Here is a 41,750-nt window from a genome sequence, read left to right as displayed (position 1 = left end):
TTGGACTAGGTCGTGTCACTCGCGGTTACTAACGATATCGCGGTGCTTTCTGTTCTGCCCTACTAAGATGTTTCAATTCGGGGCGTCCCTATTGCGAGATGCAATTGCAGTGGGGATTCCCATTCGGAGATCTGAGTTCTTGGCCTCCGTGCGGCTCCCTCAGGCTTATCGCAGCTTGGCACGTCCGTCATCGGCTCTCGAGCCGAGCCATTCACCAGCCAGTACAGTAGCCAGTATAGTATAGTATAATATAGTATAGTATCGTCTTATGTCGTCTCAGAGTTGAGACGGGACCAGACGATGTGATCTAAGATGATCTAAGGTGATCTGATATAACATAGTGTCATATCAGATCATGATCAGATCAAATCAGCGTCAGTGTCAATTCATGATAGTCGTGATTATGATCGTCAGTGTCAGCGTCGTGTCGCGTTGCGCCGTTCGATCGTATCGTGGTTTAGCTTGTATCGGATCGTCAGTCAGACTCACGGTGAGTGTGGTGACAGGATACAATACAATACAATACAGCCACGATCACGGGCACGCGACGCGGACACGGACACGGACAGATCAATCGTGACAGTCGATGAATTGTGTCTGTAATTGTTGTCGTTGTCGTTGTTTGTGACATTGTGTTGTGTTGTCAAGAGACGTCCACGTTGGAGCCCGTGTGAACGGGTTCAGTGGGCGTCTGGATTACACGCGTACATACGGTTGTCATGGAACGGTCAGTGGTGACTGACGCGTTCATCGAACCCTTCCCAATCACGCTTTCACGGAATGGTGCATCAGTTCGGATTGTCGATCCGATTCGAGTGTGAACAAGATATCTCGAGTGATTAGACGCGAAACGCGAGATATGGGATGTTCAGATTCGGATCGTCGGAGTGGACCCACTGGGATTCGAACCCAGGGCATCCTCCTTGCAAAGGAGGCACTCTACCGCTGAGCTATGGGCCCGGTTAGCTTTGGTGGTTCTTGGGTGCCTGTCTGGCGTCTGTGTGGATGTAGATGTGGATAATCGCTCTCATTCTCCACTTTCACTCGCACTCGGACCGTGCATTGTATGCACACTGTGATGCTGTGTACTGTCGTCTTACATCGCATCGTATACAGTGTGTGATGAACATGAACGTGAACGGTCTATGTCGTGTGTTTCATGTTATGTAGGTGTGAGAGTATCAGTACCAATACCAATGTCAGCACCAATAATCGATGGTGCTGGTAGTATCGTATCGTATGATAGTGTGAGTCTCACGGAAAACGTCTACGTCTACGTCTAGCGTCTGCGTCTGCGTGCGTGGGCTAGATACGTCGATCTAGTCCCGGTCAGTAGGAGGTGATCCAGCCGCAGATTCCCCTACGGCTACCTTGTTACGACTTAAGCCCCCTTGCGAAGCCCAGATTTGAGTATCTATGATACCCTCATCCGGACCTCACTCGGGTGCTTTGACGGGCGGTGTGTGCAAGGAGCAGGGACGTATTCGTCGCCTTCTGCTGAAAGGCGGCTACTACCGAATCCAGCTTCGTGAGGGCGAGTTTCAGCCCTCAGTCCGAACTACGATCAAGTTTCGGAGATTAGCGTTCTCTGTCGAGATAGCAACCCATTGTCTTGACCATTGTAGCCCGCGTGTTGCCCAGCTCATTCGGGGCATACTGACCTACCGTTGCCCGTTCCTTCCTCCAGTTTAACACTGGCAGTCCTCCTAATGTACCCAACCAATCGAAATTGTTGCTGGCAATTAGGGGTGCGGGTCTCGCTCGTTGCCTGACTTAACAGGACGCCTCACGGTACGAGCTGACGGCGGCCATGCACCTCCTCTCTACAGCGTCGTGATGAGGTCATCAACCTGGTCGTCATCACTGTAGTCGGAGCTGGTGAGATGTCCGGCGTTGAGTCCAATTAAACCGCAGGCTCCTCCGGTTGTAGTGCTCCCCCGCCAATTCCTTTAAGTTTCATCCTTGCGGACGTACTTCCCAGGCGGTTCGCTTCTCGGCTTCCCTACGGCACAACAGAGGCACGTAGCCTGTGTCATACCTAGCGAACATTGTTTACGGCTAGGACTACCCGGGTATCTAATCCGGTTGGAGACCCTAGCTTTCGTCCCTCACTGTCGGATCCGTTTTCTCGAAGTGCTTTCGCCATCGGTGGTCCGTGCGGGATTACAGGATTTCACTCCTACCCCGAACGTACCCTTCGAGCCTTCCGGTCCCAAGCTGTGTAGTTTCTGTCGGACGCCCACTCGTTGAGCGAGTGGATTTCCCGACGGACTTACCCAGCCAGCTACGGACGCTTTAGGCCCAATAAGATCGGTCATCACTCGAGCTGCCGGTATTACCGCGGCGGCTGGCACCGGTCTTGCCCAGCCCTTGTTGATGTACCACCCTACGGTACATGAAAGCGAGGACGATATGCCCTCGCACTCGGAGTCCCCTTATCGCACGTGCGTGCAGTGTAAAGGTTTCGCGCCTGCTGCGCCCCGTAGGGCCCGGAATCTTGTCTCAGATTCCGTCTCCAGGTTCTTGCTCTCACAACCTGTACTGATTATGGGCACGGTGGGCCGTTACCCCACCGTCTACCTAATCAACCGCAGCCACATCCTACAGCGCCGGGGCGTTTAGTGATCTCTGCGATTCAAGCCTGAGATCGGTATGACGGGTTAACCTCAGTTTCCCGAGGGTATCCGTATCTGTAGGGTAGTTTGGCCACGTGTTACTGAGCTCGGTGCCGCGAGTCTAAACTCGCGCGACTAGCATGGCTAAATCGGACTCCGATAGCAATGACCTCCGGCAGGATCAACCGGAATGGGAGTCCTCACAGCGTGTGTAAGACAGACTGTGAGGAGGGAAAGGTGGCGGGATTCGTGGTAACGAATCACCGATGTGACAGTCACACATATCCTGATGTGGGAGTGTCACGGTGTGTCAGTCGAGATAAGTTACCTTGACTGACGGGTTACACACGAACCGTCACGTTATGTGAGTGTACTGTACTGTACTGTGTCAGCTCGTTCGATACGGTACGATTCGATTCGATTGTATTGTATCAGCTGACGAGTTAGCAGTACCATTGCATGGTCCGAGTGGTTCGGAGACACCAGACAGGTATCACCGAACCACCAAAGCTAACATCAGATTCCGTCTGTACGGCGGACCGCAGGGGTGGAATCCTCATTTCTTTCGGATCAGAACGTAATGGATAGAATGGTATAAGTCCATCGACATCATTGCGTTGTCAGATCCAAGCGTCGTCGGAGAGAACCTAGTTGAGCAGACCATCTCTGCCAACAGGGTCAGTACCAGGAGACCTGGTACGTTTCCGCGTATTACAAGCAATGGTAGTCGAACATAAAAACTCGTCGAACTAACACCGTCCCGTCATACGGTTTCACACCACGCATCCATATAACGCATTACTATTGCAGATTCACTGCAAGTATGATTTTATTTTTTCATTGTATAATTTTGATACAATGTTGTTATAATTAGACGGTATGACAGTGAAAACCGTGTTACAGAGCGAATTTACGCCGATATATTTATATTATATTGTGTGCTCGCGTGACATAGGGTACGTGACCATGGTACGTGAAGACGGAAAAAGAAATTTCGTGATGCTCGAAGATGGTGAAAAGACCCGACAGTTTACTGGACGAATGCCAAGGCAGGCAGCGTTGAAGGCTGCACGGCGACTGGAAGGATATGATGAGTATGAAAACGAGTCTGCAGCTAAGAGTAATCCAACAAAAATCAGATTGCTTGAACGTGGGACAGATCGTATACACGTCTATCATGCATGGGCATGGATGGACGATGCACCCAATGATAAGCCTGATTGGATGGAAGGTGAGATATCAACAGTCACCAAAGGAAATGTTTCAAAGCAAGAGATTGAGCATCTTGAGTGAGTGAATGGGTGCGCACACACGTGATAACTGTGGTGAGTAGGCTTTTTTATGAATCATACGATCAGTGTATTTGATCGGTAATGTTGGTGATAATAGGATAGAGTCGATTACCTCGTGTATTTCTGCGTGCATGAGTGTCGATATGCATTTGAGTGCCCTCCAATGAGTTGATAATGCGCGGTTATTACCCGATCTGACCGACCGTCCAATGCGAGGGATGATGTGTCGGCCTCCGACCGCGCAACAGTTTATAGATCGTTGTTAGTCATATCAAGCAGCAGTACAGTACTTCGATATTAGTAAAACAGATACTCCTCATAATATCAGTATATGTCTTGCTTGTCTGATGATTTTATTCGTCGATGATAAATAATAGGTGAGAACATGGCTGGTTCGTTTACTCCGCCTTAGCTATGTGAATATAGTATGACAGCGGGTCTGGATTGCTCATATAGGTCAAGAAGTGATGAGCCACAGAAGGGTTTAGCCAGAAAATAGATCCGGTTTCGGATAGCTCAGATTTGTCACCTGCATGTAGAGATATTTTCATCGTGTATAAACAACACTTATGTATGCGCTACGGTGAGTCTCAGCGTAGATACCCGCGATGGTCCGGAAAAAGAAGCTTAGCCCAAGTGGCGCGAAAGATGAAAATGGCGAGTATCATAATGTTCATGTAAATCTACATGAGGATGAGCTCACCGTTGCTGGGATGGAGATTGGTGATGAGGTATTCGTGCGGGTCCGAGATGGGAAGATCATCATTCAAAAGGCCAACCCAGAATCAGTTGAACACGATTTTTGAATAACTAATGAGGTCTATAGAGTTTCATATGTATTTACACGTATTCGTAGATTCGTATCTGCATTCGAATATTCTGTTGGGGTGTCCGAGGTGGTAATTAGACAGCTTTATCGCGCGTTTCGACCAGTGTTATTTGCGCTACCACCAGAAACAGCCCATCGGCTTGTCCACACTGGGTTAGAGACTGTCCAGCAGACACCAATTGAACGTGGTTTTAGCAATCAGTTTCGGGTTGATAACGATCGTCTCCAAGTTGAAGCGTTTGGGCAGTCATTTGATAATCCTGTAGGTGTCGCAGCTGGATTTGATAAAAACGCTGAGTTGCCTAGTATTCTTGGAGCGCTTGGATTCGGACATGTAGAGGTGGGTGGGGTTACTGCTGTAGCACAGTCAGGAAATGGACGTCCTCGGATGTTTCGGCTGGTAGAGGATGAAGCATTGATTAATCGGATGGGGTTGAATAATCACGGTGCAGATGTGATTGGTGAGCGATTGTCCAATCATCGGCGTGAGATTGATTACGATGGTCCAATTGGTGTGAATATTGCACTATCGGAATCAACACCAACTGACGAGGCGCCAGCAGATTATCAGTATACATATAAACAGATCGCAGAAGGTGCCGATTATGTTGCAGTCAACGTATCATGTCCAAACAGTGAGGGAATGCAGGAGCTACAACAGCGTGATTCGCTCAGCAGGATTATAGATGCACTCACCGATGCTGGCGCAGAAACGGTGTTAGTGAAGCTTGCACCAGAACTCTCTTTCGGTGCAGTTGAAGATGTTATGGATCTTGTTGATATATTTAATCTTGATGGGGTGATAACGACCAATACGACTACAGAGCGTCCTGAGAGTCTTGAATCCGTCAAGCAAGGAGAGCGTGGAGGACTTTCAGGTGCACCACTCGAAGATCAAGCAACAAGATTAGTGCGAGCCGTTGCAGAGCGGACAGATGTTCCTATTATTGGTGTTGGTGGAGTAAGTGACGCAGCAGGGGCATACGCAAAGATTCGAGCGGGTGCAAGCCTCGTGCAGTTATATACTGGGTTAGTGTATCAGGGACCGACACTTGCTCGTGATATTAATGCAGGGTTGCTCCAATTGCTCAAGGATGATGGATTTGATTCAATCGAGTCAGCCATTGGTGCAGATCTATAATTTATGAAACTAGTTTTAGCCGGACGAAGGTACACAGTTACATTCTATATAAATTGTCAGTGAGAGTATGGTCTTTGTGGAGTGTTTATTTGAATGGTAACATGGGATCAAACGGGACTAATAATAGAGATTGGTTGATGAAGATTTTTGGCGAGTAGATTTAGATTTTGATTCAACCATGCTGAACGATGACAGTTACATCATCATTATCAAGATCAAGCATCTCGCCGCTACCAGTATATTGTCTACGTTTTTCGATAGTGAACATCTCAGGATCAAGCGTTATATCCCCCGCATGGAGATTACCATTGACGACTTCATACTCTCCTGATTCAATAGCCGACTCAATATCCGAAACGGCATTGCCAAAGGCAGGACCAACAAGCGAGTACTCAAGATCAACGCCAGTAACAACGGATTCAATTGATGGTCGTTCATTGAGTGATTCAATTGTTTCAACATGCATGACATCCGCAATATCAGACTCAAAACCGTCGATATTTCCCCATACAAGAACTCGATCAAGTGCCGAATTCATCGAAAGTTGTGCGTTACTTTTGTATTTTCGAAGCGCACCAACAACCGACATCGCTGCTTCACCGGCATCAACGTCAGCATCAATACCAAGTGGTTTCGGCCATGACTGGCGGTGAATACTTGTGCTCGAAGCCTCGTCTGCTTCGGAAGCGGGTTGTGTGACATACATATCGTGCCACAGTTCCTCGCTTGCGTGTGCAAGGATTGGGGCGAAAAGTTTGAGAAACCGACGATGTGCGACTGTCAATGTATATGCAGCGGCAGCATCGCTAGTGTTGCCTTCTCGGATTCGTTGTTTTGCAATTTCAAGGTAATCATCACAAAATGTATGCCAGAAGACGCTGCGAAGACCGTCTCGAGCTTTTGAGAATTCGCGTGATTCGAATTTTTCGGTAAGGCGATTGATTTCAGTATCGATTCGAGCGAGAAGCCACCGATCAATCGCTTCAAGATCAGTGTGAGACATCGTTGCAGGGTCGGGTGCGTCGGCGGTGAGATTTTCAACAAGTTTTGATGCATTCCATAATTTTCGAAGCAGTTTCTCACCAGCACGAATGCCTTTTTCTGAATATGGAAGGTCATCACCTACCGCGGATCCAGCCGTCCAGTATCGCGCAGCATCAACAGGATATTCTGTAACAACCTCATCAGGGGCGATTACATTTCCTTTTGATTTCGACATTTTCTCACGATTTTCATCAAGAACCATTCCATTGATCATCACACTATCGAAAGGAACCTGTCCGGTGTGTTCATAACACTTAACGACGGTGTGGAAGAGCCAAAATGAGATAATGTCATGTCCCTGTGGGCGAAGATTAAATGGGTATAATGACGGATTGTCAAATTCGATAGTCTCGACATCATCATTCCAATCCCAACCGGCGTTGATGAGTGGTGTGAGCGATGAGGTTGCCCACGTGTCAAAGACGTCATTTTCGGGAACGAAGGTGTCATGATCACATTCAGGACATGATTCTATTGGAGGGTCATCACTGAGCGGATCAACGGGTAATGATTCTTTTTCAGCAACAACAACATGTTCACATGAATCACAATACCAGACAGGGAACGGAATGCCTGAAGAGCGTTGCCGAGAGATAGCCCAGTCCCATTCAAGACCCTCAATCCAGTTTTTATATCGTGTGAACATCTTCTGGGGATACCACTCCATCTCCCGACCAGCGGTGAGATATTCATCTCTTTTGTCTAGTAATTTAACATACCACTGGTCTTTGACAAGAAACTCAATATTCGTCCCACAGCGTTCATGCACATTTACTGTATGTGTAATTTCTCGACGATCTAAGAGTGCATCAGTATTTGCAAGGTCAGAGACGATCGATTCACGAGCTTCAGTTGAGTCAAGACCACTGTATGAGCCCGCAACATCCGTCATTGTCCCTGATTCGTCAATAGCAATACGAAGGTCAAGACCATGTGCTTGGTACCACTCAATATCTGTCTGGTCACCAAAGGTACAACACATCACGATTCCTGACCCAGTTTCCATCTCGACGCGTTCATCTGCGATTATCGGGACTCTTTGATCGAAAAGAGGCACACGGGCATCAGCACCGACGAGATCCTGTTTGTCATCATCGTCAGGATGAACGAAGATTGCCACACACGCAGGTAACAACTCAGGGCGCGTGGTTGATATTGTAAATGTGCCTGTAGTATCTGCAGAGTCGGCTGTAGAGTCGTCGATAAGATCGAATGCAATGTCGTGGAAATGACTTGGTTGTTCGTCATCTTCCGTTTCGACTTGTGAGATCGCTGTTTCACACTCAGGACACCAAATAGTCGGAGCGCGTTTGCGATATTCACGACCCTGTTCGTATAAATCAATAAATGATAGTTGTGACGTCCGTTTTGCATTCGGTGAGATTGTTTGATACGTCTGATTCCAGTCAATAGAGATGCCCAGTTGTTGCATCTTTTCAGTGAACTCAGATTCATATTGCTGGCATACCTCTCGAGTCATCTGCTGGAATTCGCGACGTTCATACTCTTGATGACGGACGTCAAGTTCATCCTCAGCAAGTCGTTCAGAGGCAATCCCGTTATCGTCATATCCGAACGGGAAGAACACATCTGAATCACGCATTCGTCTAAATCGTGCCACGAAATCCTGCAGCGTAAACCCATAGACATGTCCCCAGTGAAGACTACCTGATACCGTTGGTGGTGGAGAGTCAATTGAGAATGCAGTGTCAGGATCAGTTTCAGTAGCTACATGTGGTCCCTCAACTGAGTTATTAGCTGCTTCGGACTCGGGCTTTGACTCAGACGCCAGATGTGGGTCAAAGCCAGATTCAGAGGCACTGACGGTGGCAGATGCATATTTATAGGTCTCCTCGTCGACCCAGCGATCTTGCCACTTGGTCTCGACAGCGTCGGGGTCGTATTCTCCGCTCGGCATTACCAAACAATAATACCGGCGGGAGGCGTGTTAAGTCACTCGATTATACAGAATCAAGAGAACCAAAGTCTACAGACAAGAGCATGTATACTCAATACTGTCTCTACTGTACTGATACGATATTATCGGTAACGTATAGATGGGATTCAGTACAGCCAAGTCGAGCAAGATGGCAGTAAGTAGGTTATTCGATGTGTTCTGAGTCAGGAAGCTCCGACATGTTTGCGCCGAGCGCTGTGAGTTCAAACTCAAATGCAGCCACAGGGACTGCAAGGTCATGTTCAACGAGCACTTCAGGATGTACCTCACCAATGACGCCTATTGAGTTACCGTCAATCATGATGGCTGCTGTCCGCCCATCGATAAATGACGGATGTGTCGTTGGGGGTGTCTGAAGTTCAACATCAAAATCACGACACAATGCTTGAAGCGGTGCTTTGGCATCTTCATAGGTTGCGTCATGACGTGCAACAGCGCCTGCAACATGACGGCGTTCGGCAACACGTGTATTGACACTATCATCATGATTGGCAACGAACCCAACCTCCGATAGGTCCTGTGGGTACGCACGATGTGTGTTATTCTCAAGAACCTGAATAAGCGATGGGAGAATCCATGGTCGAAGAATAGTGTAATCGCCGCTATATGGATCCGTTATCTCAGCAGGTGGTGCTGAGCCAAGCGTTATGTCATCATTCGCTGAGTCAAATTTAGTAGCTGAAAGTGGACTCATCTGCATGCGGTCATATACTGCAGGCTTATTTGTCAGATGGAAATTTAATAGATCCTCAAATCCAAGTCCTGTTAGTGCTGTTCGCGTTACTGTTTCTAGTCGAGATCGTTCATGTCTCCCACCAACGGTCCCGATATCGGGATATCGCGGCTCAAGATTATCGAAGCCATACGCACGACCAACATCATCAACCAAATCGAGTGGGTGAAGCACATCAACGCGGTATGGAGGGATTGAAACAGCGTATACAGGAGACTCATCAGAAATGTCGATGTCGCGGTCCGAGGTTACCGCTGGAGTAGCGGTATCAGTGGCAGTGGTATCATCTGTGGTCGTCGCCGCAAGTCCAGCACGTTCGAATAGTTCAATAACTTCGGCTGTGTCAAATGAGACTCCAAGAATTGTCTCGATACGGTCATGTGAAATGTGCTTTGTGTCAACGGTGAGGTCAGGTCGAGTAAGAGCCCGATCAGGATATTCAACATCGACAGACTCGATTGTCGCACCGCGTGCTTTGAGTGCATAACAAATGATCGTACACATCCGGTCAATTGTCCACTGATCAGTTCCGGTTAGTTCAATCAGGAGATCCCGCGAGTTAGCTGAGACTTCTGTTCGACGACCGTTGATGACCGGCGGGAATGAAAACAGTCCAAGCTCATCATAGATGGCTGGGTATCGGTCATAATCTGTGACAATATCTGCATATGTTTCGCCTGTTGGATGTTCATCAAGCACCGCAGCTGGCGTCAGCTCACGGTTTGAGTCGAGCGGCACGAACGTATCGCCTGTTGGTTCGATACCAGTGTAGGTGATCGAATGTGTGGGAGAGTCAGAGGCAGAAGTCTCTGATGCACGATCAGCAGTGGGTCTGGAATCAGTGGCGGTATCGATCATCCCGCCTCCGGCTCCCCCGGAAAGATCGAGACCGCTATCATCAAGTGTACGCCCTTTCAGCATGGTAAGATCATGGATCCCAATCGCCCCTTTTGTACGCTTTCGTCCTATTGTTGCGTGTAGTTTCTCCTGTAATTGAATCAATGAATCAAGTGCACGCTGATCGAGATTAATCCCGCGGGCGACAGCACCAGTAACGTAGGGTCGGCTGTCGGGAACATCATCAGAGACAATAAATTGGAATTCAGGATTATTTGTTGATGGAACCGCGATACCACGATCGTCACCATAGTGATATCGTAGCGATCGTGCAACCCCCTCAACAGAAAGGCGATCAAGACGATCGGGACCAAATTCGAATTGAAGAAGATCTGATTCCGTTTTACCTTCGAATTCAAGCCCCAGTGCAAAGAGGTCAGATTTGAATTCCGAATCTGATTTTTCGTCATGACCGGTAAGCCTCCTAAGTTCATCCATATCGATATCGACAACCGGCATTAATACGTCACCTCCGCGTTGCGAAGGAATTCAAGATCAGCAAGAGTCCCATGAAGATCCCGGATATCCTCAGCACCAGTGGTCAACATTGCAAGTCGTTCAAGTGCTAGTCCCCACGCCATTACATCACACTCAACACCAAGTGGGTCGAGGACTTCCGTTCGAAACATACCAGAATTGCCAATTTCAATCAGTTCACCCGTTTTTGGATGTTGCCCAAAGAGCTCAAACGATGGTTCCGTATACGGGTTATAATGTGGTTTGAACTGAACATCGGTGATTCCAAACTGTTCATAGAATTCAACAAATGTACCCATTAAATCACGAACAGAGAGGTCTTCAGCCATAACCCATCCTTCGATCTGGAAGAACTCAAGAAGGTGTGTTGCGTCAAGAGTATCATTTCGATAGACTTTCTCGACTGAGAAATACCGTTGTGGGGGTTCAAATTCTCCGATTTCAGTACCGGAGAGATATCGCATTGATAATGATGTGGTGTGTCCACGGAGTGCAATCGCCCGTGCAAAGTCTTCATCCCACGGTGAGTGATATCCATCACCGTCAGAACCAACGCCATCACGGTGAGCTGACTCAACAGTTTCAACAAGATCTGTCGGAAGATCATCGATTGGTGGGACATCAAGCGCAAATCGATCCCAGTGCGTTCGGGCTGGGTGATCTTGAGGCATGAAAAGGCAATCATTAATCCAGAAGTCCGCATCCGCGTGTGGTCCATCCATTTCCTCAAAGCCCATTCCAACAAGTACATCTCGAACACGTTCTGCTGTCTGTCTAAGAATATGTATTTTGCCGTTCTGGACATCAGGAGCGTCCGCCTCAACATTATATTCGGCAAATTCAGCATCGCGCCACTCACCAGACATAATCAGTTCAGGTGTTAGCCGATCAACCGTTTCGACTGATTCAACGCCCTCCATCAGGGCGGTGACACCCGCGTCAGTGAGTGAGACTGTCCGCGTCGTCTCTGTATATCGTGTGAGTAGATTGCGAGTAACGAGTTGTTCAACAACGGAGTCATCAACATCGGCGATGCTATCAGAATCGACGCGAGCAGTCTCCCCAGATTTGCCGGCATCGGTATTGGAGTCAATATGAGCTAGTGCAGTCGCCTCTGAGTCACTGTTCGGATCAATTGATTGTGCGGCAGTGATTTCACCATCAGTAATCGATCCATACGATTTACGCGCAAAGTTCGCCAGCGCAATATCAATCTCAGGATCGTCAAGATCTGCTGATTGAATCACCGATCCAAGTGACACCGGAGCATCATCAGCATCAATCTCAGTCGCCGCTTGATAAAGCCGAATTTCCGGAAGCCCATCGGCGAGATACTCTCGTCCTTCGTTTGTCAGCTCATAGAGAGTTGTCTCAGTCTCAGTGATTGTAAGCAACTCAGCATCGCGAAGTTCAAACGCAGCTTGTGTTGCTGTTGTTGGATTTAAGTCGGTCTCATCCGCGAGCTGCTCAATTGAAGTCTCAGTGGTCGCACTTGCAGTCGTGAGAATTGCAAGCTGTGGGTCAGGAAGTTGTATACTCATAATCGTCTCTGTCGCGTCCGCTTGTTATCCAGTTTACTGGTCGGACGCTAGTTAGCAGTTCCGAAGCACAGGACCAGTATATGGATTGGGTAACAATTCAATCTCTGCTCAGTTGATATTATTCGGAGTGATATTCACTACTGAATGATATCGGTATTCATAATCGATAAATAATATTACTGATAGCAAATAATCTAATTATCTTCGTTATCTGTCGAGTCGGTGTCGGTGGTATCACCCGGTGCTATACTTCGTCGATCAGACGTCAGTGAGATATCAAGATCGTCAAGTAATGACTGTACCTCTTTTCGCTTTTCTTGATGTTCTTCAAGGAACGCCTGCATCAACTCAGCTGCCTGCTCTTTGCAGTTACCACAAAGGCGGTCTCCAGACACACACTCGTCGTACACCTCTGTTACAAGTAAATCATCATCGTTCGCAAGTAGATACGCAAATAATTCATAGACAGGGCATTCATCAGCCTTACCACCAAGTTCACGCTGTTTTTCTGCTGTCTCCCGACCACCGGTCGTCGCTGCTTTTACCTTCTCATATCCTTTCTCAGGGTCATCAAGAAGCGAGATGTGTGATGCCGGCACAGACGAGGACATCTTTCCACCGGTAAGTCCTGTCATGAATCGATGATACGTCGATGACGGTGCCACAAATCCATAGCCACCGTGATTGGTCTCAACCTCACGAGCTAACTCAGTTGCATCGGCAGCACTAAGCTCAAAAGCGTCGATATGTTCATCATACCGTCGTTTCTCACCCTCGATCGCTGTAATGAGAGCATCAAACGCTTCATCAGTTGCATTAGCATCCAGAAACCGAACACGTGGGCGAAGTGGTTCCATACCGGCGTTTTCAAGTTTTTCAATAGTTGATTCGACAACAGTATCGGGGACTACTATACCAACTGTATCAATTGAGATATGCGTATCACCGTCCTGAGTATTCTCACTGCCTTCGACACGTTCTCCACTCTCACCTGTAGAAATCATCAGATGATCGGTGAGCCACGTGGCTGCCTCTGCACACCGCGGTCGAGACGCGTCCTCGGCGTACAGTTCACGTTCGTCATAGACAGCAGTGACAAGTTCTCGTTCAGAGTCTGTGAGTTCAAAGCTTGCATATGCTTCAGTAACTTTGAAAAATCGCATACGAGCAGCAAGGTCGCGAGCAAACCGGACATGTGGATCCTGATCTGGACCGACTGGAATGACCGTTGGCTTTGGTTCTTCAAGTTGTGGATACAGAATATCAGCCATCTGTGTGATGACTGATTGCATATATGCAACGTTTGTTTCACTATCGAATCCATAGATACCCTCAAATTCGGAGAAATTTGCTTTTGACCCAAGTTCGAAGGCAAAGTTCTGTAGTTTTCGATTCTCAGACTGTCGATAAATTTCACCTGATTCAGGATCGAATCCAAGCGCAAGAAGGCTTAAAAGATAATTACGCGCATGCTCGTCGATCTCACTCCAAGTTAGTCCACGGGCGGCATGTGCTTCAAGATCTGCAATAAGCGCATAGGCGTCCGCACCGCGCTGTTGATGCCAGATGATTTCATCAAAGACAAGTTTGTGTCCGATATGGGGATCACCGGTAGGCATGAATCCTGAAAGGGCAGCAGCAGGGTCATTATTCCGTAACGCTTCAGCAACAGGACCATACTCGCGATGTCCAAATACGACCCCTCGACGCATGAGATAATGTGGGTTTGGAACAGACGGAAGAACGTCATCAAAGGTCTCGATACCGAACTCTGTAAACAGTTTTTCATAATCTGAGACGGCTGAAGATCCCCATGGATCGAGTGTAACGTCATCAGCACCCTCAGCGCCTGCTGTGCCGCCATCAGAGACTACTGTGGCTGTAATTGTCGACGAAGTCGCTTCACTAGGAGTCTCATCATTGGAGCCTGTGTGCATATTAGTATCAGTATTAGACTCGGGATCAGCGTCAGCGTTAGTGATATCGTCAGTATCGCGTGTCATAAAGTAAGTCGGGCTACCGAAAGCCAGTGTATATCGCCGTTGGCTGGGGTGAGCGCAAAAACCATTCGCTTCCGAACCCCGCCAGCCAATCTGATATCAAGTGATAAGTCACGAGGATATATTTTCATGTTGGTTTGACAGACGCGGACAAGGTCTGTTGAATGGTCGAGTGAATCAATCTCTTCGAACGTCGTATAAACGCGGAAGTCTGCCCCAAATTTAAACCCACTCTTCGGAACGGTATGATGATGTCTTAATGCTGCATACACGCGAAGACGCTGGTCAAATCGATCGCCTTCGACATCGCGTCCAATAGCAACGAGGGTGGCTGTATCGACCGCAATCACACCTTGTTGAGCGAGATATGCGGCTTCAATAAGTGAAAATTGGAGCGGTCCTGTATCCGCATTCCGACCGAAGAGTCGCTGTCCATAGAAATTTTGCTCATACAATGAGGTCGTAGCATCATAGCACACAACACGGTCATTAACCACATCAACGCTGACATCTGTTGGGAGTGATGACTGGTCCTGTGCTGTAGGTTCATTAGCAATCTTATTTATGCCACCATCGTCGGAATCTGACTCATTTACTTCCTGAGAGATAAGATCATGAAATGCCGACCCAGAGTTAGTCTCAAAATATGTTAACTCGCCATCCTCATCAACGACTGCGAGAACAATATTACCGAGAGTCGAGATTTTCACTTTCTCTCGCTCACCAATAACGCGAATTCGATGAGCGATTTCGCCATCGTACGGTCCCATCCCACGTGGATACACGATGAAGTCACTCTGATTGTCGGTCGCTGAGTCAACACCGGGCCATGACGGGCGAGCAGGCGAAAGATAGAATCCGCGGTCACGAAGGTCCTTGTACACAGCAAACTGGCGAGCCATGCCTGTGTATATCAGAAATCCTCGAAATCCAACGTGATATGTCGATGAGTCATCAGTTGAATAAATCTCAGAAGTATCAGAGTCAACCGTATCTAATCCGGGGTGTATCTGACTGGTTGAGGGTGCGTCATCCGAATGTGAGGATGTATCGATGATAATTTCCTCAAGATCGCCACGGGCAAGCAAGTGCGCCGCCTCAACAGGAGCGAGTTCGACCTCCTTACCGTCGCGCATACGCCCGTATCCGCGGGCATCATGAAACCGTTGTTTAGCGTCCGCGCCGACGTGAACAGTTCCATTGATAAATGTCCCTTCCATTTATGTCTATTTCTATGTTGTTCCAGTAGGCTTCTATCTCTGTTGCAATCGCCCTGTGACCAGTTACTCATTAATTGCACATCTACACAAAAATCAGACACAGACAAAGCCAGATAAAATGATTAATACGGAGTCAAAAGACTGGCTGTGTTTACTTGTGTGGGACTCACGATACAGTTATTAGTATAAGATCAGAAAGTTGAAACTATTTTTTGATACAGCAGATAATCTATTTGACTACAGTGAAGAAGAAACGTCTTTTCGCTTGGGGACTCGATAGATGCTGTGAGTCTATTCGTTCCAGGTCTGCTAATCAGCGGTAATTGCGATATACGCTGCAAACATGGCGATAGATACAACTGCCAATCTCAGCATCCAGATTGGTTCCGGTGTCAGCTCAATCGAGCGTGGTGCACGCAGAATCAAGAGCATAGATATAAGTACAAATCCACACACGACTGTGTTCGTCGCTATCAAAACAAATGCCGACGCTGTCGTATTAAACACCGACACATGCGTGATAGGAGATGGATTTCAAATTGGGGGAGTAATGTGTGAAAGTAGCAGATGTTGTCCCAGAATTTGCTGATGCATTCAGCTTTGATGAATTCAACCAGATGCAAGAAGAGGCGGCACCGAAGATTCTTCAGAATGACTCGAATGTCGTTGTTGCTGCACCAACAGCAAGCGGAAAGACTGCCCTCGCAGAACTAGCAATATGTCGAGCTTTGCGTCGTGACGGCACAGCATTGTTCATTGCTCCGTTGCGAGCGCTGACAAATGAGAAAGAATCGGAGTGGGACCGCTTTGAGTCACTTGGATATTCAGTGTATGTTGTGACCGGCGAACGCGAGCTCAACACTCGACGAGCTGAGCGGGCTGATATCCTTGTCATGACCCCCGAAAAAACCGATTCAGCGACACGAAAACACGATTCCGCACGCTACTCATTTATTACTGATATCGACTGTTGTGTCATCGATGAGGTTCATCTACTTGACTCTGATACGCGGGGTGGTGTATTAGAGGTCACAGTTTCGCGGCTACGTCGGCTTTGTGATCCCAGAATCGTTGCACTTTCAGCGACAATGTCTAATATTGAGGATATTGCTGGATGGCTTGATGCATCATCATCAACAACATTTCAATTTGGAGAAGATTATCGCCCGGTGAAGTTACATACCAGAATTCAGCAGTATACACACGGTGATAATACATTTGCAGATAAGTATCGACGACTCTATCGAGCACTTGATTGTGCCGAAGAACACCTTCGTGACGATGGGCAAGCACTGGTGTTCGTCTCATCACGACAGGATGCAGTTCAGGCGGCTGGAAAGGCACGAGATGAGATTGCACAGCGAGATATTCCGATGGGTGCCCGTGGCGATTATGAATTCCACACGAATGCTAAGAAATTAGAGAATGATGCACTGAGTAAAGCAGTTCCTGACGGGGTGGGGTTCCATCATGCTGGACTTGCAAAAGATGATCGTGACCGTATTGAGTCATGGTTTAAATCTGGAAAAATTCAGTTACTTTTTTCAACATCAACGCTGGCATGGGGTGTGAATCTCCCGGCACGGTGTGTTGTTATCAGGGATACAAAGTATCATGATCCACTTGAGGGAGAAGTCGATATCTCGCCACTTGATGTACTACAGATGCTTGGACGAGCAGGCCGACCCAGTTACGACGATGTCGGATACGGGTGGGTTGTCTGTGATCGCTCGGAGGCTGAGAAATATCGTCGGCTGCTTGAGGAAGGAAAAGAAATCGAATCTCGACTTGCTGAAGATCTTGATTCACATCTCAACGCTGAGATTGCAATGGGGACGATCGAAGATCTTGATGATGTCCTCACATGGCTTGAGACGACATTCTACTATCGCCGGGCTAAATCAAACCCTAATGCGTATGATTTCAGCACGCTCAAAGAGCGTATGCGATCAACGCTTGAATCGCTCGTCAGCCGAGGATTCGTGGAAATGGATGATGACCTTGCTGTCAGTGGAACGACTTTAGGACGGCTTACTTCGAAGTATTATCTACGATTGCAAACCGCAGAGCGATTTAGCACGCTTTGTGACCGTGAGACACTCACCGCAGCTGGGATTCTTGAGACTGTCGCTGCTGCGGGTGAGTTTCATGCCGTCTCAGCTCGACAATCAGAGTCTGACGCCATCGACGGGGTTCTATCAGATGCGTCAATTTCAACCGAGCTTGAGGATGGGTCACGAAAGGTGCTTGCAATCCTGTATGCTGGTATGAATGGAGCAACACCTGCAGATCTTCGCTCAGATGCATGGATTATTCGACAGAACGCCCGGCGACTACTCTCAGCGCTTCGAGAGTTTCTTGATTCTTTCACAGGACCACGAGCGGCGAATCTAGCACGACGTGTCGCAGCGCGAGTAGAACATGGGGTTTCCCGGGATGCTGTTGCACTCACTGCTATCGATGGAATTGGGGCAACACGAGCCAGCAAACTTGCAACTGGTGGATTGCACAGCCCATCAGATGTCATTGAGGCTGGAGTGATAGAGCTTGAACGTGCGGGGCTCACTGAGGGCGTTGCAAAACAGGTTGTAATAAATGCACGGGAGTTTCCGAACATCGATGTGAGATGGGAATCACTCCCTGATCAGATTGTTCGTGGCACAAATGAACTTTGTGAGGTCACAATCAGAAATGTTGGCGGTGGTGCGTATGTCGGCATTCGCATTACGGTCAATGAGATTGAGATGATATCAACAGAAACGTATCTGGGTGACGCAACGACAGTTCCGGTTGGAGTGTTCGGTGCAGATACCGAGACACTAGAATTTATGATCGAAATAACATTTCCAGCAGAGCCGTTACATCCGGTCCGTGCACAACGAGCAGTATCAGTAACCTCCAATTAATAGCGTGGAGTATCCTCACAGACGAAATTAGAACACTATTTCATCCCTTTTGATTCAAATAAATTCGCGCAAACGTTTATGTAATAACTGGCAGCCAACACCGGTATGTCAGAAACAATTCGGGTTTTTGCTGGTGATTGCACAATAACGTTTGAATCAGCAAATGATCAGACAGAGCGTGGACGTGTCATAGTAATTATCAAACCTGATCGAACTGTTCTTGTTCATGATACTGATGGATATCAACCCGTTGCATGGCTCACGCGATCCGACTCAATTACAGTCGAATGTGATGCAGGCGGATTTGGGATCACCGCAAGAGCAGGTGAACAGGTCCTGCGTATCATTGGACACGAAGTCACTGGTCGCGCAGAGTATCCGGCGACTGAGGCAGGCACACCAGTCGGGACACATCCGAAGACTGGGGAATCACTCGTACAGACTAGCGATATCATCTTTGGGACCGATTCTGATATTAAATATCCACTACCAACGGGTGCGACTGTACAGGATGAATCCTGTGAGACCTGTGGATTGCCGATGATTGAAGTGACTGCTGGGGAGCGATTTAGGATTTGTCTTGATCGTAACTGTGAGTCGCTTGACGATGCTGTACGGGAGAGATTTGAGGATGAGTGGACATGCCCAGACTGCGGATCACCGATGCAGATTATTCGTCGTAGAGGTCGGCTACTTGTAGGGTGTAGCGGGTATCCGACGTGCGAGAGTGCTTTTGCAATTCCTACAGGTGTCGTTGTTGATACGTGTCCCTGTGGGCTACCGGTATTCAAGACGTCACAAGGACAGCGGTGTCTTGATGGAACATGTGAGCTTCTGGGTGACGTTGATGCAGACTCTAAAACACTAGACGATACGGCTGATGGCAATACTGGTAATGACTAACTCGATTAACAGGGCGTATTCAAGTCGATGGTGCCGGGTGAGATAGATATATCTAGAATGTGCATCTGTAATCGTAATTTGGCATTTACAGTATATTATAGCCCTCAAAAACATATTCAAGTCGGTCCATCGAGGCGACAACAACATCGCATGTTGGACGGACAGCACTCTTTGGAACAAATCCAACAGCAAGATTAGCTACCTCAAGCATCGGGAGGTCATTCGCTCCATCACCAATCGCAATTGTTCGATCAGCCGAGATATCACAGTCTGTGGCAAGCGATAGAAGTGCATCATCCTTCGTTCCTTCAATGAGTGGTCCCTCAACTGTCCCGGTGAGTTGATCATCAGATATTGGAAGCCGGTTGGCGACAACTGTGTCAACAGTAGTGTCTGCTTTCGTCAATGCCCGTTCAACACCACGTTCGAATCCACCGGTAAAGATGGCAACGTGATGACCAGCATCGCGAAGTCGGTCAATCAAGATGCCAGCACCTGGTCGAAGTTGAACAGCATCAAATGCGCTGTCGGCTTCTTTATCATCAAGTCCTTCCAACAGTGCGGCGCGCTTTCGGAGGCTCTGTGCGTATGAGAGTTTATTATTCATCGCACGATCTGTGATTGATGTCATCTCATCAGCAACACCACATCGATCGCCGAGAAGAACTGTCATTTCTGAATCCGAGAGAGTCCCATCAAAGTCGAAAGCGATGAGTCGCATACTGAAATGTTGATAGGCAATGATTTGAGCCTAGCGTTCGCCCTGCTCACTGATAGAGTGTGGACAGCTATGATACCGATCAGAACATAATATAGAATATACAGTATCACATGGATATTTCGACTTTGTATTAATTCAGACTACGTGTATACATAACAATCCACAGAGAGTTGTATACGCCGATGAAGAAACGTTTAACCCAAGACCGAGGATGTGATTATGCATATGCAGGTACTTGTTACAGACCCGATCGATGATGCTGGACTTGAGCGGCTTCAAGCCGCTGGTCATGGCGTCGATACGGGCTACGACGTCGAAGGCGAAGCGCTGTTAGACGCGGTTACAGATGTTAATGCACTCATCGTTCGATCCGGAACTGACGTCGATGAATCTGTTTTTGAGGCTGCCTCAGATTTAATTATTGTCGGACGAGCTGGAATTGGGGTTGATAATATCGATATTGATGCCGCAACTGAACATGGAGTCATTGTCGCGAATGCTCCAGAAGGCAATGTTCGCGCCGCAGCAGAGCATACCGTGGCCATGACTTTCGCTGGTGCACGATCAATCCCACAGGCACACGCTCGCTTGCGAAATGGCGAATGGGCGAAAAGTGAATATCTCGGTACTGAGGTAAATGGAAAAGCACTGGGCGTCGTTGGTCTTGGTCGAGTTGGACAGGAGGTTTCGAAGCGACTTGAGAGTCTTGGAATGGATCTTGTTGCGTATGATCCATATATTAGTGAGGACCGCGCCGCACGACTTGGTGCTGAACTTGTCGAGCTTGAGACCTGTCTTGAACGCGCAGATTTCTTGACAGTCCATACTCCGTTGACATCTGAAACGGCCGGGATGATCTCAACTGCAGAGCTTGAATTAATGGATGGTGGGTATCTAATCAACTGTGCCCGTGGCGGTGTCGTTGATGAACCCGCGCTTGCCGCAGCAGTCGACGATGGAATACTTGATGGTGCGGCTGTGGACGTTTTTGCAGATGAACCAATTGCACCCGATAACCCGTTGCTCGATGTCGATGGGGTCGTCGTCACACCACATCTCGGTGCGTCAACCGAAGCAGCTCAAGAAAATGTTGCTACATCGATTGCGGATCAAGTTGATGCTGCATTTGCTGAGGAACCGGTCATGAACGCGCTTAATGCACCATCGGTCGATGAGAGTGTGTTCCCACGAATTCGTCCATATATTGACCTTGCAGAGACAGCCGGAAAGATTGCTGCACAATTACTTGATGGGCGCATCTCATCAGTATCAGTTTCATATGAAGGTGATATTGCAGATGAGGATGTCGAACTTGTCACTGCCTCAGCCCTCAAAGGGGTATTTAAACCATTAGAGTGGCAGGTGAATGCAGTCAACGCGCCGCGGATTGCTGAGGAACGAGGGATTGACGTTACGGAATCAAAGCGTATGCAGTCAGATGACTTCCAAAGTCTCGTTACTGTTGAGGTAACCAACGGTGACGATCAACTCGCAGTAAGTGGCACACAGTTTACCGGGGGTGAACCTCGGATTGTGAAAATCGATGGATATCGGGTTGACGCGGTCCCACACGGTAAGATGCTTGTTGCGCGAAATGCTGACAAGCCAGGTGTTATTGGATTTATTGGATCAGTGCTCGGTGAGCATGAGATCAATATCGCTGGAATGTTCAATGCACGACGCAATGTTAAGGGAAGTGAGGCACTCACCATATACAATCTTGATGACCCCGTTCCAACCGATGTTGCTGAACGAATCCTTGCTGATGAACGGATGATAGATATTCAGTATTTAACTCTAAATAGCATCTCAGACGCTGAACAATCCGAATAGTGTCTAAATATGATATCAGATAGGTACAGGTCAATCGGTGTTGATATAACTGCAACCGTCTAAATAATATCTAAATATATACTCACTTTCGTTTTGATTGCGGTCGATATAACAGTTAATGCACTGTCACTTCGCGCCGATATGCTCTAAGACGGCATCGGTGTCACCACCAACGGATTCCGGATTACCTCCGGCTTTGAATGCTTCATCGGGATCCTTCAGAAGATGCCCGGTTGTGAGACAGACAATATCTTCATCACTGTCGATGCGGCTTCGACCACGGAGTTTCTTGAGACCAGCCACAGAGGCTGCAGATGCTGGCTCGACGCCAATACCCTCACGTGCAAGATCACGTTGAGCAACGGTTATCTCATCGTCGGTGACAGCAATAGCCGTACCACCGGTTTCACGAATCCCTGGGAGTGCTTTCGGAGCGTTGACTGGATTTCCAATTCGAATCGCCGTTGCTCGGGTTTCGACATCATCCCAGCGTTCGATACCTGACCACCCATGCTCGACAGCCTCAACCATCGGTGCTGCCCCCGCTGCTTGGACGCCTGTCAGTTTCGGAACCTCATCTGGTCTCAATGCTCCTGATTGGACCAGCTCGCGGAATGCCTTATACAGGGCTGAAGTATTGCCGGCGTTACCGACAGGAAGAATAATTCGATCGGGGAATCGTCCATACTCTTCATAGAATCGTTCAAGAATTTCAAGCCCGATCGTCTTCTGTCCCTCAAGTCGGAATGGGTTCAGTGAATTTAATAGATATACCTCGCCACGTCGGGCAAGATCCTGAACGATATCAAGACAATCATCAAAGTTGCCATCGACCTCTAAGATGCGAGCATCATGAAGCGCGGCTTGGGCGATCTTTCCAGCGGCAACTTTTCCAGCAGGTAACAACACGAGTGTCTGCATTCCCCCGCGTGCACCGTATGCGGCAAGTGCAGCAGATGTATTCCCTGTTGATGCACAAGCAAGCCGTCCGACTCCGAGTTCTTTTGCGACTCGGACACCGACGGTCATACCGCGGTCTTTGAATGATCCAGTCGGATTCATTCCCTCATGTTTAATCCGCAATGAGCGAACGCCAGCAGCATCTCGAATACTGGGTGCTCGATGAAGCGGCGTGTCGCCCTCAGGAAGGGTGACCCCGGTTTCAAACGGAAGAGCAGCATGATACCGCCAGACGCCACGACCCTGTCCCTGGAAATCCTCAAACGTTGGGAGATCAGCATAACGTACCTCGAGTAAATTATCCTCATCGCTTGTATAGCGGATTTCCTCGAATGGGGCGTATGTTTCTCCTGTTTTGATGTCCGCGAGCCAAACACCATCGGTTGCCTCTGGGGGGATGTCCGGGGTAGCGGCACTAAGTTCAAGACTCATTGTGAAGTTCACTGAACCCTGTGGTGAAAAAGAAGACGGTGTAGAGCGCAAAATTAAGGAAAAATAAGAATTTTATCCGGTTATTCAATCCGATAGGGCGGATTCATTATTTTCATGTTACAACTTCGACAGACCCTTGATTCACATCAATTGCTCACGGAAGGGTAATCATCACACCTGTCTGTTCTGGATACTCATCTATATGAATGTGTGAATTCAATCATATTCGGTGCGATTAGAGCAGCGCACCGGAGATTACGACGGCGGATGGTCGTTACCATAATCATCAATGCTTTGATGAACAATTTCAGCCCACTGATCAAGCGCATCATGAAGTAGTGACTTTGCCTCTGGAAGTTCTGTCGCAGTATATTGATATACGTAGCCACCAGGATCAAGTAACCGACGCTGACGCTCTACGAGTCCTTTGTCCAACAGCGTGGTTAATGATCGATTGACATTGCTTCGGTCGCGTTCAAGTACATCCGAGAGCTCTGCAACAGTACTTTCTGGATTTTCAAGTAACACAAGGTATGTTCGACTCTCATGTTGTTGTATCCCAAAAACGCATGCCAACACCTGCTGAAATCCAGGGTCGTCAGTATCCAACAACTCACTCATCGCTGGCGCCTCGCTCATAGATAATTATTAGAGGTTCAGATAAATAACGATTGTCGGTTGAGCGATTCATCACTTCACATCAGCAAAAGAACTACACATTGGCTGGTTTCGATGGATGATTAATTATTGGTTGATTTCGGCGGATTTGCAGTGGGTGTCGGCGGTTCAACACCTTCGGCAGCCTCTGCGGTTTCAGTTTGTTTTTTAGTGTCGACATGCCATCGAGTGACTTCATCATCAAAGTCACTGAGACGATCACTAACAGCTGTTTTGAGTTCATCATCGTTAATGTTCACCTCAAATATGAACGCTACATCAGCCTCTTCACGGGTTGTTTTCTGAATATTGGCGCTAATGAGTGTATTATCAAAATAATATGGTGCAATTTGAGTCATCACGCGTTGATAAACCGTATCTTCAACTCGACGTAACGCCCGGCGTCCTGCGGAGTCAGCTGCTCGTGCAACGTATTCAAGCGAATCGGACCACCGTTCAACTGCAGAGTCACTTTCGCCTGCCTCAACATGATCATAGGAGTCAGACAGCATCTCCCCAGCTGTTTGGAGGTCCTCATCTGGGGCTTTTCCAGCACGCTCACCTTTCCCCTCACTAACGCTTGCTTGTGCAGCCGTTTTTTCACTCACATCCTCGCCGAGGCGTTCATGAGATTTTGGTCTCCACTCATTCCACTCGTCAAATGCTTCACCATCGACATCTGCATCGCGGAGTGCACGGGTTATTCGCTCACCGTGTTCAACAACATCACCCCATGTTCCCCGAACTTCGAATCCGGAGACGCTTTCTTGCATCGCTATTGTAAGCTATGTGTGTGAGCATATAAAGTACTACGCTAGTATGTCCAGATATGCGACAGAAAGCCTCACAAAACGATAGTCGATATCTTATTTTCTATTGCGGTTGCCAAAGAAACGCCATGCGAGCGAATCAAGTTTTGTTGTGAGATTGCCAAGCCACGCCGCCGGTGATACTTTTCGTAGCGTTTCATCATCAATCTCGATTCGGTTGTCATCGAATGGACCATCGCGGTCGGTTGTATCGATACTTGCATCAACAACTGCTGACATCGAACAACGCCCACATGATTCGGTATTCTTGTCCGTATTCATATAGTATAAATTTTGTTTATGATTATTAAATACTTGTCTCCATGTGAGGGAGTCATAAAAAGTGCTATCGCCCGTGTGGTTTTTTTGCGCTGGTGCAGAGTAAGTGATATGTGATATCAGGTTGTCACCCCCGAGACTGTCACTCCGGTTGATGATCGACCATGTGAACTCCGTCGATTGAGCGCGGCGACGGATCTCTCAAATATTGGTATTAACAGAAACAGATGCCATGCAGGACCAGGAGAACTATTCACAATTGATACAGAGAGTCCACAGCGGGCATACAACTCCCATGATGCCGAGGAGAATGTAATTGCCCTTGCTGTCGGTGCCCCGGCTATTGATGACGATATTGTTGCATATGATCCAAACACTGAGGACTGAGTGATGCAAATAACCAAGACAGCGACACAGGCAATCCCTCTGGATTCAATTCGAGTTGCGCATCCGATTCTCTTTTTAACTAGAGAGATAAGATCAAAATGAATGGATACCACTTACTGAGAGTGGGACTGAGTCAACGGTGTAATATCATGTATACGCACACGCATTCTGTTAGGGATATAATTAGATGACCACCGGAACAGATGAGACAACGGATGCGAATTCGGATTCAGATTCAGATACATTTGATCCAGTTGAAGCAGCTGAGGAAGCTAATATCGACCTTCCAGGAGTACCTGAATGGGATGATGAGTATCTGGATCGTGTCTCTGATCGACTATTGTTCAATTATGACCTCACGCAGGATGAGCAGGTCCACGGAGAAACATTCAGTATGTACGCTGAAATGCGACTTGAGAGTCATAAGCACTTTTTCCATCCAGCATTGGATTATGCGAATCATGAAACGCATGAACATGTATTCGTCACTCAAGTTGAGCGACCACGTGTTGAGAGTTTTGAGCGATTTGTTACGCTTGGACATGACCTTGCGGACGATTCTGCGTGGCTCGATCCCGATGAAGAACATTTCGGGACTGAGTTCACATTTGTTGTAGTCGCTGATGCAGTGCCAGAAAGTGTCGAGTCATTTGTATCATCATTCCATGATCGAAACTTATTGAAATTCGGATATTATGGTCATTACGAAATCCATCTTGTTGTCGTTGCCCCAAATCGTGAAGAAGCTGCTGCAAGTGAGCAAGCCGATACTATTCAAGCATTTACCTTGTGGAAGGATGTCACCGCCGATGAGCAGTCCGGATTTCTCACTCGGATTCGAGATGCACTCAGTTTCTGAAAGTGCCTAACTATGCCATGGAGAAGCTGCGAGTCCGAATATACCCAATCGTGGTTTCGCACGTTTTATTCGAAGCTAAGTCCCAGATTTGTCACCAGTAAACTACCCCACCCTACTCAGCCGCTGGCGCGGCTCCGGTGAGGGTGGGGTTGGGGCTTGCTGTCCTGTTCTGTTTCGACGACACGCTTTCCATCCACGACGCCACAACTTCCTGACGACGTGAACACAGCGAGCGCAGTCTCGATGGGCGTTACACCTTTGGACTGCCCCAGTCCTAGCGATATGGGAAAGTACGTTGAGCGCAGCATTCGCGTCTCTATCAATCTCCAATTCAAACCCGCATGCGGGGGATGAGTGCTCTCGTACTCACAACGGCTTATCAGACACAATACCACACGAAAAGCACTCCTTGGTCGTGCCAGCGGGTTCGACTTCGGCAAAGTGCGTCCCGTCACGCTCGCACCTGTATTTGTAGTTAATCAGTGTGGTGAACGTATCCCGTGCCGCAGAAGCCGTGTTCTGGCTGTTTCCAGCTAACTCCAGCATCGGCTTCACCTCCAAGTCTTATTCCTCGACAACCACCAACTCATACTCGGTGGCATAGTAGTTCGAGAGCTTGTGCAAGAAGTCCTGGCAGTGGCGCTTTCGTCTAAGTTGCTGGTGGCATTCAGCTAGTTTCAACCGTTATTTCTGCCAGTTGTTCGACCCTTGTTGTTTCCGCGAGAGAAACAGCGACCGCTGCTCGCCTTTGAGTCGCCCCCGTTCATCTTGCAGGTCAAGGGAGCAGACAGCACGACCATCTGTGTCGTGGGAGTACTTGAGAATCTCCAAGTCTATGCCGACGCAACGGGTAGGACTATCGGTTTCTCGGGCTCGTCTGTGCCTTCGGCAGCGAACGAGGCATACCAGTCACCAGTCCGCTCTTTCTTGACACATACCCTTTGACAGTGACACCTTCGGGAATTTCGCGGTGAACTGTGACTGGACTGTCTGCGAGTTTCGAAACTGAGAGTGAGAGGACGGTCTGACCGTTTTTATTATCGAACTCGAAGCCAGACTGAACGTACGTGAAGCTCCTGAATTCGGTGGGTGCTTTCCAGTTGAGACTTCCGACGTTGTAGCCGTTCCTTTTGACTCGGACAGGGCTTTAATAATGTTTTCGATGTGCATCACAACAGCTTGTGAGACCGTCGAGTACAGATCGCTCAGCTCGCCATACCAGTCTTTCAGACCAGGGAGTTGGTCGGGGATTTGTTCGAGCTCGTTGAGTGCGTGGTTGTGCAGTTGTCGACAGGTATTTATGCCAGAATCCAGCTTTTCTCGGTGGCTGTCGGTCGGGTGGAGTCGATACCTGTAGGCGTAGTGCATGGATTACTCGCTTATGTCGGATGTACGGACGATTTTCACTTCACGTCTACACCACGTCATCGTTTGGGAACGAGAAGGTGAGCGCTGTTCCCAGTGGCTGTCACCTCACCTTCGATGAGTTCGTGATCTTCAATCTCGTGTCTATCCATCGATGTGGTACACGCATTTTATTGAATATTAATGATGGCAACGCAAAGGTCGACATGCAGACATGAGTGAGTGCCCAATCGAGGATACAACGTGGGAAACGATCGTCAGACATGTTCCAATAGTCTCAGTCGATCTTGTCGTGCGTCATGAGGATGGTGTTATTCTTGCAAAATGAAATAATGCCCCAGCACGCGGTCGATGGTCTGTTCCTGGAGGTCGAGTTCATAAGGGAGAATCATTTACCGACGCAGTGCATCGGATTGCCGACGCAGAAATAAGCATTGACGTCGTCATTAAAGACCGCCTTGGTGCATGCGAACATCAATATGATGTTGCTGACATTGATGGAGTGGATGGCAAATATTATATCCCAATTGGATTCAGTGTCGCCGCAGCAGAACCACGTCCAGAACTTGAGTCGGACGATCAACACACTGAGTTCCAGATTTTCAAACAACCAATTGAGGATGCATTCGCCGCTGAACTACATCCATACGTGCAAACGTATCTCGTTGATGCAGGTATTATTGAGTCAATATAGCTATCAGACGGCGATTTGACACAAATTTGATATTCTCTTCGCTCTAAACGGCGAGGATTCCCACGACACCATGCCGCTGCGCTGAGTTGGGATATTGTGGTTTCCTGCCGTCCGACATGGACGGGGTTTTTCATCGATTCTGCATAAATCGACTAACTCGACTGAGGGATATCACTAAAACGTGTCAATTCACGCTAACAGTCTGGTTTGCCTCTAAGAATATAACAAAGCGGTAATAAATATAATTCCGATTGAAGCTGGCTAGTGATCAAATAACGAGCGCAGTGAGCAGACAGTTTCCACCTTTGAATATTAAACGAGATGGAATTAGATATGACTGGATTAGTTCCTATCAGTCATCGCTGAGCGAGAACGCACCGGTTTCATCACTCTCGCGAACATTCCGGACATTATCATAGCCCATCTTCACGAGCGAGAGTCCAAGATAGATGAGAACGAGTGCCAATGCAATCTGTGTCACCGCAGACAGCATTTGGACAGCCGTCGCCTCAGCCATCCATGCGTCATTGAGGAACTTCGTATAAATATTGCTGTAGAAAGCAAGCCAAAGAAGTCCTGAAATGGTAATACCGACCATTACCACCATCGGACCACCGGTACTGAGTAGTTGTTTTGATTCATCCCAATTAGCAAGCCAAACAGTTGCGGTAAGAAGTGCAAGTGCTGCAAGAAGCTGGTTTGCACCGCCAAAGAGCTGCCACAGCGTTGCCCACGATCCACTCGCTATGAGAACATACGCAGGAATAGTTTGGACTGCAGCATTTCCGTAGCGATCAGCAGCAAACGATTGGACAGGTGATTCTGGCGTTCCGATAATCTCTTCCATCATATACCGGCCAAGACGAACCGCTGTATCAGTCGATGTTAGCAGGAAGCTCACAAGCACTAATGCCATAAATGGAGCACCGAAACTTGCCGGAATGCCGAAGCTGGTGAGTAAGACGCCCCCACCAGTTGCGAATGTAGGAAGTGCAAGACCAATTCCACCGCCAACATCAGGTGCGATGAGTGCGACAGTGATTAGCGCAACTGTCGCAAGAAGACCTTCTCCGAGCATACCACCGTATCCAATAGCCCGAGCATCACTCTCACGGCTAAGTTGTTTTGCTGTTGTTCCTGAAGAAACAAGTGAATGAAATCCACTGATTGTTCCACAAGCGATTGTAATGAACAACAACGGGAACAACGGTGCACCGTTCTGTCCGACGAACCCATAGAAAGGAGCCAGACTCGTTGTCAGTGGTTGGCTTGCAGTTCCGAAGACGGTGCCAACAATGACAGCAAGAAGTGCCCCACCAACACCAGTGTAGAGTAAGAATGATGAAAGATAATCACGAGGTTGCAAGAGAATCCACACAGGAAGTGCGCTGGCAATGGAGCCATAAAGTAACACGATTGGGATCCACGCCGCAGTGTTCGCACCAAAAGCACCTGCAGCTGGAAGCCAGGATGGCTGTGAGCTGAGCAGGACAATCGTCTGTGCAGGATAATCACCAGGAACAAGCGCGAGTGGGTACTGAATGCCGACCCAGACGCCCGCGAACATCAGACTGACGAATATGGCTGTTCCAGCAATAAATGGAAGATTGAATTGATACAGCCATGCACCAAGCAGGACGGCAAGACCAATATAAATCAAGCTTGCAGTCGCCGCCTGTGGGTATGCGTTAAATACGATTGCAACAACCAAAGCGAAAACGGCGACGACAAGGATGATCGTCAAGAATGCGAACCATAGGAGCATGTTTTTGCCCCGTTCGCCAACATACTCGCCAATGATATATCCAATTGACTTTCCTTCATGTCGGAGACTAGCTGATAGTGAAACAAAGTCATGAACACTCCCCATCAGTGGATTACCGATTGCGATCCATGCAAGTGCTGGGACCCATCCCCAAAGAACCCCAGCAGTTATTGGACCGACAATCGGTGCACCACCAGCAATACTTGAGTAATGATGTCCAAGTAAGACTGGTTTTGCTGATGGGACGTATTCCTGTCCGTCTTCATACTTATGAGCCGGTGTGTCACGGCTATCATCGAGATCAACGAACTGTGAAAGATATTTTGAGTATCCAAGATATCCAACAGTAAACAATGCCAGTACTGCCACAACAAGCCAAATAATCTGAACCATGTCTAAACCCTGTAAACAATCATGTCGTATTATTCCGGTATAACGCTAACGATTGATAATTCGGTACTAGGCTAGTTCAGAAAATATCATTTTGATGAAATGTCACCACAGACTGTTTCATCGACGTCAATCGCCAACTCCTCCGCCACGGTGTCAAGTATTGTACCTTTTACCTCTGAAACCCGGGTTTCAATTTCGGCAACAACCGGTGGGTCAAGAGTTTCATGAAGTTCTGTTAAGCGCTCACGCTCTGTCGCAACTCGATCACGAAGAAATCGCGCTCCACGACCGTTCTCATCAGGGTCAGGTTCAGGAGTAAGTCGGTTCACTGCAAGTCCACGGATTGTAAGATCATACGACTGAAGTTCCGAGATGGCACGCTGTGTCTCTCGAATAGATAATTCATCGGGATTTGCAACAAGAAAAAAAGCTGCATCTGTACGAAGAGTCTCACCAGCGAATTCAAAGCGGTCTTTGCGTGTTGTAAGTCTATCAAGAATCGGATCACCGTCCATTACGCGACGTGGCTCCTCATTCCCGATTGCAGCACGCTCATATAGGTCAATTGACTGCTCGCGCTTGTATGCGAGTCGTTCGATCCACCCCTCAAGCATATCCGGAAGTGAGAGCAATCGAAGTGTTCCACCGGTTGGAGATGTATCAAAAATAACACGATCATAATCGTCAGAATTCCGCATCACATTAATAAAGCGATCCATGAGCGCTGCTTCATACGCGCCCGGTGTCTGGTGTGCCATCTCAATTTGACGATCCACTTCATTGACCATTGCAGGACTCACCTGATCACTTAATGCTCTTTTTGTCTCCATTAGATGCCGCTCTGTTTCAGACTCAGGGTCGATTTCCATCGCATCAAGATTATCGATTTCCTCGACGCTAGCTGGCTCGTCTGTGAAATCCTGATCAAAGACATCCGATGTGCTATGTGCCGGGTCCGTCGAAACAATGAGTGTATCAATTCCAGCGCGTGCGCATTTCAGTGCATACGCTGATGAGATGGTGGTTTTTCCGACACCACCTTTACCGCCGAAAAACACGTGAGTATCCATAGGATATTTTAGAAGTGATACTGCTGCCCCTTTCGTTCAAGCAGCGACCCCCGGTTCCACATCCGTCTTTCCCATGCATCAAATTCATCTTCAAGATACGGAAGTAGCTCTGCGGTGTAATATGATACTGGCGATGGAATGCCGAATGCTTCAGGAAAACACGCAAGCATAAACGTGTCCTCAGTGTCTTCTGCCTCTTTTTCAATTTTTTCATACGCAGGATGTGTAATAAGTCCATGATATAAACCACGTAACCAACGTTGTAGCTCTGCTTGAAACCGTTCGATCCTGGTTGAAAGTGACATATATTTATCGTAGATACTCACTAGACAAGAATCTCTGGGTAGCATATCTGAGGAAGTGTCCACTAAAATGCATGAATAGCCTGTGAGTGGTACATATGGAGACATACGCTGAAGTGACCACACTGTAAGTATGTATTATGTCGAATCCCTCAGCGGAAATTCCGGTGACGATCCTGACCGGCAGTCTCGGAGCTGGAAAGACAACCTTACTCAATCGATTACTTGCGGAATCAGATGATCGCTCTATCGCCGTATTAGTCAATGATATGGGTAAATTGAATGTAGATGTTGATCTCATAGCTGAGCAGTCTGCGCTCACTGAGACTGATGATGCCGTCGCTGAACTTTCAAATGGTTGTATTTGCTGTGAACTTCGTGATGATCTTGAGCGCGCTGTTATCCGACTTGCAAGTAATTATTCTTTTGATCATTTGATTGTTGAACCGTCGGGGATCAGCGAACCAGCACCTGTTTCGCGGTTATTCACTGGAGGTTCTCCAGCGGCTGCACGATATCGGGTTGATGCCGTAGTCGCTGTTGTTGACGCCTATCAGTTTTCGGATATTGTCAATGAAGCCAGCACATCGGCGGATGAAATACTCAAAAATAACAGCGGTGAAAGCGCCGATAGTAATCAACAGCCGCTTTCCTCATTACTCGTTGAGCAGGTTGAGTTCGCGGATGTAATAGTAATAAATAAAACCGATCTCGTGAATAAAAATCGGCAAGCATACGTTAAAAGGAGTGTCGAGACACTCCAACCAGAGGCGAAGATTCTCACGACGACGTACAGCAAGGTTGATCCGGCAACAATACTTGGAGTTAACCGGTTTGATCCGGCAACAGCCGCAGAGCAAGCGGGATGGAAGCAGATATTGAACACAGCAGATAATGAGGAAAGCGACGAGAGAGTGTATAATTCTCATGATTCTAATCATGGAGGTGAAAATGCGAATACGCACACGCACGCGCACAATCACAGTCACACACATCCAGCAGACAAATATGGAATTAGTTCCTTCAGTTATCAGCGTCGTAGACCATTTCATCCCGAGCGTGTTGCTGCAGTGATGAGTAATCTGCCGTCAAGTGTTATCCGGTCAAAGGGTCATCTCTGGGTTGCTGGTCGCGAGACAGCACAACTGACATTCAGTCAGGCAGGTCCATCGGCGACTATCTCGGTGACTGGTCGGTGGATAGCAAGTCTTCCTGAGTTTGAACAGGACATGTATCGGAATAATCGCTCTGAGCTTGAGTTTGAGTGGGATGATGAGTGGGGTGATCGACGGACAGGACTCGTATTTATTGGCTATAATATTGACGCGGAGACACTAATTACAAAACTCGATGAGGCAGTTGTAACTGATGCCGAATTTGAGGATAACAGCTCATTGAATGGTATCGAACGATTCCCCACAGATCCTGATGACGAACTGATTCTCGCTGGACCAACGGTGTAGTGTGGGCTATAATAAACTATTCGCTAATATCATGACCAGCGTAAAAGAATGATTAGATTGGATTCTGGCTAACAGGCGCAGCCGGTTGAGCTTGGTGAGCGTTCAAGTGTCATTTCAGCATCACACTCTGGACAGTTCGGCGTTGTTGTCTCATCGGTATCGCTTGTAGGAATTCGCTCATCACAGTCGTGACACCAATATGCTCCTCGCGATTGATTATTTTTTCCTCGATTTGGTGACTCTGTCGATGCTTCAAACGTGTCAACTATCGTACCCAGCAATCCCATAATTACCAGGTATATTCATGAAGGAGATATAAACCTCGTTCGCTTGTCCATCTGAGACGCATAAGCGCTGAGAGGTGCGCGACCAAATCAAAGAGTCAGGACATCAGTATCATATTTGTAGCCACTATCGCTGATTGGAGTCTGAGTAATGCTCTACAAACAAGATGTGTGTTATGACTTTGCTCCCAAGATAATTCAATTGCAACTGTGTCCTCTCGTCATGCAATCATTACAGCGGCAATAAGTGCAAGTAGAATAAGCACTGCTCCAAAGATAATTCCACCAAGACAGAGGCGATGAAATCGAATACCAGCAGAAAGACTATCGCGCACTGCTGGGTCGACAGTCCAAATAAATCGTCGATATGCCAACGTAGATATAATTATTGCGAGTAGTACACAGATAAGGAGACCTCGAGTCCACGGTATGTCGAATAAATCAAGATAGAGGGGTCCGAATGAAAGACATAATAACCATGTTGACCCAGCGACCACTATAAACGGAATTGGATCCACTATCTCGCCATGACGGTTTGTTATTAAGAGTCGATAATACGATTTTTTCATTTACTTGTGATTAATAAAGACATATTCTAACTCATGTAGTGAAAATCATATCCTAATACAAGCATATCGGTCTTATTCTCTCAATATCTATTCATATTCTATCGGTGTATATCTTGAGGAGATGTGTAAGTAAGCTTAATTCTCTCTTCTGAACAGTAACCCAAGCCGAGTAAATACTGAGCAGTAGGTATCGGTGTGGATTACCTCGGAGAGCTCACGCAATAGCATAAATACTCATGCGATTGTGATTAATTTATGGAGACGAGTTCAGATGGAGACCCACGAGTACTTTTTGCGATGAACATTGTACTCTCTGCCATCTTTGGAACCGGTATTATTTGGGGTCTGAGCTTCATAAAGATTGCAGCATTCTCGCTCATAAACATAGCTTCATTAACGCTCATTATTGTGGCTGTGACGTATGTGATTGTCATGTAAATATTCGAATAGTTTGTGAATAAACAATGGTTGTACTGACCACAATACGCTGGGATAACCCCGAGAGTTATGATGATGGGCAATCCGGGTTTGTTCAAGATGCCTATTGAAGATCGAGACAACGCGTATCTCATCACGCATGCACTTGCAAAGGACACTCTCTCTCAACTTCGGGATACTGAGACCGCACAGGTCGCTTTTCGTAAAGGACTCGTCAAACTTGGACGGATTTGTGGATATGAGATTATTGACGGCGCCATGGAGACTGAGTACGCACATGTCGAGACCCCATTGACGGAGACAACCGGAGAGCGGGTGAGCGGATTGGATAATATTGTTATCGTCAATGTTCTTAGAGCCGCTACACCGTTTGTTGAAGGACTATTGAAAGCATTCCCGCGCGCGAAGCAAGGTGTTATCAGCGCAGGACGTGACGAAGCCGCTGGGATGGATCAAAATGGTATGTTCCCCATCACCATTGACTATGTTAAGTTGCCAGAAATCACTGCTGAGGACACTGTCGTCGTTGCAGACCCAATGCTTGCCACCGGATCAACAATGTGTGCGGTATTAGAACATGTCAATAGTGCTGCAGAGAATGTTCCAAAAGATCTCTTTGTTCTCTCGGCGGTATCAGCTCCAGAGGGCCTTCTTCATGTCGGATCAGAGTTTCCGAATGTAGATCTTCTGACTGTTGCAATTGATGATTATCTCGATGATGATGGATATATTGTCCCTGGATTGGGTGATGCAGGAGATCGCGCATTTCGAACAGTCTAACTTAGTTGAGAGTATAATCTGAAATACCCGAATTATCCGCAATAGATAGACTATAGAAATTAATCGGAATAATACTGGTCGTCTGAGTGACTGTAGCTGCAACAATGTGATGATAGAATCGGTGATAACCGATGATTGTCACCGTGATGCCTCTGGATTCTCATAGCAACCCCTTCATTTCACTTAGAACACCATATCTGTCCGTTGATTTGCTGTCGAGTAGAAGTAGCTGAGTCATCTCTCAATTGGGTAACTAATTACTATTGTGAAAAACGTTCGCATGGAATTCACCGAAGCAAGCAGATTTAGTTGATGAATGAACGATAACTGATATGTACAAAGTTGAAATACCACTCAAATACAGACGAACCGCCAATGACCTGCAAACACATAACTTTGAGCTGGGTTCCGAATAAGACAATTATCAGTCAATAGTTGCCCGTCCGCTGGTTGCACTCTGGATTTGATCACAGAGCTCTGCTGTTTTGCTGACTGAAACATAAATATTGAACGTGACAGCGGCTTCGTATGACGCTTCAAAGTCGACATTTGCACTCCTCAGGATACCACGAACAGTCCCTGAGTCATCGTATTCGACGGTGACAGTGACATCTTCATGTGGCTTCATTTCAATGACACTTGCCTCCCCAATCGCATCAGTGACCGCACGACTGTATGCTCTCGCTAGTCCTCCAACCCCAAGATTTGTATCGCCGTAATATCGAATCACTGTCGCAACGACATTCTGGATATCCTCTTGGACAAGAACATTGAGTGCTGGTTTTCCTGCCGACCCCGTCGGCTCCCCATCATCGGATTGATACTCTCGCAAGAATGAATTAGTGGTAGATTCAGGGTTCACGTTTTCTGTAGTGGTATCGGTTGTAACAGGAACGCGGTATGCAGGAACAACATGTGTTGCATCAGTGTATTGCTCTCGAACCGTGTTAATGAATCTCTCGGCTTCAGTTACCGTCTTAACAGGAGCGATCACTCCGATAAATTCTGACCCGCGGGTACTGAATGAAGTGTTTCCACGATTTTGTACCGTTCGAAATGATTGGGTACCGTCATTGGTTGGAGAAGATGATGATTCGGTCATATTGTGCGTACAAAACTATGAGATGTATACATATTCGAGGCTATCAATCAAATAAGATTTTCTTTCGTCAGATGAGTATAGATATTATGAATACCTGCTAGAAACCAATGGATTTTATTGCAATTTCGTGGAATTCAGTGATTACTCGAAGTATAGTAAAAATAAGATTAGAAAATAAGTGTTAGATTACTGATTAAAATTAAAATAGAGGGTTCAAGCGACTGAAACGCGATAAACAAATGAGAGTTCAGTAATTTCATTTATTAGTTCACCAGGGATCGGATCATCCGTGACAATATACAGTTTTGGGTCGTCAGTGAATTCAGGATCTTCGCTAATGGTCTGACGAATGGGAATATTTCGGTCAGCAAGACGAGTTGCAATAGTAGCAACAAGCCCAGGTTGATCGGCATTATTTACTTCAACAATAATCGCTGAGAGGTCAAGTACAGGAGCAAGATCCATTAGACTTGGAATTGAAGAGATATTTTGGAAAATACGTTTAAGATCATCATCAGCAAGAATTGCTGTTGTGGTTGAATCAACAACTCGGCGATCAACGTTAATCTCACGGGCTATCCCCGTATTTGGGATTTCGATTCCACCAGAAACAACCCGGCCATCATCATTGACGGAGAATCCGCGTTCAAGAAGTAATCGGATCACTGCTTGCTGACTTGGACTTTCGTCAAATTTCTGCATAATCTCATCAAACATATTATTCACTCTGTGGGGATCCGCAAAAGAACCAATGTACGCGATGGTCGAAGCCGGTGTCTATCCTCTGTAGTCAATAATGGTCTGAAACACAGTAAGAAGAGAATATTATGAATATGATTGGAGAGCGTTTCAGTAAGAGGAAAAGATTGATACCTGAATCCAATCTGGTCGACTCTACTGTCTTATAATTTCCCTTTGGTGCTCGGGGTATCACTTCGTCGCGGGTCAATCTGTGTCGCTTCATCGAGCGTCCGTGCGAGCGATTTAAACAACGCTTCAATTTCGTGATGTGCGTTTACTCCCTTAACAGACGCGTGGAGTGTTATTTCTGAATGCATGGTTAATGAGTATGCAAAGTGTCGTGCCATATCGCTGGTAAACTCACCAACCTGCGGTTGCGAGAACGAGCCTGAAAACTCGAAGTGCGGACGACCGCTGATATCAGCGATTACTGTTGCGACCGATTCATCAAGTGGGATTGAACGATCTGCATAGCGGACAATCCCTCGTTTCTCACCAAGTGCCTTGTTAAATGATTCGCCAAGAACGATCCCAATGTCTTCGACAGTATGGTGATCATCAATGCTGAGGTCGCCATCGCAGTGAACAGTCACATTAAAAAGCCCGTGTTTCGCGAAAGTTTCAAGCATATGATCAAAAAACCCAATCCCTGTGTCGACTGTTGCATCACCATCGCCATCGATTGCGAGTGTCACATCGATTGTTGTTTCGGCAGTTTCACGAGAGATCGCGGCTGTTCGATCATCCGTGCTTGCCTCGCTCGCTGATGCTTCTGTGCCCTCAGTCATAATCCGATTTTGTGGTCCGTCTGTATCATCGTTCCGTCTTTTATCTATGCTATCTAAAATCTGGACTAAGTGGTCTGTATCATATGTAAAAAATAGATATGGATACTACATTCACTCAGTTTGACATTCTCCCCGCTCTGAAGGGCGAGGATTCCCACGGGTTTCTCCTTGATTATTCATAAGCACTCTGTCCTGTCGAATACAATAGTTAATTTCGAGCTCCGTTATCAGCTTCAGGATCGAGACCACTCATTATGAGTCAACTACCCCACCCTACTTCGCTCATCGGGTAAACCAATTCGCTCGATAGAGAGTGGGGCTTGTCAGTGATCTCTTTCTCTACCCAAATCGACCTCACAGCTGTTTTTGATGTGAGAGTGTTTCTCTCAGCTCGGTGTCCTCGACCCTGACCTCAGCATATTGACTGATGCTCCCACGAGACGGCTGATGGTCCCCGTAGAAGATACAATTCAGCGATGTTCTTCGCTGCATTGTAGTCCGCGTGATTCTGCTTGCTACACCTCTGGCACTCAAACTTATCTCTATGACGGTTGTTATCTCGAACACTGCCACACTCGTTGCACCGTTTGGAAGTGTTCTGTGGATTCACCTTATCCACGAACACGCCTCTCTCTTCGGCCTTGTATTCGACACACTGCATGAGCGTGCGGAATGCCACATCGCGTGCCAATCGGCATATGGAAGTCGCTCTCGAATCCCGTCAAGTTTCTCGAAGATGATATCCATCACAACCGTATTCGAGTGCCTCTTCGACAATCCCGCTCGCCACCGAGTGCAGTACGTGCTTCACGTACTCATCCTCTTGACCACTCACTTGTTGTATCGTGCGGTGGGCTGATTGCGTGCCACACTCTTGGAGGTCACCACGCGTTTTCTCGAACTCTCTGCGAGCGTGATTAAGTCTGCCTGCACTGAACGAGCGGGCCGTGCTGGTGACGGTAATCTGGTTAACACCGAGGTCAACACCCAGAACCGTTCCGTTCTGCGTCTTTGCCTCTTGTTCAGGTTTCTCTGTGCGATACCCAAGGTGCAGGTACCACTCGCCACCTCGGTAGTGCAGCCGTGAAAAAAGAGACGACAAGTGAATGGCACGTCTCGCTTTCCGTTGAAGTGGAGGAAAGACAGATTCCAGATAAGAAGCCTGTCGAAGAACTCGGATCGCATGGTTGTGTCGGGATGGACCCTGGGGTTCTCAATTACATCCACACGAGTGATGGAGTTTCCGTGGATGGGCTCAATCTGGAAGACCAGTACGAACGGCTGGAGAGAGAACAGCGAAAACGAGTCGCTAAGATTAAGCGTCATATACGACGGAAAGCACGAGATTGTCAGCACAAACTCACCTCTTGGCTACCCACAGAGTATGAGGCTGTGTTTGTCGAGGATTTAGACGTAACACATATCCTGGAACAGTCTCAGAATGCTCGGAATAAGGGATTCAGCTTGGCTTGGAGTCAGTTTCTCCGACTACTCGAATACAAGGCTGATTTGAATGGGTGTTGTGTTATGTTGAGAAGATCAACCCAGAGAATACGAGTAAAGAGTGTTCGCAGTGTGGTGTGAAGTCGTATAAGGCTGTATAGATTCGGGAGCATTCCTGCCCGAGTTGTGGGTTTGAATTGGATAGAGACTGGAACGCTTCAATTAATATGTTAGAGCGTGGTTTGGTATTGTTAGCAGAGCGGCTTGAAGAGCAGTTAGGGCTGGGGCTGGGACAGCTCGAGGTAGAACGCCTGAAGGAAACTGGTCTCCCTACGGATACGGGGAAGGTTCGCAGTGAATCAGGACCTGCAAAGACCGTCGTTGAAACAGGAAGCACAACCGAGGGGGAGGGAAGCCCCATGATTAAGTCAGGAATCGAGACGGCTGTTTCAATGAGCGACTAGGGTAGGGTAGTTCACATCACGGTTAGGGACGTCTCATACGGTATTGAGTCAATTATTTTCAACTGCACCCATCGCATCCGTGAGCGTGAATTTATTCTCATACAGGGCGGTCCCGACTACGACTGCCGCTGCACCAGTTGTATATAAGCTTTGAACATCATCAATTGATGCAACGCCACCAGAAGCAATAACAGGGATATCGACGGCATCAACGACACGAGCGGTGACGCTTGATTGAATCCCCTCAAGCGTCCCTTCAACATCAATGTCGGTAAACAGGATGCCGCAGGCGCCATAATCAGCAAATCGAGCTGCAGCGACTGCAGGGTCGACTCCAGTCGATTCTGTCCATCCCGAGACGACAACCTCACCATCTGCCGCATCAAGACTAACAACGACTCGGTTTGGATATGAATCGGCAAGTTCAGCAACGAGAGTAGGATTTTCGACAGCTGCAGTGCCAAGGATAATTCGGTCAACACCGCGGTCAAGCAATGAAGTGGCATCGTCAATCGTTCGGATCCCTCCGCCGAGTTGCACCGGGATGTCAACGGACTCAAGAATCGCATCGACAGCAGTTGCATTCATTCGCTCACCCTCAAATGCACCATCCAAGTCGACGAGATGAAGTGTCTCAGCACCAGCTTCAACCCACTGGTTTGCTGCGACAACAGGGTCGCCATACTGTGTCCCGGTTCCGCGCTCACCTTGTACGAGTTGAACAACATCACCATCTTGCATATCGATTGCTGGAATAACCTCAAATGGCTCGAACAGCGCGGACATACTCTAATCAAAATTTTATTTGACCGAAACCTAAATATATCGATGAAAAAATATGTGAGTTATTAAAATAGCTCATGTTACTCGACTTTCGATCTATGCTGCTGATGAGGACAGCGGTACTCGGTAGCTGCCCATAAGATTATTTCCAAAATAAAAACACAAATAAACTAACATGAAGTTTGATTTACGTCACAGTCCGCAATCGCTTTTAATTCGGCTCATGAGCACTGAGATATGAAACTATTCGGTTCAAGTGGCACTCGAGGGGTTGTCGGCGAAGAGTTGACACCTGAAGTTGTGCTTCAAGTCGCGAAGGGGGCTGGGACGGTATGGGAAGCTGATCAGGCTATCGTCGCACGAGATACTCGAACAAGCAGTAGGTCGTTCCTAAATGCGGCTGTGAGTGGACTCACGAGCGTTGGGATTGATGTAACACGGCTTGGCATAACTCCAACGCCTAGTGCGGTTCATTATGCGGTCGAGAGTGGTCGCCCTGGAATAATAATTACCGCATCGCACAATCCGCCAGAGTATAATGGAGTAAAACTCATCAGCGAAACTGGAGTCGAAATCGGAACTGAGGGGATTGAAATGATTGAGTCATGCATTCTCAATGAAGACTTTGCAACAGCGTCGTGGGATGATGTCGGGTCGATAGCGCGGGTTGAAACAGTTAATCATAAATATGTTGATAAGTTGCTTACTGCTGTTGAACAAGATGGGTCCCGTGAGATGATTGTAGATGCTGATCTCACCGTTGCTATAGACCCAGGGCATGGAGCAGGGTGTTTGACAAGCCCACGGTTTTTTC

General features: G+C 47.5%; 34 protein-coding genes, 1 tRNA gene, 1 rRNA gene, 3 pseudogenes and 1 other annotated feature (1 of these 40 cut by a window edge). Of the genes and pseudogenes, 14 read left to right on the top strand and 25 right to left on the bottom strand.

The window, feature by feature from the left end; all coding sequences use genetic code 11:
* Window positions 1–208: a sequence feature (23S ribosomal RNA rRNA prediction is too short), on the bottom strand; it reaches 93 nt to the left of the window's first position.
* Between the two features lie 680 nt (window positions 209–888).
* Window positions 889–960, bottom strand: a tRNA-Ala gene (locus tag J07HQW2_RS10400).
* A gap of 374 nt (window positions 961–1,334) precedes the next feature.
* Window positions 1,335–2,807: ribosomal RNA gene (locus tag J07HQW2_RS10395) — 16S ribosomal RNA — on the bottom strand.
* Between the two features lie 774 nt (window positions 2,808–3,581).
* On the opposite strand from J07HQW2_RS10395, the gene J07HQW2_RS10390 reads away from it, so the two are divergent.
* From J07HQW2_RS10390 to J07HQW2_RS10380, 3 genes are all read left to right on the top strand, one after another.
* Window positions 3,582–3,908, top strand: a complete 327-nt coding sequence (locus J07HQW2_RS10390) for a non-histone chromosomal MC1 family protein (RefSeq protein WP_048075241.1) — start codon at window positions 3,582–3,584, stop codon at window positions 3,906–3,908.
* A gap of 607 nt (window positions 3,909–4,515) precedes the next feature.
* Window positions 4,516–4,713, top strand: a complete 198-nt coding sequence (locus J07HQW2_RS10385) for a hypothetical protein (RefSeq protein WP_021055458.1) — start codon at window positions 4,516–4,518, stop codon at window positions 4,711–4,713.
* Window positions 4,714–4,803: 90 nt separating this feature from the next.
* The gene (locus J07HQW2_RS10380; RefSeq protein ID WP_048075628.1) at window positions 4,804–5,877 is read left to right on the top strand and encodes a quinone-dependent dihydroorotate dehydrogenase; all 1,074 of its coding nucleotides are present in this window, start codon (window positions 4,804–4,806) and stop codon (window positions 5,875–5,877) included.
* 172 nt (window positions 5,878–6,049) lie between these two features.
* Here J07HQW2_RS10380 and J07HQW2_RS10375 read toward each other — a convergent pair whose 3' ends face one another.
* The 5 genes from J07HQW2_RS10375 to endA form a co-directional block, all read right to left on the bottom strand.
* Complete coding sequence (locus J07HQW2_RS10375; RefSeq protein ID WP_021055456.1) at window positions 6,050–8,839, bottom strand: valine--tRNA ligase; 2,790 nt, start codon at window positions 8,837–8,839, stop codon at window positions 6,050–6,052.
* 184 nt (window positions 8,840–9,023) lie between these two features.
* Window positions 9,024–10,967, bottom strand: coding sequence for a phenylalanine--tRNA ligase subunit beta (gene pheT / locus J07HQW2_RS10370; protein WP_021055455.1), 1,944 nt, complete (start codon window positions 10,965–10,967; stop codon window positions 9,024–9,026).
* Complete coding sequence (locus tag J07HQW2_RS10365) at window positions 10,967–12,520, bottom strand: phenylalanine--tRNA ligase subunit alpha (RefSeq protein WP_048075627.1); 1,554 nt, start codon at window positions 12,518–12,520, stop codon at window positions 10,967–10,969. The genes pheT and J07HQW2_RS10365 overlap by 1 nt, the downstream gene beginning before the upstream one ends.
* A 200-nt stretch (window positions 12,521–12,720) precedes the next feature.
* Window positions 12,721–14,463, bottom strand: a complete 1,743-nt coding sequence (locus tag J07HQW2_RS10360) for a tryptophan--tRNA ligase (protein WP_394324644.1) — start codon at window positions 14,461–14,463, stop codon at window positions 12,721–12,723.
* A gap of 62 nt (window positions 14,464–14,525) precedes the next feature.
* Window positions 14,526–15,746 (bottom strand): tRNA-intron lyase, encoded by a 1,221-nt coding sequence (endA, locus tag J07HQW2_RS10355; RefSeq protein ID WP_021055452.1) that lies wholly within the window; start codon window positions 15,744–15,746, stop codon window positions 14,526–14,528.
* Window positions 15,747–16,300: 554 nt separating this feature from the next.
* Between endA and J07HQW2_RS10350 the strand changes: the two genes are divergently transcribed.
* Entirely contained in the window at window positions 16,301–18,652 is a 2,352-nt protein-coding gene (locus tag J07HQW2_RS10350; RefSeq protein ID WP_021055450.1) for a DEAD/DEAH box helicase, read from the top strand.
* Between the two features lie 105 nt (window positions 18,653–18,757).
* Entirely contained in the window at window positions 18,758–19,555 is a 798-nt protein-coding gene (locus J07HQW2_RS10345) for a topoisomerase DNA-binding C4 zinc finger domain-containing protein (RefSeq protein WP_021055449.1), read from the top strand.
* 85 nt (window positions 19,556–19,640) lie between these two features.
* Here J07HQW2_RS10345 and serB read toward each other — a convergent pair whose 3' ends face one another.
* Window positions 19,641–20,276, bottom strand: a complete 636-nt coding sequence (gene serB / locus J07HQW2_RS10340; protein ID WP_021055448.1) for a phosphoserine phosphatase SerB — start codon at window positions 20,274–20,276, stop codon at window positions 19,641–19,643.
* Window positions 20,277–20,501: 225 nt separating this feature from the next.
* Between serB and serA the strand changes: the two genes are divergently transcribed.
* Entirely contained in the window at window positions 20,502–22,109 is a 1,608-nt protein-coding gene (gene serA / locus J07HQW2_RS10335) for a phosphoglycerate dehydrogenase (RefSeq protein ID WP_021055447.1), read from the top strand.
* Between the two features lie 126 nt (window positions 22,110–22,235).
* On the opposite strand, the gene thrC is transcribed toward serA, so the two are convergent.
* The 4 genes from thrC to J07HQW2_RS10315 form a co-directional block, all read right to left on the bottom strand.
* Window positions 22,236–23,501 (bottom strand): threonine synthase, encoded by a 1,266-nt coding sequence (gene thrC / locus J07HQW2_RS10330; RefSeq protein ID WP_021055446.1) that lies wholly within the window; start codon window positions 23,499–23,501, stop codon window positions 22,236–22,238.
* A gap of 255 nt (window positions 23,502–23,756) precedes the next feature.
* Window positions 23,757–24,140 (bottom strand): helix-turn-helix domain-containing protein, encoded by a 384-nt coding sequence (locus tag J07HQW2_RS10325; RefSeq protein ID WP_021055445.1) that lies wholly within the window; start codon window positions 24,138–24,140, stop codon window positions 23,757–23,759.
* A 101-nt stretch (window positions 24,141–24,241) separates the two neighbouring features.
* Window positions 24,242–24,931, bottom strand: a complete 690-nt coding sequence (locus J07HQW2_RS10320) for a DUF5828 family protein (protein WP_021055444.1) — start codon at window positions 24,929–24,931, stop codon at window positions 24,242–24,244.
* A gap of 93 nt (window positions 24,932–25,024) precedes the next feature.
* Window positions 25,025–25,249 (bottom strand): DUF8007 family protein, encoded by a 225-nt coding sequence (locus J07HQW2_RS10315; protein ID WP_021055443.1) that lies wholly within the window; start codon window positions 25,247–25,249, stop codon window positions 25,025–25,027.
* A 177-nt stretch (window positions 25,250–25,426) separates the two neighbouring features.
* On the opposite strand from J07HQW2_RS10315, the gene J07HQW2_RS10310 reads away from it, so the two are divergent.
* Both J07HQW2_RS10310 and J07HQW2_RS10305 read left to right on the top strand, forming a co-directional pair.
* Window positions 25,427–25,633 carry a hypothetical protein gene (locus tag J07HQW2_RS10310; RefSeq protein ID WP_394324613.1) on the top strand — a complete coding sequence of 69 codons (207 nt, stop codon included), beginning with the start codon at window positions 25,427–25,429 and terminating at the stop codon, window positions 25,631–25,633.
* 187 nt (window positions 25,634–25,820) lie between these two features.
* Window positions 25,821–26,492: a DUF8052 family protein gene (locus tag J07HQW2_RS10305; protein WP_021055442.1), complete on the top strand. Its 672-nt coding sequence runs from the start codon at window positions 25,821–25,823 to the stop codon at window positions 26,490–26,492.
* A gap of 116 nt (window positions 26,493–26,608) precedes the next feature.
* On the opposite strand, the pseudogene J07HQW2_RS10300 reads toward J07HQW2_RS10305, so the two are convergent.
* Window positions 26,609–27,860: pseudogene (locus tag J07HQW2_RS10300) on the bottom strand (RNA-guided endonuclease InsQ/TnpB family protein).
* Window positions 27,861–27,916: 56 nt separating this feature from the next.
* Window positions 27,917–28,009 (bottom strand): DUF2080 family transposase-associated protein, encoded by a 93-nt coding sequence (locus J07HQW2_RS18490; RefSeq protein ID WP_021055440.1) that lies wholly within the window; start codon window positions 28,007–28,009, stop codon window positions 27,917–27,919.
* A 194-nt stretch (window positions 28,010–28,203) separates the two neighbouring features.
* Here J07HQW2_RS18490 and J07HQW2_RS10290 point away from each other — a divergent pair.
* Window positions 28,204–28,551, top strand: a pseudogene (locus J07HQW2_RS10290) (NUDIX domain-containing protein); the annotation flags it as partial.
* Window positions 28,552–28,903: 352 nt separating this feature from the next.
* On the opposite strand, the gene J07HQW2_RS10285 reads toward J07HQW2_RS10290, so the two are convergent.
* The 3 genes from J07HQW2_RS10285 to J07HQW2_RS10275 all read right to left on the bottom strand — a co-directional run bounded on the left by J07HQW2_RS10285 (window position 28,904) and on the right by J07HQW2_RS10275 (window position 32,084).
* Window positions 28,904–30,709 carry a carbon starvation CstA family protein gene (locus tag J07HQW2_RS10285; protein ID WP_021055437.1) on the bottom strand — a complete coding sequence of 602 codons (1,806 nt, stop codon included), beginning with the start codon at window positions 30,707–30,709 and terminating at the stop codon, window positions 28,904–28,906.
* An 86-nt stretch (window positions 30,710–30,795) separates the two neighbouring features.
* A complete protein-coding gene (locus tag J07HQW2_RS10280; RefSeq protein WP_021055436.1) occupies window positions 30,796–31,779 on the bottom strand; it encodes an ArsA family ATPase in 984 nt (327 codons plus the stop codon).
* 8 nt (window positions 31,780–31,787) lie between these two features.
* Window positions 31,788–32,084, bottom strand: a complete 297-nt coding sequence (locus tag J07HQW2_RS10275; RefSeq protein ID WP_021055435.1) for a DUF7990 family protein — start codon at window positions 32,082–32,084, stop codon at window positions 31,788–31,790.
* 137 nt (window positions 32,085–32,221) lie between these two features.
* On the opposite strand from J07HQW2_RS10275, the gene J07HQW2_RS10270 reads away from it, so the two are divergent.
* On the top strand, window positions 32,222–33,544 hold the full coding sequence (locus J07HQW2_RS10270; protein WP_021055434.1) for a CobW family GTP-binding protein: 1,323 nt from the start codon (window positions 32,222–32,224) through the stop codon (window positions 33,542–33,544).
* 68 nt (window positions 33,545–33,612) lie between these two features.
* Here the strand turns inward: J07HQW2_RS10270 and J07HQW2_RS10265 are convergent, their stop codons facing one another.
* Together J07HQW2_RS10265 and J07HQW2_RS10260 are read right to left on the bottom strand one after the other, a co-directional pair.
* Window positions 33,613–33,831 (bottom strand): hypothetical protein, encoded by a 219-nt coding sequence (locus J07HQW2_RS10265; protein WP_021055433.1) that lies wholly within the window; start codon window positions 33,829–33,831, stop codon window positions 33,613–33,615.
* A gap of 218 nt (window positions 33,832–34,049) precedes the next feature.
* Window positions 34,050–34,346 carry a hypothetical protein gene (locus J07HQW2_RS10260; protein ID WP_303704076.1) on the bottom strand — a complete coding sequence of 99 codons (297 nt, stop codon included), beginning with the start codon at window positions 34,344–34,346 and terminating at the stop codon, window positions 34,050–34,052.
* 588 nt (window positions 34,347–34,934) lie between these two features.
* On the opposite strand from J07HQW2_RS10260, the gene upp reads away from it, so the two are divergent.
* Window positions 34,935–35,615, top strand: a complete 681-nt coding sequence (gene upp, locus J07HQW2_RS10250) for a uracil phosphoribosyltransferase (protein WP_048075239.1) — start codon at window positions 34,935–34,937, stop codon at window positions 35,613–35,615.
* Window positions 35,616–36,039: 424 nt separating this feature from the next.
* Here upp and J07HQW2_RS10245 read toward each other — a convergent pair whose 3' ends face one another.
* The 5 genes from J07HQW2_RS10245 to J07HQW2_RS18485 form a co-directional block, all read right to left on the bottom strand.
* Window positions 36,040–36,717: an IMPACT family protein gene (locus J07HQW2_RS10245; protein ID WP_021055429.1), complete on the bottom strand. Its 678-nt coding sequence runs from the start codon at window positions 36,715–36,717 to the stop codon at window positions 36,040–36,042.
* Window positions 36,718–36,930: 213 nt separating this feature from the next.
* A complete protein-coding gene (locus tag J07HQW2_RS10240; RefSeq protein ID WP_021055428.1) occupies window positions 36,931–37,434 on the bottom strand; it encodes a TrpY family transcription regulator in 504 nt (167 codons plus the stop codon).
* A 185-nt stretch (window positions 37,435–37,619) separates the two neighbouring features.
* A complete protein-coding gene (gene hisB, locus J07HQW2_RS10235) occupies window positions 37,620–38,246 on the bottom strand; it encodes an imidazoleglycerol-phosphate dehydratase HisB (RefSeq protein ID WP_021055427.1) in 627 nt (208 codons plus the stop codon).
* 412 nt (window positions 38,247–38,658) lie between these two features.
* Complete coding sequence (locus J07HQW2_RS20025) at window positions 38,659–38,907, bottom strand: transposase (protein ID WP_394324643.1); 249 nt, start codon at window positions 38,905–38,907, stop codon at window positions 38,659–38,661.
* 60 nt (window positions 38,908–38,967) lie between these two features.
* Window positions 38,968–39,348 carry a transposase gene (locus tag J07HQW2_RS18485; RefSeq protein WP_303704075.1) on the bottom strand — a complete coding sequence of 127 codons (381 nt, stop codon included), beginning with the start codon at window positions 39,346–39,348 and terminating at the stop codon, window positions 38,968–38,970.
* A gap of 415 nt (window positions 39,349–39,763) precedes the next feature.
* Between J07HQW2_RS18485 and J07HQW2_RS20020 the strand changes: the two genes are divergently transcribed.
* A complete protein-coding gene (locus J07HQW2_RS20020) occupies window positions 39,764–39,850 on the top strand; it encodes a hypothetical protein (RefSeq protein WP_394324642.1) in 87 nt (28 codons plus the stop codon).
* Complete coding sequence (locus J07HQW2_RS18475) at window positions 39,851–40,153, top strand: zinc ribbon domain-containing protein (protein WP_394324641.1); 303 nt, start codon at window positions 39,851–39,853, stop codon at window positions 40,151–40,153. It abuts the gene before it with no gap.
* Window positions 40,154–40,201: 48 nt separating this feature from the next.
* Here J07HQW2_RS18475 and hisA read toward each other — a convergent pair whose 3' ends face one another.
* Window positions 40,202–40,939 carry a 1-(5-phosphoribosyl)-5-[(5-phosphoribosylamino)methylideneamino]imidazole-4-carboxamide isomerase gene (gene hisA / locus J07HQW2_RS10220; protein ID WP_021055424.1) on the bottom strand — a complete coding sequence of 246 codons (738 nt, stop codon included), beginning with the start codon at window positions 40,937–40,939 and terminating at the stop codon, window positions 40,202–40,204.
* 234 nt (window positions 40,940–41,173) lie between these two features.
* Here hisA and J07HQW2_RS18470 point away from each other — a divergent pair.
* Window positions 41,174–41,750: pseudogene (locus tag J07HQW2_RS18470) on the top strand (phosphoglucosamine mutase); the annotation flags it as partial.

This window comes from Haloquadratum walsbyi J07HQW2 (assembly GCF_000415985.1).
Taxonomy (GTDB): Archaea; Halobacteriota; Halobacteria; order Halobacteriales; family Haloferacaceae; genus Haloquadratum; species Haloquadratum walsbyi_B.
This window is presented reverse-complemented; position numbering and strand designations above follow the sequence as displayed.

Coding starts and splice junctions, on each gene's coding strand:
- J07HQW2_RS10390 (WP_048075241.1), top strand. CDS start 3,582: ATGGTACGTGAAGACGGAAAAAGAAATTTCGTGATGCTCGAAGATGGT.
- J07HQW2_RS10385 (WP_021055458.1), top strand. CDS start 4,516: ATGGTCCGGAAAAAGAAGCTTAGCCCAAGTGGCGCGAAAGATGAAAAT.
- J07HQW2_RS10375 (WP_021055456.1), bottom strand. CDS start 8,839: ATGCCGAGCGGAGAATACGACCCCGACGCTGTCGAGACCAAGTGGCAA.
- pheT (WP_021055455.1), bottom strand. CDS start 10,967: ATGCCGGTTGTCGATATCGATATGGATGAACTTAGGAGGCTTACCGGT.
- J07HQW2_RS10360 (WP_394324644.1), bottom strand. CDS start 14,463: ATGCACACAGGCTCCAATGATGAGACTCCTAGTGAAGCGACTTCGTCG.
- endA (WP_021055452.1), bottom strand. CDS start 15,746: ATGGAAGGGACATTTATCAATGGAACTGTTCACGTCGGCGCGGACGCT.
- J07HQW2_RS10345 (WP_021055449.1), top strand. CDS start 18,758: ATGTCAGAAACAATTCGGGTTTTTGCTGGTGATTGCACAATAACGTTT.
- serB (WP_021055448.1), bottom strand. CDS start 20,276: ATGCGACTCATCGCTTTCGACTTTGATGGGACTCTCTCGGATTCAGAA.
- serA (WP_021055447.1), top strand. CDS start 20,502: ATGCAGGTACTTGTTACAGACCCGATCGATGATGCTGGACTTGAGCGG.
- thrC (WP_021055446.1), bottom strand. CDS start 23,501: ATGAGTCTTGAACTTAGTGCCGCTACCCCGGACATCCCCCCAGAGGCA.
- J07HQW2_RS10325 (WP_021055445.1), bottom strand. CDS start 24,140: ATGAGCGAGGCGCCAGCGATGAGTGAGTTGTTGGATACTGACGACCCT.
- J07HQW2_RS10320 (WP_021055444.1), bottom strand. CDS start 24,931: ATGCAAGAAAGCGTCTCCGGATTCGAAGTTCGGGGAACATGGGGTGAT.
- J07HQW2_RS10315 (WP_021055443.1), bottom strand. CDS start 25,249: ATGAATACGGACAAGAATACCGAATCATGTGGGCGTTGTTCGATGTCA.
- J07HQW2_RS10305 (WP_021055442.1), top strand. CDS start 25,821: ATGACCACCGGAACAGATGAGACAACGGATGCGAATTCGGATTCAGAT.
- J07HQW2_RS18490 (WP_021055440.1), bottom strand. CDS start 28,009: ATGGATAGACACGAGATTGAAGATCACGAACTCATCGAAGGTGAGGTG.
- J07HQW2_RS10285 (WP_021055437.1), bottom strand. CDS start 30,709: ATGGTTCAGATTATTTGGCTTGTTGTGGCAGTACTGGCATTGTTTACT.
- J07HQW2_RS10280 (WP_021055436.1), bottom strand. CDS start 31,779: ATGGATACTCACGTGTTTTTCGGCGGTAAAGGTGGTGTCGGAAAAACC.
- J07HQW2_RS10275 (WP_021055435.1), bottom strand. CDS start 32,084: ATGTCACTTTCAACCAGGATCGAACGGTTTCAAGCAGAGCTACAACGT.
- J07HQW2_RS10270 (WP_021055434.1), top strand. CDS start 32,222: ATGTCGAATCCCTCAGCGGAAATTCCGGTGACGATCCTGACCGGCAGT.
- J07HQW2_RS10265 (WP_021055433.1), bottom strand. CDS start 33,831: ATGGGATTGCTGGGTACGATAGTTGACACGTTTGAAGCATCGACAGAG.
- upp (WP_048075239.1), top strand. CDS start 34,935: ATGCCTATTGAAGATCGAGACAACGCGTATCTCATCACGCATGCACTT.
- J07HQW2_RS10245 (WP_021055429.1), bottom strand. CDS start 36,717: ATGACCGAATCATCATCTTCTCCAACCAATGACGGTACCCAATCATTT.
- J07HQW2_RS10240 (WP_021055428.1), bottom strand. CDS start 37,434: ATGTTTGATGAGATTATGCAGAAATTTGACGAAAGTCCAAGTCAGCAA.
- hisB (WP_021055427.1), bottom strand. CDS start 38,246: ATGACTGAGGGCACAGAAGCATCAGCGAGCGAGGCAAGCACGGATGAT.
- J07HQW2_RS20025 (WP_394324643.1), bottom strand. CDS start 38,907: ATGCAGTGTGTCGAATACAAGGCCGAAGAGAGAGGCGTGTTCGTGGAT.
- hisA (WP_021055424.1), bottom strand. CDS start 40,939: ATGTCCGCGCTGTTCGAGCCATTTGAGGTTATTCCAGCAATCGATATG.